We start from the raw sequence: 56910 nt of genomic DNA, 5'->3' as shown, positions 1-56910 counted from the left end.
CTGAGCCATGGGATTCACAGGTGTCGAGGCGTCCATGCAGGGGCTCCGCGCATCGCAAGGGGATGCCCGGCGATTCTGCGGGATACACCCGCGCGCCACACAGGTATTTTCAGAAACTTCTGAAAATTCAAATCCATCTGAATACAGTGGCGCACCATGCCACTACAAGACCACCTTCCTCCCCTCAACCGCGAGTTCGTCGCCCACTTCGGTGAAATGGGCAGCCGTTGGGGCATCAACCGCACCGTCGGCCAGATCTACGCCCTGCTGTTCATTTCGTCGCGGGCACTCAATGCCGACGAGATCGCCGAGACGCTGGAGTTTTCGCGCTCCAACGTGAGCATGGGCCTGAAGGAGCTGCAGGCCTGGCGCCTGGTGCGCCTGCGCCACCAGCCAGGCGACCGCCGCGAGTACTTCGAGGCACCGGCCGATGTGTGGGAAATCTTCCGCGTGCTGGCCGAGGAGCGCCGCCGCCGCGAGGTGGAACCCACGCTGTCGATGCTGCGCACCGCCCTGCTGGAGACCCCCAAGACCGACGCCGAGCGCCACGCCCAGGCCCGCATGCGCGAGATGCACGACCTGATCGACCGGCTCATGACCTGGTTCGATGACGTGCAGAAACTCGCGCCCGAGACGGCCATGCAGCTCATGGGCATGGGCGCCACGGTGACCAAGGTGCTCGAACTCAAGGACCGGCTCACGGGCAAAGGCGGCGCCCGGGGCGACACCAAGACCAACGCCGCCTGACCCAGAAGGAGCCCCGCATGGACGCCCTGCTTCTCTCGCGGCTGCAGTTCGCCGCCAACATCAGCTTTCACATCCTTTTCCCCACCATCACCATCGCGCTGTGCTGGTTTCTGGTGTTCTTCCGGGTGCGCTACCTCGTCACGCGCCAGCCGGCCTGGGAAGAGGCCTATTACTTCTGGACCAAGGTGTTCGCGCTCACCTTCGCGCTGGGGGTGGTCTCGGGCATCGTGATGAGCTTTCAGTTCGGCACCAACTGGCCGGGCTTCATGGAAAAGACCGGCAACATCTCGGGCCCCTTGCTGGGCTATGAGGTGCTCACCGCCTTCTTTCTGGAGGCCAGCTTCCTGGGCATCATGCTGTTCGGCCGGGGCCGCGTGAGCGAGCGCGTGCACCTGATCGCCACCTTGCTGGTGGCCGCGGGCACCACGATGTCGGCCTTCTGGATCCTGAGCCTGAATTCGTGGATGCAGACGCCCGCGGGCTTCGAGATCGTCAATGGCCAGTTCATCCCCACCGACTGGCTGGCCGTGGTGTTCAACCCCTCTTTCCCTTACCGCTTTGCGCACAAGCTGCTGGCCTCCACCCTCACCGCGGGCTTCCTGATCGCCGGCCTGAGCGCGTGGCAGTTGCTCAAGGGCAGCGCCACGCCGGGCACCCACAAGGCGCTGCGCACCGCCGTGGCCGCGGTGATGGTGGCCATGCCGCTGCAGTTCGTGGTGGGCGACCTGCATGGCCTGAACACGCTGGAGCACCAGCCAGCCAAGATCGCCGCCATGGAAGGCGTGTGGGAAACCGAGCGCGGCGCGCCAATGACGCTGTTTGGCTTTCCCGACGAGGGCGAGCGCACCACCCACCTGGCGGTGAAGGTGCCCAAGCTGGCCAGCCTGATCCTCACCCACGAGTGGGACGGCGAGATCAAGGGGCTGAACGAATTTGAAGGCCAGCACCCCCCCGTGGCGCCCGTGTTCTGGGCCTTTCGCGTGATGGTGGGTGTGGGCTCGCTGATGCTGCTGGTGGCCGCCGTGGCCGCCTGGCAGGTGTGGAAGGGCCGCCGCCGCGCTGAGGTGGTGCTGCCCAAGCCCCTGCTGTGGACGCTGGCCGGGATGACGTTCTCCGGCTGGCTGGCCACGCTCTCGGGCTGGTACGTCACCGAGATTGGCCGCCAACCCTTCATCGTCTATGGCGCGCTGCGCACCGCCGAGGTGGCCACCCACGTGGCGCCGGCCAACATCGCCCTCACGCTCACGGCCTATGTGGTGGTCTATGGCCTGCTGCTGGTCACCTACGTGGGCGTGCTCAAGTACATGGCCGAACACCCGGTGAAGCACGCGCCCACCGACCTCACCACCGCCGAACTCGGCAAAGCCGGAGTCTGACCATGGCACACATGACCTGGGCCGAATGGCTCCCCCTGATCTTCATGGCCGTGATGGGCCTGGCCCTGCTGGCCTACGTGGTGCTCGACGGCTACGACCTGGGCGTGGGCCTGCTGCTGCCGCTGGGCGACAACGGGCAGAAGGACACCATGGTGGCCAGCATCGGCCCTTTCTGGGACGCCAACGAAACCTGGCTGGTGCTGGGCGTGGGCGTGCTGCTGGTGGCCTTTCCCATGGCCCTGGCGCCGGTGTTTCAAACGCTCTACCTGCCGGTGGCGCTCATGCTGATCGGCCTGATCCTGCGCGGCGTGGCCTTTGACTTTCGCGTGAAGGCGCCGCTGCCCTACAAGGCCTTCTGGAACCGCGCCTTCTTCGTGGGCTCGCTCATGGCCAGCGCCTCGCAGGGCTGGATGCTGGGCAGCTACATCACCGGCTTTGACACCGGCGCGCTGGGCCTGGCCTTCAGCCTGGGCATTGCCCTCACGCTGCCGGCGGCCTATGTGCTGCTGGGCGCGGGCTGGCTGATCATGAAGACCGAGGGCGCGTTGCAGCAGCGCGCCGTGGTGTGGGCGCGGCGCGCGCTGTGGCCGGTGGCGGTGGCGCTGGTGGCCATCTCGGGCGCCACGCCGCTGGTGAACCCGGCCGTGATCGACAAGTGGTTCAGCGTGCCCCTGGTGTTCGCGCTGCTGCCGGTGCCGCTGGCCTGCGCGGCCTCGCTGTTCGCGGTGCGCTGGGTGCTGACCCACCCCGAGATCATTCGCGCCGGCCACGGCTGGGTGGTGTTCGTGGCCACGGTGCTGATCTTCGTGCTGGCCTTCTTCGGCCTGGCCTACAGCATCTACCCCGACATCGTGATCGGCCGCATGACCGTGTGGCAGGCCGCCATTGGCACCGCCTCGCTGAACGTGGTGTTCGTGGGCGTGGCCATTACCTTGCCCGTGATCATCGCGTACACGATCTTCATGTACCACGTGTTCTGGGGCAAGGCGCGCGAACTGACCTATAAGTAACCCCCCGCCGCGCTGCGCGCGACCCCCCAGGGGGCGATGCCCTGCGGGCCGGCAGAGCCGGACCCGCGGCATCCTCGATTGAGGGAACCCTTCGCGCCGGACAGGCCTGGGTTTGTCTCAGGTTTTCCCGGCGATCACCGTCTGCGCGACGGCGCGGTCGTCGCCTAGCACGATGAGGGAGAAGAGCAGTTCGTCGAGTGAGTTGGCTTGCGCGGTTTTGCGGGCCAGCAGGGGCGTGGCCTGGGGGTTGAGGCGCACGAAGTCGGCTTCTTGGCCGACGCGCAGGCCGCCTACCACCTGGCCCAGGCCGAGGGCCTGGGCGGCGCCGGCGGTGTGCAGCCACCACAGGCGCGAGGGCGTGAGGCTGAGACCGGCTTTGGTGTGGCCTTCGCGGCCCACGAAGTAGGCGGCGAGCATGGTGTGAAAGGGCGAGAAGCTGGTGCCGCCGCCCACGTCGCTGGCCAGGCCGTGGCGCATGCCGGCGTCTTGTGCGGCGCCGAAATCGAAGAAGCCGCTGCCCAGGAACAGGTTACTGGTGGGGCTAACGGCGGCGGCGGTGCCGGTGGCGGCCATGAGGGCGCGGTCGGTCTCGTCCAGGTGGATGCAGTGGGCGTAGACGGCGCGCTCGCGCAACAGGCCGAAGCTGTCGTACACGCCCAGGTAGCTGCGCGCCTGCGGGTACAACTCGGCCACCCAGCGCACCTCGTCGCGGTTTTCGGCCACGTGCGACTGGATCCAGACATCGGGGTAGCGCGCGGCCAGCTCGCCCGCGCCGCGCATTTGCGCGTCGGTGCTGGTGGGCGCGAAGCGCGGGGTGATGGCGTAGCCCAGGCGGTCCACGCCGTGCCAGCGGCGAATCAGGTCTTCGGTGTCGATCAGGCTCTGCTCGGTCTGGTCGCGCACGCCGTCGGGGCTGTGGCGGTCTTGCAGCACCTTGCCGGTGATGAAGCGCAGGCCACGGGCGCGCGCCTCGGCAAAGGCGGCGTTCACCGAGGCCGGGTGCGAGGTGGAAAAGGCCAGCGCCGTGGTCACGCCGTGGCGCTGCAGCTCGTCAAAAAAGAAGCGCGCCACCTCGGCGGCGTAGGCCAGCTCGGCAAAGCGCGACTCGTGCGGAAAGGTGTAGTGCTCCAGCCAGGGCAACAGGCCGTCAGCGGGCGAGCCGATCACGTCGAGCTGCGGGTAGTGCAGGTGCAGGTCAATGAAGCCGGGGGCGATGAGGTGCCCGCGCCAGTCTTGCACCGGCAGATCGGGGTACTGGCCGATGAGCGCGGCGTGGTCGCCCGCGGCGTGCACCACGGCCTGGCCCTGGGCGTTGGGGCCCACCACCAGCAGGCCATCGGCGTCGTACAGGGGGGTGCCGTCGTCGGCAAAGCGCAGCAGGGCCGCGCGGTAGGCATGGGTCGTCATGGAGGCCAAGCCTAACCGCTGGCGGGGCGGGCGGCATACGCGATGGCCAATGACGGCCATCCAGCGGCCATCGCGTGGGTCAGGGCTTCACCTGGCCCTGCACGCCTTGCACCAGCCAGTTCATGTTGGCGATGGCGTCTTCGCCCAGGCGCTGCCCGGCGGGAATGACCACGTGGCCCTCGTTGTCGCGCAGGGCCTGGCCGCGCGGCGCGGCGAACACGGTGATCTTGCCGGCCGCCATTTCCGATTGCCGGATCAGCACCTCGCGCTGCACCTTCTCGGGCACGCGGCGGCCAAAGCCTTCGACGCGGATCATGCCGTCGGCCACGCCGCCCCAGGTGCTGCGGCTGGCCCAGCTGCCGTCGAGCACGGCCTTCACGCGGGCGGTGTAGTAGTCGTCCCAGCGGTGGGTCACGGCCACCACCTGGGCGTCGGGCGCGATGCGGCGCATGTCGGAGTGGTAGGCCACGGCCAGCTTGCCGCGCTCTTGCGCGGCCACCATCACGGCGGTGGAGCCCACATGAAAGGCCAGCACCTCGGCGCCCTGGTTCATGAGCGCCATGGCGGCGTCGCGCTCGCGCGGCGGGTTGAACCACTCGCCCATCCACACCACCTTCACCGTGGCCTTGGGGTTGACCGAGCGCATGCCCAGCGCAAAGGCGTTGATGCCCTGGATCACCTCGGGAATGGGCAGCCCCGCCACGTAGCCGGCCTGCGTGGCCAGGCGGCCGGCGGCCACGCCGGCGAGGTAGCGGCCCTCGTAGTAGCGAGCGTTCACCGTGGCCACGTTGGGCGCGGTTTTGTAGCCGGTGACGGACTCGAACTTCACGTTCGGGAATTCGCGCGCCACCTTCAGCGTGGGCTCCATGTAGCCAAAGCTGGGCGTGAAGATGATCTGGTGGCCCTGCTGCGCCAGGTCGCGGATGACGCGCTCGGCGTCGGCCCCTTCGGGCACGTTTTCCACGTAGTGCGTCTGCACGCGCGGCCCCAGGGCCGCCTGCACCGCCTGGCGGGCGATCTCGTGCTGGCGCACCCAGCCCGCATCGGTGAGCGGGGCCACATAGACAAAGGCGGCCTTCACCGGCTCGGCCTTGGCCAGCTGGGCGTGAACGATGGGGGAGACGAAAAAGCTGGCGGCCGCCAGGACGCAGGCGCGCCGGGCCACGAGGTTTTTGTACATGGTGTTCCTCTACATGGCTTCCGGTGAATGAAAAACGCGAGCCGGGGAAGCACCGGCTCGCGTAGGACCGGGATTTTACCTAGTGCACGAAATCCACGCCGGCCACGTCAGCACCCTGCAGCGTCACGTCGCGCCAAGCCGGCTGGTAAACCACGCAACCGGGGCAATACGGGTCGCTGGGCGTCACGCGGTACAGCCCATCGGGCAGCACAAACCCATAGGTCCCCTGCGCATTGCTGAGCCGCGCCAGCGAGTTGCCCCCTTGCGAGACGGTGAGCAGGTCGCCCACGCTGGGCTGGCCGTTGGCGGCCCAGCTCACCCGCCCACTCAGGCGTTGCGCGGGCGCCTGAAAGTCCACCCCGCTCACGTTGGACGCCACCACGTCCACCACCCGCACCGAGGGAGAAAACGCAAACTGCCATGGCACGGCCTGCGGGCGCACTTGGTACTGACCGGGCGGCAGGCAGCTCAGCGTGTATTGCCCGCCGCCTGCACCGCTGCTGGGCAGGGCGCTGGCCTGCACCGGCCCCACCGCCTGCACCGAGGCGCCGCTTTCCACCTGGCCGATGCCCCAGTCGCCATTGGCGGTGGCCATCCGACCGGAGATGGTGTACGAGGCCCCAGTCTTGTCCACCGTGGTGCGCGCCGTGGCAGTGATGCCGGCCACGTCGGTGGCGGTGATGGCAATGCGGTTGCTGCCCAGTACCAAGGGCACGGTGGCCGTCCACACGTGGTCGTACAGCGGCACCAGCGTGCCCACCTTCACCGACTGGCTGGCCAGGCCAGAGGCGCCCGTCGTCTCGTTGCGCCACGACACGGTGACCGCCGTCATCTGCTGTGCGGTGCCGCTGCAGCAGTTCCAGTAGGTGGGGCTGATGAAGGCCTCGCCGCTGAGCGTGGCGCCGTCGCACACCGTGCTGGGCACCGGGTCAATCGTCACCCAGCCGCTGGGCGAAGGGCCCCAATAAAACTCCACACTGCCACCGCCACAGGCGCTGAGCCCCAGGGCCAGCACCCACAGCACCACACGCCGCCAGACCTTGACCATGGGCACACCCCGTTGACTGTTGTGCGCCACATGATCGCCCGCCATCGAACGGCGCGCAATGAGCTAACTCAAGGCCTCAAGCGGCGGCCACCGCCGCCAGCTCGGCCAACAACTCGACGCGGCGGGCCTCGCTCACAAAGCTGGCCTCGATGCTGTTGCGCGCCAGGGCGATCACGTCGTCGCGAGACAGGCCCAGCGCCTGCACCGTCTGCTCAAAGTTGGCGTTGAGGTAGCCGCCGAAGTAGGCCGGGTCGTCGCTGTTCACGGTGGCGCACAGGCCAGCGTCCAGCAGGCGCTTCATGGGGTGGTCGCGCAGGTCGTTCACCACGCACAGCTTCAGGTTGGAGAGCGGGCACACCGTCAGCGGCACGCGCCGGCGCGCCAGCTCGGCCACCAGGGCCGGGTCTTCCAGGCAGCGCACGCCGTGGTCGATGCGCTCCACCTTCAAGTCCTTGAGTGCCTCCCAGATGTAGGCTGGCGGCCCCTCTTCGCCCGCGTGGGCGACGATGCGCAGCCCCAGTTCGCGGCAGCGCGCGAACACGCGCGAGAACTTGCTCGGCGGGTGGCCCACCTCGCTCGAATCCAACCCCACGCCGATGAAGTGCTCGCGGTACGGCAGGGCATCTTCCAGCGTGGCGAAGGCCGCTTCTTCGCTGAGGTGGCGCAGGAAACACAAAATCAGTTCGCTGCTGATGCCCAGCTCGGCCTGCGCCCGCTCGCACGCGCGCCGCAAGCCGGCAATCACCGTGCCCACCGGCACGCCGCGCGCGGTGTGGGTTTGCGGGTCAAAGAACAGCTCGGCGTGGCGCACGCGGTCGGCATGGGCGCGCTGGAAGTAGGCCCAGGCCATGTCGAAAAAGTCGGCCTCGTGCAGCAGCACGCTGGCGCCGGCGTAGTAGATGTCCAGAAAGCTCTGCAGGTCGGTGAAGGCATAGGCCTCGCGCAGCGCCTGCACGCTGGGGTAAGGCAAGGCCACGCCGTTGCGCTGCGCCAGCGAGAAGATCAGCTCAGGCTCCAGCGAGCCCTCAATGTGGATGTGCAGCTCGGCCTTTGGGATGGCGCGGACCAGTTCGATGGCGTTCATGACAATCCTCCGGTTCAGCAGACGCCAAGAGCGACGCCCACGCGGGCCAGGTAGCGCCGGTACGCGCTGGACATGCGGTCGGCCGGGCCGTGCACCTCGGCAATCGGCCCGTCTTGCCCGATGGGCAGGCGCTTGGGGGTTTGCGATTCCACGATAGGCCGGTCTTGCGCGAACACCGCGTCTTGAAAGGCGCGCAGTTCCTCGTCGTCCGACAGGTCACCCAAGGTCGCCATGGCGAACCAGGCGGTGCAGGCCTCGGGCCCGTCGGGGCGAATGAACAGCGCAATGGCGTTGCTCACCGGGTCGCCCTCGGCAGCGTCTTTGTGCAGAACAGCGGCGAAGGGGTGCGGCACGGTGTATCGGTAGGCCACCCAGGTGCCGTCTTGCGCGCCCGCATAGGCGCGCGGCTGCCAGGCCTTGCAATCGCGGGCGTGCACGCCGTCCATGCCCTCTTCCACCCGCCCGGTGTCCACCTGCGCGTGGTGGCGCGCGCCCAGCCAACCCTCGTGCACGAAGCCGAAGTGGCTCAGGTCCAGAAAGTTCTCCACCAGGCGCGGTGCGCTGGTGGCCACCTCGTAAGGGCCGCAAATGAGCTGGCGCCAGAGCGGGTCGCTCCAGGGCGCGAACGCGGGCGGCTGGGCCAGCGAAGGCGGCACCTGCGTGAGGTCGGGCCGCTCCAGCCGCACCCACACCAGGCCGTGGCGCTCTTGCGCCTCAAACACCTGGGCGGCATGCCGCTCGGGCGACTCGAAGGTGGGCGCCGCGGGCACGTGCACACAGCGCCCCACCGCCACCGGCCCGCCATGGTGCCCATGCGCCGCCGCGCCATGGCCCGCGAACTGCCAGCCGTGGTACGGGCACTCCAGCCGCGCGCCATGCAAGTTGGTGAGCACCCGCCCCAGCGACAGCCTCGCGCCCCGGTGCGGGCACTGGTCCGCCCACGCGTGCACCCCCCCCGCCTCGCCCTCGTGCCCCGGCTCCCGCCACAACACCAGCGCCTGCCCCAGCAGTTCCACCGCCACCGGCGCCTCGCGCAAGTGAATGCCCGCGATCACCGGGTGCCAGAGTTGTCGTTCGACCATGTGCTGTGCCCTCCAAAGAAAAACGCCGCTGCAAAACGCAGCGGCGAACAGATCCGAAGCGCGTGCCTTCAGTCCAGCACCCACCGTGGAACCGGCTCCGCCGGGCCACAGGTGGGGTCCCCCCTCAGGGGGGAAGACGCGAAGCGGCGCAGGGGGAACCTTAGTTAGGCAGCTTGCCTTCTACACCCTTGACATAGAACTTGATGCCGCCCAGGAACGCATCGTCCGCCACCGCGTCCTTGGCCAGCACTTCCTTGCCGTCCTGGCCAGCGATCGGGCCCTTCCAGATCACGAAGGAGCCGTCTTTCAGGCCGGCCTTGATGGTGTCGATCTTGGCCTTGACGTCAGCGGGCACGTCTTCGGCGATGGACACCATGTCGATCGCGCCTTCCTTGTGGCCCCACCACACGCCACCGGTGGTCCAGGTGCCTTCCAGGGCGTCCTTGGTGGCCTTGATGTAGTACGGGGCCCAGTTGATGACGGCCGAACCCAGGTGGGCCTTGGGGCCGTAGGCGGTCATGTCGGAATCCCAGCCGAAGGCGCGCTTGCCCATTTTCTCGGCGGTCTGCAGCACGGCCGACGAGTCGGTGTTCTGGAACAGGATGTCGGCACCGCCGTTGATCAGCGAGGTGGCGGCTTCGGTTTCCTTCGGCGGGTCGAACCAGCCGTTGACCCAGACCACGCTGGTCTTGATCTTCGGGTTCACCGACTGGGCGCCCAGGGTGAAGCTGTTGATGTTGCGGATCACCTCGGGGATTGGGATCGAGGCCACCACGCCGAGCTTGTTGCTCTTGGTCATGCTGCCGGCGATCACGCCAGCCATGTACGCGCCTTCGTAGGTGCGGCTGTCGTAGGTGCGCATGTTCTCGGCCGTCTTGTAGCCGGTGGCGTGCTCGAACTTCACGTCCTTGAAGTCGGCGGCGACCTTGAGCATGGGCTCCATGTAGCCGAAGGTGGTGCCGAAGATCAGCTTGTTGCCCTGGCTGGCCATGTCGCGCAGCACGCGCTCGGCGTCGGCGCTCTCGGGCACGCTTTCCACGAAGCTGGTGACGATCTTGTCGCCGAACTCTTTTTCCAGCGCCTTGCGGGCGTTGTCGTGGGCAAAGGTCCAGCCGCCGTCGCCCACCGGGCCGACGTAGGCAAACGCGATCTTCAGCGGCTCGACCTTGGGAGCCTCGGCGGCGGGGGCCGGTGCGGGCACGGCCGGCTCCTCCTTCTTGCCGCAGCCCACCAGGGCGGCGCCAGCCAGCGCGGTCAGCGCGGCCACTTTCATGAGGGAACGTTTGCTCAGATCGGTCATGGAGATCCTCTGTGATGAGAAAGAAAATGGGACAAAACCCGATTGCTCAAAAGATTATGAACCGGGGTAGAACGGTTTGCCGATAGAGCCGGGCATGTTCACGCGAATCCAGGTCGGGTTGCGCGAGATCAGCACCAGCACCACCACCGTGGCCAGGTAGGGCAGCATGGTCAGCAACTGGCTGGGCAGGTTCACGCCAATGCCCTGCAAGTGGAACTGCAGCATGGTCACGCCACCGAACAGGTAGGCACCCAGCAAGACACGTGCCGGGCGCCAGGTGGCGAAGGTGGTGAGGGCCAGGGCGATCCAGCCCTTGCCGGCGATCATGCCCTCCACCCATAGCGGCGTGTACACGGTGGACACATAAGCGCCAGCCAGGCCGCACAGCGCACCACCGGCCATCACCGCCATCAGGCGGATGCGGCGCACCGGGTAGCCCAGTGCGTGCGCCGATTCGGGGCTCTCGCCCACGCTGCGCAGCACCAGGCCGGCGCGCGTGCGGTACAGGAACCAGATCAGGCCCAGCGTGAGCGCCACGCAGGCATAGACCATGGGGTGGTGGCGAAACAGCGCGTTGCCCAGAAAGGGAATGTCGGCCAGCACCGGAATGGCGTGCACCACCTGCTCGGGCAGCTTCTCTTGCACGAAACGGGTGCCCGCGAAGGCCGAGAAACCCGCGCCGAACAGGCTGAGGGCCAGGCCGGTGGCGTACTGGTTGGTGTTGAGCCAGATCACCAGCACACCGAAGATGGCCGACAGCGCGGCCCCCGCGGCCATGCCGGCCACGAAGCCCAGCAGCGTGCTGCCGGTGTGCACCACGGTGGCAAAACCGGCCAGCGCGGCGCAGAGCATCATGCCCTCGGCGCCCAGGTTGACGATGCCCGCCTTCTCGTTGATGAGCAGGCCCAGCGCGGCAATGGCCAGCACGGTGCCCGCATTGAGCGTGGCGGCGATGAGCAGTGCGGTGGGTTCCATGTTCACTTCTTCCAGACGAGGCGATAGGCGATCAGCGTGTCGCAGGCCAGCAGCGCGAAGAGCAGCAGGCCCTGGAACACGCCGGTGATGGACTTGGGCAGCCCCAGGCGCGACTGCGCCAGCTCACCGCCGATGTAGAACATGCTCATGAGAATGGCCGAGAACACGATGCCCACCGGGTGCAGCCGGCCCACGAAGGCCACGATGATGGCCGCGAAGCCATAGCCCGCTGGCACATAGGGCGTGAGCTGGCCGATGGGCCCCGCCACCTCCAGCGCGCCGGCCAGGCCGGCCGCGCCGCCTGAGATCAGCAGCGCCGTCCACAGCGCGCGGCGCGACGAAAAGCCCGCGTAGCGCGCCGCCGCGGGCGCCAGGCCCCCCACGATCTGCGCGTAGCCCGCGCGGGTGCGGAACAGAAACAGCCACACCGCCACCACGCCGCCCAGGGCCATGAGCAGGCCGATGTTCACGCGCGAGCCGTCCATCAGGCGCGGAATCTGCGTCACGCGCTCAAAGGTCTTGGTCTGCGGGAAGTTGTAGCCCATGGGGTCTTTCCAGGGGCCATAGACCAGGTAATTGAGCACCTGCACCGCCACGTAGACCAGCATCAGGCTCACCAGAATCTCGTTGGCGTTGAAGCGGTCTCGCAGCAAGGCGGTGATGCCCGCCCACAACAAGCCCCCCAGCACGCCCGCGGCCAGCACGGCCGGCACGATCCAGGGGCCGGTGCTCTTGTCGGCCGTGAGCGCCACGCCCGCGGCGAAGATGGCGCCCAGGATGTACTGGCCCTCGGCGCCGATGTTCCACACGTTGGAGCGGAAGCACACCGCCAGGCCCAGCGCGATGATGAGCAGCGGCGTGGCCTTCACCATCAGCTCGGACAGGGCGTAGGGGCTTTTGATCGGCTCCCAGAAAAACACCTGCAGCCCGCGCACCGGGTCTTTGCCCAGGGCCGCGAACAGGCACACGCCAATGACGACGGTGATCACCAGCGCCAGCAGCGGCGAGGCAAGGCCCCAGGCCTTGGAGGGCTGGGGTCGGACTTCAAGCCGCAGCATGGGCGGTCTCCTTCTTCTTGTGGTTCGCGCTGGCGTCGTCCCACAGGCCCGACATCCACTCGCCAATGCGCTCGATGCTGGCCTCGGCACGGTCGAGGGTGGGCGAGAGCCGGCCCTTGGCGATCACGTGCAGGCGGTCGCTGATCTCGAACAGCTCTTCCAGTTCTTCGCTCACCACCAGCACCGCGCAACCGGCGTCGCGCAGGGCCAGAATCTCGCCGCGAATCTGCGCCGCCGCGCCCACGTCCACGCCCCAGGTGGGCTGGCTCACGATGAGCAGGTGTGGCTTGGCCTCGATCTCGCGGCCCACGATGAACTTCTGCAGGTTGCCGCCCGAGAGCGACTTGGCCGCCGCGTCGGGCCCGTTGGCCTTCACCTGGTAGCGCGCAATGATGTCGGCCGCCTGGCGCTTGAGCGCGCCCACGCGCAGCCAGCCCAGCGGGCCCACCGCGTCGCGGCGCGAGAGCAGCAGGTTGTGCGCCAGCGACATGGTGGGCACGGCCCCGCGCCCCAGGCGTTCCTCGGGCACGAAGTGCAGGCCCAGCGCGCGGCGGCGGCCCGGGCCCAGGCGGGCCACGTCTTGCCCGGCCACGCGCACGCTGCCGGCCGGAGCGCGGCGGTCCTCGCCCGACAGCGCCATCAGCAGCTCGCCCTGGCCGTTGCCCGACACGCCCGCGATGCCCACCACCTCACCGGCGCGCACCGTCAGTGCGATGCGCTCCAGCGCGGTGCCAAACGGGTCTTCGCTGGCCAGGCTCAGGCCGGCCACCTCCAGCACCGGCGCGCCGGCGCGCGAGGGGCGCGGCGTCAGCGCAGGCGGCTCGGCGCCGATCATCAGGCGCGAGAGCGAGGCGTTGCTTTCCTGGCGCGGGTCGCACACGCCGGTGACCTGGCCACCGCGCAGCACGGTGCAGGCAGTGCACAGCGCGCGAATCTCGTGCAGCTTGTGGCTGATGTACAGAATGCTGCAGCCCTCGGCCGCGAGCTGGCGCAGCACCACGAAGAGCTTGTCCACCGCCTGCGGCGTGAGCACCGAGGTGGGCTCGTCCAGGATGAGCAGCTGCGGGCTGGTGAGCAGCGCGCGAATGATCTCCACCCGCTGCATCTCGCCCACCGACAGGGTGTGAACCGGCCGCGCCGGGTCCACGTCCAGCCCGTACTCGGCGGCCTTGGCGGTGATGCTGGCGGTGACCTCGGCCAGCGAGAGCGATTTGTCCAGCCCCAGCCACACGTTCTCGGCCACGGTGAGCGTGTCGAACAGGCTGAAGTGCTGGAACACCATGCTGATGCCCAACGCCCGCGCCTCTTGCGGGTTGCGAATGTGCACCGGGCGGCCGTTGAACAGCACCGAGCCCTCGTCGGGCTTCACGGCGCCGTAAATGATCTTCATGAGGGTGGACTTGCCGGCGCCGTTCTCGCCCAGCACGGCGTGAATTTCGCCGGGCTGCACGGTGAGTGACACGCCGTTGTTGGCCACCACGCCGGGGTAGCGCTTGGTGATGCCGGCCAGTTGCAGCCGGTGGGGTGAAGTGGGTGGGGTCATGCGGCCTCTTGGGGGGCAACGTGTTCGGGTTGTCGCAGCGATGCGGCCACGTGTTTGATTTGCTCGCGCAGCCAGCGCCCGGCCGCGCTGGCGTGGGTGCGCTCGTGCCAGAGTTGGTAATACATCATGCGCGGGAAGTTCACCGGGCAGGGCAGCACCTGCACCGGCAGCACCGCTGTGTAGCGCTCGGCGTACTGGCGTCCGGTGGTGAGCACCAGCAGGCTGCCGGCCACCATGGCCGGTATCAGCCCGAAATGCGGGCAGCGCGCGGTGATATTGCGCGCAAGCCCCTTGCGTGCAAGGTGTTCGTCGATAAAACCCCGCGCACCGGGGTAGGCGGGCATGGGCGCCACGTGCTCGGCCGCCAGCCAGGCGGCTTCGTCCCACCCCCGGCGCACCGCTGGGTGCTGGTTGGACACCAGGCACACCACCTCGTCGCCAAACAGGCGGCCCAGGTGCAGATCGCCCGGTGGCTCGACCCAGTTGCCGATCACCACGTCCACCGTGCCCTGCGCCAGGTGGGCGCGGTAGTCGGCGTCGCGCGAGAGGGCGTGGATGTCGATGGCGCAATGCGGCGCGGCGGCCTTGAGGTGAATGACGAGCTGCGGCAGGAAGAAGGGGTCGAGGTAGTCGCTGGCGGCCAGGCTGAAGGTGTGGCGCGCGGTGGCCGGGTCAAAGCGGCGGGCGTCGGAAAACATCACCTCGGCGCTGCGCAGAATGTCGGCGGCCGGCTCGATCATGCGCAGGCCGGCCACGGTGGGCACCATGCCCGCGCCCGAGCGCACCAGCAGCGGGTCGCCCGCCAGCTCGCGCAGGCGCTTGAGCGCCGCGCTCACCGCGGGCTGGTGCATGCCGAGCTTGAGCGCCGCGCGCGAAACATTGCGCTCGGTCAGCACGGTGTGCAGCACGCGAATGAGGTGCAGATCGATCTTGTCGAACATGGACATGTATTCCAACCTTTGTCACGGGGCGGAGCATGGCGCGGGCGGCATGCCCGGCATACGGCTGAGCATATGTCGTGCCTGGGGGGCGGCGCTATGCTGGCGCGCATGAAGCCCTCTGACCTCTCTCAACCGCTGACGTTCTGGCGGCGTGGCCAGCCCGTGACGCTGGGCAATGTACCACCCGACCGCACCCTGCTGGAGGTGCTGCGCGAAGACCTGGGTTGCACCGCCGTGAAGGAGGGCTGCGGCGAGGGTGACTGCGGCGCCTGCACCGTGGTGCTGGGCGAGGCGGTGGGCGGCGAACTGCGCCTGAAGGCGGTGAACAGCTGCATCAAGCTGGCGCATTCGGTGCACGGCCAGGCCGTGCTCACCGCCGCCGACATCACCGCCCCTGGCGGCGAGCTGCACCCGGTGCAAGAGGCCCTGGTGCAGTGCCACGGCAGCCAGTGCGGCTTCTGCACACCGGGCTTCGTGATGAGCCTGTTCGCCATGTACGAGGGCAGCGGCGGCACCGGCGTGGGGCGCGAGCAGGCCCAGGCCGACCTGTCGGGCAACCTGTGCCGCTGCACCGGCTACCGCCCCATCCTGGACGCCGCCCAGCGCATGGGCGACTTCCCCCTGCCCCCTGGCGCCGGGCTGGACCGCAGCGCCACCCTGCGCGGCCTGGCCAGCCTGCCCGCCCAGCGCGGCGGCGCCTACCTGCGCCCCACCACCCTGCCCGCGCTGCTGCGGGCGCGGGCCGAGCACCCGCAAGCCCAGGTGGTGGCCGGCACCACCGACGTGGGCCTGTGGGTGACCAAGCAGCACAAGCGCTTCCCGCAGGTGCTGGACGTGACGGGCGCCGCCGAGATCCGCCAGGTGGAGACCTACCCTCACCACATGGCCATTGGCGCGGCCGTGAGCCTGAGCGAGGCCTTTGCCGCCCTGGTGGCCGAGCGCCCCGAGATCAAGACCTTTGCCGAGCGCTTCGCCGGCCTGCCCGTGCGCAACGCCGGCACCCTGGGCGGCAACGTGGCCAACGGCTCGCCCATTGGCGACAGCATGCCGCTGCTCATCGCCCTGGGCGCCAGCGTGGTGCTGATGCGCTGGGATGCCAAGCGCCGGCAGGTGGCGCACCGCGAGCTGCGCCTGGAAGACCTCTACACCGGCTACCGGCAGAACGTGATGAAGCCCGACGAGCTGCTGGCCTGGGTAAAAGTGCCGCGCCCCACGGCGGGCGAGCGCCTGCGCGTGTACAAGATCAGCAAACGCTTTGACGACGACATCTCGGCCGTGTGCCTAGCCTTGCGCCTGCACCTGCAAGACGGCGTGGTGGCGCAGGCCAGCATCGGCGTGGGCGGCGTGGCCGCCACCCCGGTGCGCGCCCGCCAGACCGAGGCCGCCCTGCTGGGCCAGCCCTGGCACGGCGACACCGTCATGGCCGCCATGGCCACGCTGCGCGCCGAGTTCCAGCCCATCAGCGACATGCGCGCCAGCGCCGATTACCGCCGCGCCGTGCTCGGCAACCTCTTGCAGCGCTTCTGGCTGGAGAGCCAGGGCCAGCAAGGCATTCACCTGGAGGCCCTGTGATGAACGCCCCAGACCACACGATCACCACCCTGCCCCTGGCCGCCGGCACCTCGCGCGTGCACGAAAGCGCCCGCGCCCAGGTGGCGGGCCTGGCCACCTACGTGGACGACATGCCCGAGGTGCGCGGCACCGTGCACGCAGCGCCCGTGTGCTCACCCGTGGCCCACGGCCGCCTGCGCGGGGTTGACCCGTCACCCGCGCTGGCCCTGCCCGGCGTGCGCGGCTTCGTGGACGCGGCCAACGTGCCGGGCGACCCGATCCTGGCGGCCTTTGGCCACGACGAGCCGGTGTTCGCGCACGACACGGTGCAGCACGTGGGCCAGGTGATCGGCCTGGTGCTGGCCGACGACGTGATGACCGCGCGCCGCGCCGCGCGCCTGGTCAAGCTTGACATCGAACCCCTGCCGCCCGTGCTCACGGTGCACGAGGCCCACGCCCGCCAGCAGTACGTGCTGCCCCCGGTGCACGTGGCGCGCGGCGACGCCGCCGCCGCGCTGGCCCGCGCGCCCCACGTGCTGGAAGACAGCTTTGAAGTGGGCGGGCAGGAACACTTCTACCTGGAAGGCCAGGTGGCCTATGTGCTGCCGCTGGAACAGAACCAGTGGTGGGTGTGCAGCAGCACCCAGCACCCGGGCGAGGTGCAGCACTGGGTGGCGCACGCGCTGCGCGTGCCCAACCACGCCGTCACCGTGGAATGCCGGCGCATGGGCGGTGGCTTCGGCGGCAAGGAAACCCAGGCCGGGCACCTGGCGGTGTGGGCCGCCGTGGCCGCGAACAAGCTGGGCTGCCCGGTGAAGCTGCGGCTGGACCGCGACGACGACTTTCAAATCACCGGCAAGCGACACCCCTTCGCCTACAGCTACCGCGTGGGCTTTGACGGCAGCGGCCTGCTCTGCGGCCTGCAGCTCACCATGCTGGCCAACTGCGGCTTCAGCGCCGACCTCTCCGGCCCGGTGGCCGACCGCGCCATCTTCCACGCCGACAACGCCTACTTCCTGCAGGACGTGGCCATCAGCTCGTACCGCTGCAAGACGAACCTGCAAAGCCACACGGCGTTTCGCGGCTTCGGCGGGCCGCAGGGCGTGATCGTGATCGAGCGCATCCTGGGCGACATCGCCCGCCACCTGGGCCTGGACCCGCTGGACGTGCGGCTGCGCAACCTCTACGGCACCAACGAACGCCACGTCACCCACTACCAGATGCCGGTGGAGGACAACATCCTCGACCCCCTCATCACCACCTTGGCGCAGACCAGCCGCTACCGCGAGCGCCGCCAGCAGATCGCGGCCTTCAACGCCGAGAGCCCGGTCATCAAGAAGGGCCTGGCGCTCACGCCGGTGAAGTTCGGCATCAGCTTCACCGCCACGCTGTTCAACCAGGCCGGCGCGCTGGTGCACGTGTACACCGACGGCAGCGTGATGGTGAACCACGGCGGCACCGAAATGGGCCAGGGCCTGAACACCAAGGTGGCGCAGATCGTGGCCGACGAGCTGGGCGTGCCCTTCGAGCGCGTGGTGTGCACCGCCGCCGACACCAGCAAGGTGCCCAACGCCAGCGCCACCGCCGCCAGCAGCGGCACCGACCTGAACGGCCGCGCCGCGCAATTCGCCGCGCGCCACGTGCGCGACAACCTGGCCGCCTTTGTGGCCGGGCTCGACGGCTGCGGCGCGGGCGCGGTGCGCTTTGCCGGTGGCGAAATTCACACGCCCAAGGGCACCCGGCGCTGGGAAGACGTGGTGGGCGCGGCCTACGCCAACCGCATCCAGCTCTGGAGCGACGGCTTCTACCGCACGCCCAAGATTCACTACGACAAGACCACCCTCACCGGGCGGCCCTTCTATTACTTCGCCTATGGCGCGGCCTGCAGCGAGGTGGCCATCGACACCCTCACGGGTGAATACCGCGTGCTGGCGGTGGACATCCTGCACGACGTGGGGCACAGCATCAACCCGGCGCTGGACATCGGGCAGATTGAGGGCGGTTTCGTGCAGGGCATGGGCTGGCTCACCACCGAGCAACTGGTGTGGAACGCGAAAGGCCAACTCACCACCCACGCGCCCAGCACCTACAAGATTCCCACCACCGGCGATGTGCCACGCCACCTGCGGGTGGACCTGTGGCCCGAGGCCAACCGCGAAGACAACGTGCACGGCAGCAAGGCCGTGGGCGAGCCGCCCTTCATGCTGGCCATCAGCGTGTACGAGGCGCTGCGCGACGCCATCGACCAGGCCGGTGGTGACGCCGGTTCGGTGAACGCGCCGGTCACGGCCGAAGAGGTGCTGCGCGCCCTGGGTGGCTGAACGCCGCTGGCCAGGCCCTGACAGCCTTAGGCCAGCAGCACGTCAAGCCCGGCAAAGGGCCGCTCGCGCGCCAGGCGGCGCAGCCCCAGGTCATGCAACCAGCGGCGATAGGCCAGGCTGAGCGGGCTGCCAATGGCCTCGGCCTCGTCGGCCGCGCCAAGTGGCAGGTTGAAAGGGCGCAGCGACTCCACCAGCCAGCGCTCGTCTTCGGGCAGCACCAGCTCGTGCTGCTCCCGTGCCAGGCGGTCTGGCGCCTCAACGTGCGATGGGAGGCACAGCATCAGCCAGAGCGACGCACGGTCCAGGGCCACGGGCGTCCAGGCGCACCAGACGAACCACGGTTGCGCCTGCCCCACGCCTTTTTCGATGCAAGCCACCGTGGGGCTCAGGCAGTGGTAACGCGCCAGGGCCGAGTCTTGCCCCATTTCCTGGGCCTCCTGCTCGCGCAGCGAAACGGCGAGGGGCGTGGTGAACAAACCAAATTCGCTGGCCTGCACCTCGTAGGCCGTGGAAGTGGTGGCCAGCACATCGAAAGGCCCGCGCCCATGGGCTGAGGCGGCGACCGGCGACTCGTGCAGGAAGTGGTCCATGCACCGCAAGGCATTGGCGCGGTAAGACACAGGGCTGGTGAGCACGTGCTGATAGTCGGGCGCGTCCCAGCTGGGGGGGTGAGGCAACTCGGCGGGCGGGCTGCCCATGCAGATCCAGACCAGGCCATAGGCCTCGCGCACGGCATAGGCCTGGCCGTCGCGCTGGTGGCGTTGCGGCAGGCCCGGCGGCAGCTCAACGGGCACCGCCAGCAGCGCGCCGTTGTGATGGCTCTTGCGCCCGGCCCAGGCCTGCAGCTCGCCCCGGGCGCTGCGCCAGACCATCAGGTCCTGGCCAAGCAAGCGGACTTGCACGGTCACGCCGTGGCCGATGTCTCGGCCGCGCGCCACCACGTGCCACTGATCGAGCAAGGCCAGGTAATCCAGGCCGTGGCGGTCCCAATGCGGGGCCTGATGGGGGGCAATGGTCTGCATGCGATGGTTCTCCCTGGTGCAACAAGGCAGTGAAACCTCGCCTGGGCAGCCCATTGCCGAGGCCTATCACTGCGCTTTTATGAATACTTTGGAATTCATGAAACTTTACCTTTACGTCAAAGTAAACACAATTGTGTTTTTCAGAGATTTGCGGGAATTGCCAGGGGCCACAACGCGAAAACGCCCGGCCAGGCCGGGCGCGATCGACCAACGGTAAGTGGTGCGCGCCGCCTGCCGCTCAGACCTCGGCCGCCAGGCGGCTGGCCTGGTTGATGGCGCGCTTGGCGTCCAGCTCGGCGGCCTCGAAGGCGCCGCCCACCAGGGTGGACTTGACACCACGCGCCTGCAGCTCGTCGTGCAGGGCGCGCTGTGGCGTCTGGCCGGCGCAGACGATGACGGTGTCCACCTCGAACAAGCGCGGCTCGCCGTGCACGCGGGTGTGCAGGCCAGCGTCGTCGATGCGCAGGTACTCCACGCCATTGACCATCTGCACCTGGCGCGCGCTCAGCGTGGCGCGGTGCGTCCAGCCCGTGGTGCGACCCAGGTGGCGGCCCACCGGGTCGGTCTTGCGCTGCAGCAGGTACACGGTGCGGTCGGCCGCGGCCACCTGGCGCGGCACGCCAGTGACGCCACCGCGCGGGTGGTTCTGGAAATCGATGCCCCACTCGCGGGCGAAGGTGTCGATGTCTTGCGCCGCCGAGGGGCCGCTGTGGGTGACAAGCTCGGCCACGTCAAAGCCGATGCCGCCCGCGCCCATGATGGCCACGCGCCGGCCAATGGGCTTGCGGCCCAGGATGGCGTCGATGTAGGGCACCACCTTGGCGTGGCCGATGCCCTCGACCTGCGGCTGGCGCGGGGTGATGCCGGTGGCCACGATCACCTCGTCGAAGCCGCCGGCCTGCAGCGCGCCGGCGTCCACCCGGGTGTTCAGGCGCAGGTCGATGCCGTGCACCTCGATCATCTTGCGGTAGTAGCGCAAGGTTTCGTGGAACTCTTCCTTGCCCGGCACGCGCTTGGCCAGGTTGAACTGGCCGCCGATCTCGCTGGCCGCGTCAAACAGGGTGACGCGGTGCCCGCGCTGCGCCGCCACCGTGGCGTAGGCCAGGCCAGCCGGGCCGGCGCCCACCACGGCGATGCGCTTGGGCGCGGCGGTGGGCAGGTACTGCAACTCGGTCTCATTACAGGCACGCGGGTTCACCAGGCAGGTGACCTGCTGGCGGCCGTCGAAGGCGTGGTCCAGGCAGGCCTGGTTGCAGGCGATGCAGGTGTTGATCTCGTCCTCGCGGCCTTGCGCGGCCTTGAGCACCAGCTCGGGGTCGGCCAGCATGGGGCGGGCCATGGAAACGATGTCGGCATCGCCGCGCGAGAGCACGTCTTCGGCCACCTGCGGCATGTTGATGCGGTTGCTGGTGATCACCGGCACGCCCACCTCGCGGCGCAGCCGGCCAGTGACCGACGCGAAGGCCGCGCGCGGCACCATGGTGGCAATGGTGGGCACGGGCGACTCGTGCCAGCAGAAGTGGGTGCTGATGATGCTGGCGCCGGCCGCCTCCACGGCCTTGCCCAGCGACACCACCTCGTCCCAGGCCAGTCCGCCCTCGAGCATGTCCATGGCCGGAATGCGGAACACCACGATGAAGTTCGGGCCCACCGTGGCGCGCACGCGCTTGACCACCTCTTGCGCAAAGAGCAGGCGGTTCTCCCAGGGGCCGCCCCAGCGGTCGGTTCGGCGGTTGGTGCGCTCCACCAGAAAGGTGCTGATCAGGTAGCCGGCCGAGCCGATGATTTCCACCCCGTCGTAACCGGCCTGCTGGGCCATGGCCGCGCAGTTGGCGAAGTCGGCGATCTGCTTCTCGATGCCCTCTTCGGTGAGTTCGTTGGGCGTGAAACGGCCAATGCGCGACTTCACCGGCGAGGGCGCCACGCAGGCCGCCGTGTCGGCCAGGGCACCGGCGTGCAGGATCTGCAGGCAGATCTTCACCTGTGGGTCCACTGCGTGCACCGCCTCGGTCACCACGCGGTGGCGCGCGGCCTCCTCGGGCGTGGAGAGCTTGGCGCCCAGGCCGCCCTCTTCGTTGGGCGAAAAACCGCCGGTGATGATCATGCCCACCCCACCCCGTGCGCGCTCGGCGAAGAAAGCGGCCATGCGCTCGAAGCCACCCTCGGCCTCTTCCAGGCCGGTGTGCATCGAGCCCATCAGGGCGCGGTTCTTCAGGCGGGTGAAGCCCAGGTCCAGCGGGGCGAACAGGTGGGGGTAGCGGGTGTGACCAATCATGGTGGGGCCTTTGCAAAAAGTGGGGCCGCGCGGGCGGCCCTTGGCGGGATCGATAGCCAGTTGACGCAAGAATTGCAACGAGTTGCAGTCCACTCTAGCGCCTGCTGGCCCTATGTGCAACTGGTTGCAACCCCTAGGTCCAGCCGGCCTGACCGGGCGCGGCCAGCCTGTAGACTGGGCCACCTTTTCCGCGCCCATGTCCCTGCCCCACGCCATCCTCACCGCCCTTGTCGAACGGCCGTCCACCGGCGCGGTGCTGGCGCGCCGCTTCGACCGCGCCATCGGCTACCTGTGGCAGGCCACGCACCAGCAGATCTACCGCGAGCTGGCCCGCCTGGAAGAGGCCGGTTGGGTGGCCTCCGAGCCGGTGGAAAGCGGCCCGGGCATGCAGCGCATGTACCGCGTGCTGCCGGCCGGGCGCGAAGAGCTGCGGCAATGGGTGGCGTCGGAACTGCCCGCCACGGTCTTGCGCGACACCTTCATGGTGCGGCTGCGCGCCGAGGCCGCCATCGGCCACAGCGGGCTGGACGCGCAGATCCGCCAGCGCATGGCGCAAGACGACGACACGCTGCGCCTGTTCCGCGAAATCGAGGCGCGCGACTTCGCCACCCCCGGCCCCGGGCGCGAGCAGCGCCTGCAACACCTCATCCTGAAAACCGGCATCCAGTCGGTGGAGCAGCGCCTGCAGCTCTACCGCGAAGCGCTGGACATCCTGGCCCTGCCGGCCGACCCCTCGCCCTCCACCGACGGCGCCTGAGCGCGGCCCCAACCCTGGGCCTGACAAGGTTTCGCCAACCTTTGCCTTGCCAATATTTGCTCAGGCAAATAATATGCCGCCATGCATTCCCCACCCCCGGCGCCGCCCGTGGCGCACGCGTTCTACCGCCCTGGCAGCTACCAGCCCGAAGAAAGCACCGCCCACCTGATGCGCAGCATCCTGGTGGAAATGGCCGACCAGATCGACCGCGAGCTGGAGCCCTTCGCCCTGACCAATGCCCAGTGGCTGCCGCTCTTCAAGCTGGACCAGGGCCAGGCCAACACCGCCACCGCGCTGGCCCGCGAGTGCCGCATGGACTGCGGCGCCATGACCCGCATGCTCGACCGCCTGGCGGAAAAAGGCCTGGTGCAGCGCGTGCGATCAGCCCAAGACCGGCGCATCGTGCACGTGGAACTCACGCCCGAAGGCCGCGCCACGGCCCAGCGCATCCCCGAGGCCCTGTGCCGCGTGCAGAACGCCTACCTGCGGGGCTTCCAGCCGCACGAACGCGATGCCTTGCTGGCCCTGCTGCGCCGGGTGCTGCACAACGCGCAAGCCTTCAAGAACGAGGGCGTCGCCGCCCCTGCCCAACCATGACCCGACCTTTTCTGCTCGGCGCCCTGGCGCTGGCCGTGCTGGCCGGCTGCGCCAGCCCCCAGGGCATCGCGCCCCCCAGCGAACAGCCGCTTCAAGCCACCGCGCTGCTGCCGGCCGGCGCCACCGACACCGCCCCGCTGGCCACCCGCTGGTGGCAGGCACTGGGCGATGCCCAGTTGGACGCGCTGGTGGACCAGGCCCTGGCCGGCAACCCCAGCCTGCGCCTGGCCCAGGCTCGCGTGGCCAAGGCACGCGCGCAGGCCGACCTCACCGACGCCAGCGCCGGGCCGCAGGTGAACGCCGCGCTCGACGCCACGCACCAGCGTTACACCGAAAACGGCATGGTCCCCGCGCCCCTGGCCGGTGACATTCGCGACACCGCCACGCTGCAGCTCAATGGCGCGTGGGAGATCGACTTCTTCGGCAAGCACGAGGCCGCCTTGCAAGCCGCGCTGGGCCAAGCCCGCGCCGCCCAGGCCGACGCCGACGCCGCCCGCGTGCTGCTCTCTACCCAGGTGGTGCGCACCTACCTGCAACTGGCGCGGGCCGAGGCCCAGCAGGCCGTGGCCCAGCGCACGCTGGCGCAGCGCGAGCACCTGCTGCGGCTGGTGCAAGAGCGCGTGGCCGCCGGGCTCGACAGCGAACTGGAGCGCCGCCAGGCCGAAGGCGCGGTGCCCGAGGCGCGGCAGCAAATCGAGGCCTGGGCCGAGCAGGCCCAGCTCGCCCGTCTGGCCCTGGCCGCCCTGGCGGGCCAACCCGGGCAAGCCGTGGCACCGCGCGCCCCCGACCTGCAGGCCCTGCGCGCCCTGCCCACGCCCACCGTGCTGCCGGCCGACCTGCTGGGCCGCCGCGCCGACGTGGCCGCCGCGCGCTGGCGAGTGGAGGCCGCCACGCAAGACGCCGCGCAGGCCCGCGCGCAGTTCTATCCCAACGTGAACCTGGTGGGCTTCGTGGGCCTGTCCAGCATCGGCCTGAACCAATTGCTCGACGCCGGTTCGCTGCAGTGGGGCGTGGGCCCGGCCATTCGCCTGCCCCTGTTCGATTCGGGCCGCCTGCGCGCGCAACTGCGCGGCAAACACGCCGACGTGGACGCCGCCACCGCCAGCTACAACGCCACCCTCATCGACGCCGTGCGCCAGGTGAGCGAACAGCTCGCCAGCGGGCAGTCGGTGGCGCGCCAGCAGGCCCAGCAAACGCAGGCGCAGCAGGCGGCCGAAGCCGCCCTGCAAATGGCCCAACTGCGCTACGAGAAGGGCCTGGGCAACTACCTGCAGGTGCTCTCCGCAGAGACCCAGGTGCTGGCCCAGCGCCGCCTGGCGGTGGACCTGCAAGCCCGCGCGCTGGACGCGCAAGCCAGCCTGGCCCACGCCCTGGGTGGTGGCTGGGTGCCCACCACCGACGCCACGCCCGTGGCCAGCGCCCGCCCCTGACCGCGCCGCGTTCGCGCCCCCTATCGCTTCCCGACATGAACCCCTCAGACAACACCCCCCAAGCCGCGTCCACCGATCCCCGCCAGGCCAAGCGCAAGAAAGCATTGCTCACCATCGCCGCTGTGGTGCTGCTGGGCGGTGCCGCCACGGGTGCCTACGAATGGCTGGTGGCCAGCAAGATCGAAACCACCGACAACGCCTACGTGCAAGGCCACCTGGTGCAGATCACGCCGCAGATCGGCGGCACCGTGGTGGCCGTGCAGGCCGAAGAGACCGACTACGTGAAGGCTGGCCAGCCCCTGGTGCGGCTTGACCCGGCCGATGCCCGCGTGGCCCTGCAACAGGCCGAGGCCCAGTTGGCGCAAACGGTGCGCCAGGTGCGCACGCTCTACGCCAACAACGGCGCGCTCGCCGCTCAGGTGACGCTGCGCCAGGCCGACGTGGCCAAGGCCCAGGCCGAGGTGGCGCGCGCCACCGAAGACCTCAAGCGCCGCGAATCGCTCAGCGGCAGCGGCGCCGTCTCGCGCGAAGAGCTGCAGCACGCCCAGGCCCAGCTCGCCAACGCCCGCAGCGCCCTGGCCGGTGCCGAGGCCGCCGTGGTGGCCGCGCGCGAGCAGTGGCAAAGCAACCAGGCCATGACCGAGGGCACCTCGGTGGAACAGCACCCCAGCGTGCAGGCCGCCGCCGCCCGCGTGCGCGAGGCCTGGCTGGCCACCCAGCGCGTGGCGCTGGCCGCGCCAGTGGACGGCTACGTGGCCAAGCGCAACGTGCAACTGGGCCAGCGCGTGGCCGCCGGCAGCGCGCTCATGACCATCGTGCCGCTGCAGCAGGTGTGGGTGGACGCCAACTTCAAAGAGGTGCAGTTGCGTCAACTGCGCCTGGGCCAGCCGGCCAAGCTCACGGCCGACGTGTACGGCAAGACCGTCACCTACAGCGGGCGCGTCGCGGGCCTGGGCGCGGGCACCGGCGCGGCCTTCGCGCTGCTGCCGGCGCAGAACGCCACCGGCAACTGGATCAAGGTGGTGCAGCGCGTGCCGGTGCGCATCGCGCTGGACCCGGCGCAACTGGCCGAGCACCCGCTGCGCGTGGGCCTGTCGATGGCGGTGGAGGTGGACGTGCGCGACCAGGGCGGCAAGACCCTGGCCGATGCCCCCAGCACCGTGCAAGCCCAGGTGGCCACGCTCGATGACGCCGGCGCGCAAGAGGTGGTGCAACGCATCGTGCGCGCCAACCTGGCCCAGCCCGCGGGGCGCTGAGCATGGCCAGCCCCGCGGCGCGCGCGCCAGTCTCAGCCCACCCTCCGCTTGAGGGCTCGGCCCGGGTGTGGGGCACGGTGGCCCTCTCGGCGGCCACCTTCATGAACGTGCTCGACACGTCGATTGCCAACGTGTCGCTGCCCGCCATCGCGGGCGACCTGGGCGTGAGCCCCAACCAGGGCACCTGGGTCATCACCAGCTTTGCCGTGGCCAACGCCATTGCGGTGCCGCTCACCGGCTGGCTCACGCAGCGCTTCGGCCAGGTGCGCCTGTTCGTGACCAGCGTGCTGCTGTTCGTGCTGGCCTCGTGGCTGTGCGGGCTGGCGCCCAACATGCCCATGCTGATCGCGTTTCGCACGCTGCAGGGCTTCGTGGCCGGGCCCATGATTCCGCTCTCGCAAGCCCTGCTGCTGCAGGCCTACCCGCCCGCGCTGGCCGGGCTGGCCATGGCCATGTGGGCCATGACCACGCTGGTGGCGCCGGTGATGGGCCCGCTGCTGGGCGGCTGGATCACCGACAACATTTCCTGGCCCTGGATCTTCTACATCAACGTGCCCATCGGCCTGGTCGCCGCCGTGGCCTGCTGGGGCATCTTCCGCCAGCGCGACAGCGCCATTCGCAAACTGCCCATCGACAAGATCGGCCTGGCCCTGCTGGTGCTGTGGATCGGCGCGCTGCAGATGGTGCTGGACCTGGGCAAGGAACACGACTGGTTTGAGTCGCCCCTGATCCTGGGCCTGGCCGTGAGCGCCGTGGTGGGCTTCGCCTTCTTCCTGGCCTGGGAACTCACCGACGAGCACCCGGTGGTGGACCTGCGCCTGTTCGCGCGGCGCAACTTCTGGGCCGGCACCAGCGCCACCGCCGTGGCCTACGGCCTGTTCTTCGGCAACGTGGTGCTGGTGCCGCTGTGGCTGCAGCAGTTCATGGGCTACACCGCCACCGACGCCGGCATGGTCACCGCGCCGGTGGGCCTGCTGGCCATCGTGTTCTCGCCCATCGTGGGCCGCACCGTGGCCCAGGTGGACCCGCGCCGCTACGCGACCTTCGCCTTCCTGGTGTTCGGGCTGGTGATGTGGATGCGCTCGCACTTCTCCACCCAGGTGGACTTCAACACCATCCTCATTCCCACGGTGATCCAGGGCGTGGCCCTGGCCTTCTTCTTCATTCCGCTCACCACCCTCACGCTGGCCGGCCTCACGCCCGACCGCATTCCCGCCGCGGCTGGCCTGAGCAACTTCGTTCGCATCACCTTCGGCGCGCTGGGCACATCCCTGGCCACCACCGTGTGGGAAAGCCGCGCCGCCCTGCACCACGCCCACCTGAGCGAGGCGGTGCAGGCCGGGCGGCCGGTGGCGCAGGCCACGCTGGACGGCTTGCGCGCCAGCGGCCTGAGCGCCGAGCAAGCCCTGGCCAGCATCGAGCGCCTGGTGCAGCAACAGGCCTTCACCATGGCCGCCAACGACATCTTCTGGCTCTCCTCTGCGCTGTTCGTGCTGCTCATTCCGCTGGTGTGGCTCACGCGCCGGCCCGCGCCGGTGGGGCCCAAGCCCGCCGGCGCCGCGGCCGACGCGGCGGCCTCGGCGGCGCACTGACACAGCCCGATACACCCTGCCCGCACCCCGGTGCGCGCCCGCGCTACACTGCGCGACTGCTCCGGGGTGCACAGGCGAAAAGCCTGGCGCTGAGACGGCCACCTGGCCGAACCCGTGAACTTGATCCGGTTAGTACCGGCGAAAGAAGAGCGCACGCCACGGGCGTGCTGGCGGCCGCCACCCCACGCGGGTGGTGGGCCGCCGCACACCATGGGGCGGTTCTCCGGAGCGACTTGTGTCCAACCACCGGAGAACGCCATGAACGCCCCCGACAAGCTGCAGCAAATGCTCTCGATCACCCGAGAGCCCTTCCCCGCCTCTACCAAGGTCCACGCCAGCGGCAGCCAGCCCGGCGTGCGCGTGCCCATGCGCGAAATCGCGCTGAGCAACGGCGAGCGCGTCACGGTGTACGACACTTCCGGCCCCTACACCGACCCCTCGGCCAGCATCGACGTGCGCCGTGGCCTGCCCGACCTGCGCGGCCCCTGGCTGGACGCGCGCGCCGACACCGAAAGCTACGAAGGCCGCCAGCGCCAGGCCCTGGACGACGGCGCCCGCCACGACGAGCGCGACGCCCCCCGCATCGAGGCCCTGCGCGCCGAGGCCGCTGGCCTGCAGCGCACGCCCCGGCGCGCCCGCAGCGGCCACAACGTGAGCCAGATGCACTACGCGCGCCGCGGCATCGTCACGCCCGAGATGGAATTTGTGGCCCTGCGCGAGAACGGCCAACGCGAGTGGATGCGCGAGTACCTGGGCGATGCCGGGCGCGAAGCCCGCCTGCGCGGCAACGCCATGGGGGTGCGCCTGCCCGAGGTCATCACGCCCGAGTTCGTGCGCGACGAGGTGGCGCGCGGGCGCGCCGTGATCCCGGCCAACATCAACCACACCGAACTGGAGCCCATGGCCATCGGGCGGCTGTTCCGCGTCAAGGTGAACGCCAACATCGGCAACTCGGCCGTGACCTCGTCCATCGAGGAAGAAGTGGAAAAACTGGTGTGGAGCATCCGCTGGGGCGCCGACACCGTGATGGACCTCTCCACCGGCCGAAACATTCACACCACGCGCGACTGGATCGTGCGCAACTCGCCCGTGCCGATTGGCACCGTGCCCATCTACCAGGCGCTGGAAAAAGTGGGCGGCGTGGCCGAAGACCTGAGCTGGGAAATCTTCCGCGACACGCTGATCGAGCAGGCCGAGCAAGGGGTTGACTACTTCACCATCCACGCCGGCCTGCGCCTGCCCTTCATTCCGCTCACCACCCAGCGGCGCACCGGCATCGTCAGCCGTGGCGGCAGCATCCTGGCCAAGTGGTGCATCACCCACCACAAGGAAAACTTCCTCTACACGCACTTCGAAGAGATCTGCGAAATCATGAAGGCCTACGACGTGACCTTCTCGCTGGGCGACGGCCTGCGCCCCGGCAGCGCCGCCGACGCCAACGACGAAGCGCAGTTCGCCGAACTGAAGACGCTGGGCGAGCTCACGCAGATCGCCTGGAAGCACGACGTGCAAACCATCATCGAAGGCCCGGGCCACGTGCCCATGCACCTGATCCAGGCCAACATGGACGAGCAGCTCAAGCACTGCCACGAAGCGCCCTTCTACACCCTGGGCCCGCTCACCATCGACATCGCGCCGGGCTACGACCACATCGCCAGCGCCATCGGCGCGGCCATGATCGGCTGGCTGGGCACCGCCATGCTCTGCTACGTCACGCCCAAGGAACACCTGGGCCTGCCCGACCGCGACGACGTGAAGCAAGGCCTCATCGCCTACAAGATCGCCGCCCACGCCGCCGACGTGGCCAAGGGCCACCCCGGCGCCCGCGCCCACGACGACGCCATGAGCAAGGCGCGCTTCGAGTTCCGCTGGCGCGACCAGTTCGCCCTGGGCCTGGACCCGCAGACCGCCGAGGCCTACCACGACGAAACCCTGCCCAAGGACAGCAGCAAAGAGGCGCACTTCTGCTCGATGTGCGGGCCCAAGTTCTGCTCGATGAAGATCACGCAAGACGTGCGCGACTACGCCGAGCAAGGCATGGCGCAAAAGTCGGCCGAGTTCAAGGCAGCGGGCAGCGAGTTCTACGTGCCCGTGGACAGCCTCACCAAGAAAGGCTGAGCCATGGCCCGCATTGGCATTGCCGGCGCCGGCGTGCTGGGGCGGCTGCTGGCCTGGCGCCTGGCCCGCGAGGGCCACGCGGTGCAGGTGGTTGACCCCGCGCCCGGCCCCGACGCCCCGCCCACCGGCTCGCTGCTGCCCGGCCAGCCCCACGCCGCCGGCTTCACCGCCGCCGGCATGCTCAGCCCCCTGGCCGAGCTGGACTGCGGCGACGTGGAAGTGGCCCGCCTGGGCTGGCGTTCGCTGCCGCGTTGGCGCGCCCTGTGCGCCGAACTCACGCCGCCGGGTTACCCGCAACCACTGATGCGCCAGCGCGGCAGCCTGCTGCTGGCGCACGGCAGCGACGCCGGGGCCGCGCAACGCGTGCTGGCCCGACTGCAGGCCGCGCCCGACCAACCCAGGCCCGAGGCGCTGGACGCCGCTGCGCTGCACGCACTAGAGCCCGCCGTGGCCCCCAACCTGACCGCCTGGTACCTTCGCGACGAGGGTCAGGTGCTGCCCCGCGAGATGCTGCAGGCACTGGTGCACCAGTGCCCAGAGGCGCAGTGGCACTGGGGCCGGCGCGTGCAGCGCGTGCTGCCCGGCGAGCTGCTGCTCGACGATAGCCAGGCCCTGCGCTGCGACCTGGCCATCGACACCCGGGGCCTGGGCGCACGCGAGCAGGTGCCCGGTGGCCTGCGCGGTGTGCGCGGCGAGATCGTGTGGCTGCACGCCCCCGGTGTGTCGCTGCAACGCCCTCTGCGCCTGCTGCACCCGCGCCACCGCGTGTACCTGGTGCCGCGCCCGAACGACCTGATCGTGGTGGGGGCCAGCGAAATCGAAAGCGAAGACCGCTCGCCCGTGAGCCTGCGCAGCGCGGTGGAACTCATGGCCGCCGCCCACAGCGTGCTGCCCGCGCTGGCCGAGGCCCGCGTGGTGCACCAGGAAAGCAACCTGCGCCCGGCCACGCCCGACCACGCCCCCGTGCTGCAACACCAGCCCGGCCTGCTGCGCCTCAACGGCCTGTTCCGCCACGGCTGGCTCATCGCGCCCGCCCTGGTGGACGACGCCCTGGCCGCCTGCGGCCTGGCCCCTCTCGTGGAGACCGCCCATGCCTGACATGGCCCCAGACACCCTTCAATTCAACGACCACCTGCTGCCCTGCCCCAGCGGCCTCACCTTGCAGGCCCTGCTGGCCTCGCAAGGCCTCGCGCCCGAGCGCGTGGCCACGGCGGTGAACGCGCGCTTCGTGCCGCGCACGCTGCACGCCAGCACCGCGCTGCAACCCGGCGACCACGTCGTCACCTTTGAAGCCATCGTGGGAGGCTGACCATGCACGAGACCCACAAGCCCTTCACCGTGCACGGCGTCACCCTGCACAGCCGCTTCTTCCTGGGCAGCGCGGGCTACCCCTCGCCGCAGGTGCTGCGCGAGGCGCTGCAGGCCTCGGGCGCGCAAGTCGTCACCGTGGGGCTGCGCCGCAGCCACGCCAGCGGGGGCGACAACGGCTTCGTGGCCAGCGTGCTGCAGGCCGTGCGCGAACGCGGTGGGCAATTGCTGCCCAACACCGCCGGCTGCCGCAGCGCCACCGAGGCCGTGGCCCTGGCCCACATGGCGCGCGAACTGTACGGCACGCACTGGATCAAGCTGGAGGTGGTGGGCGACGAGCACACCCTGCAGCCCTGCCCCTGGGGCACGCTGGAGGCCGCCACCCAACTCGTGAAAGACGGCTTCGCCGTGTTCCCCTACTGCACCGACGACCTGGTGAGCGCCCAGCGCCTGGTGGACGCCGGCTGCCAGGTGCTCATGCCCTGGGGCGCGCCCATCGGCTCGGGCCAGGGCCTGCTCAACCCCTGGGCCCTGCGCACCCTGCGCGCGCGCCTGCCCGACATCACCCTGGTGGTGGACGCCGGGCTGGGCCTGCCCTCGCACGCGGCGCAGGCCATGGAACTGGGCTTTGACGCGGTGCTGCTGAACTCGGCCGTGTCGCAGGCCCGCGAACCCGTGCGCATGGCCCGCGCCTTCGCCCACGCGGTGCAGGCCGGGCGCCTGGGCTTCGAGGCCGGCGCCATGGCGCCGCAGCCCATGGCCGTGGCCAGCACGCCCGTGACCGGGCGGCCCCTGCTGATCGGATGAGCATGAGCCCTTTGATCTGGAGCATCGCCGGCACCGACAGCGGCGGCGGCGCCGGCCTGAGCGCCGACCAGCGCGCCGTCGAGGCCTTCGGCCTTCACCTGTGCCCGGTGCCTGCCGCCATCACGGCGCAGAACAGCGTGACCGTGGCCCAGGTGCAGGCCATCTCGCCTGACCTGCTGCGCGCCCAATTCGCCACCCTGCACGCCGACCTGCCCCCCCGCGCCGTGAAAACCGGCTTGCTCGGCAGCGCCGAGAACGCCCGCGAACTGGCGCGCGCCATCGACCGCCTGCGCCGCGAGCGGCCTGTGCCCCTGGTGGTGGACCCGGTGCTGCGCGCCAGCACCGGCGCGGCGCTGGCCAACGGCGCGCTGCTGGGGGCCTACCGCCACGAGGTGCTGCCCCGCACCACCGTGCTCACCCCCAACCGACGCGAGGCCGTGGCCTTGCTGTGTGCCGCGCCCGACACCCCGGTGCCCGAGCTGGCCCAAGGGCTGCGGGGCATGGGCGCGCAGGCGGTGGTGATCACCGGCGGCGACGACGGCGGGGCCTTGAGCGCCGACTGGCTGCACACGCCCCACGCCCAAGGCTGGCTCAGCCTGCCGCGCGTGCCCACGCGCCACCACCACGGCACCGGCTGCACCTTCGCCAGCGCACTCGCGGCCGCCATGGCACTGGGCTGGGTGGCGGCCGATGCCGCCGTGCTGGCCAAGATGCTCACCACCCACGCGCTGCGCCGAGCCACGGCGCTGGGCGCGGGCGCCGGCCCGGTGCGCGCCGGCTCCGGCTTTGGGCACGATCCGTCGCTCATGCCCCAGCTCTCGCTGGGCGACACCGCCCCCAGCACCTGGGCCGCCTCGCCAGCATCACCAGCACCGGGGCTCTACGCCATTGCCGACAGCGCCGCGCGCGTGCAGGCCTGCGCACGCGCCGGCGCCGACACGGTGCAACTGCGCTTCAAGCACAGCGACCCGGCGCGCATCGCCGACGAGGTGCGCGCCGCCCTCGCGGGCACCGACGGGGCGCGGCTGGTCATCAACGACCACTGGCGCCTCGCGCTGGACCTGGGCGCGCGAGAGCTGCACCTGGGCCAGGAAGACCTGCTGGCCCTGGGCGCGGCCGAGCAGCGCCAACTGGCGCAAGCGCGCGCACAAGGCGTGCGCCTGGGCCTGAGTTCGCACAGCCTGTGGGAGCTGTGCCGCGCCCGCGCCCTCGCGCCCGACCTGATCGCCTGCGGCCCGGTGTGGCCCACCACCACCAAAGACATGCCCTGGCGCCCGCAAGGCCTGGACAACCTGGCCTGGTGGGCGCGCATGGCCGGCGCGCCGGTGGTGGGCATTGGCGGTGTGCTGGCGCCCGAGCAGTTGCACGCCGTGGCCGCCAGCGGCGCGGCCGGTGGCTGCGTGGTGCGCGGCCTGGGCGATGACCCCGCCCTCACCCTGCCTGCCTGGCGCGCCGCCTGGCAGGCCGGCCGCGACGACACGCCACTGCCCTGCCCCGAGCTGCCGCACCCCACGCTCTGAACCTCGTGCTCTGAACCTCGCGCCAGAAACGACAAAGCCCCGCCAGGGCGGGGCTTTGCCAACAGGGTGGTGGCGAATCAGGCGGCGCTCTTGCTCACGGCCATGTGGTCCACCTTGCGGTCCAGGATGGCCTCGGGGTCTTGGGCCTCTTGCGCGGTGGGGTGGTTCAGGCCCTGGTTCAGGCGCTTCATGTCCAGGTCACCCGTCCAGCGCGCCACCACCAGCGTGGCCACGCCATTGCCCACCAGGTTGGTCAGGGCACGGGCCTCCGACATGAAGCGGTCAATGCCCAGGATCAGCGCCAGGCCCGCCACGGGCACGCCGCCCACGGCCGACAGCGTGGCCGCCAGCACGATGAAGCCGCTGCCGGTGATGCCCGCCGCGCCCTTGGAGGTGAGCAGCAGCACGGCCAGCAGGGTGAGCTGCTGCACCAGGGTCATGGGCGTGTCGGTGGCCTGGGCGATGAACACCGCGGCCATGGTCAGGTAGATGGAGGTGCCGTCCAGGTTGAAGGAATAACCCGTGGGAATCACCAGGCCCACCACCGACTTGCGCGCGCCCAGGTTCTCCAGCTTTTCCATCATGCGCGGCAGCACCGATTCGCTGGACGAGGTGCCCAGCACGATGAGCAGCTCTTCCTTGATGTAGCGCAGGAACTTCACGATGCTGAAGCCGTGAAGTCGGGCGATGGTGCCCAGCACCACGAACACGAACAGCAGGCAGGTGAGGTAGAAGGTGCCCATCAGCTTGCCCAGCGAGAACAGCGAGTCCACGCCGTACTTGCCGATGGTGAAGGCCATGGCGCCGAAGGCACCGATGGGGGCCACCTTCATGATGATGCCCACGATGTCGAACAGCACGTGCGATGACTTCTCGATGAAGTCGAACACCATGGTGCCGCGCCCGCCGAACTTGTGCAGCGCAAAGCCGAACAGCACCGAGAACAGCAGCACCTGCAGGATGTCACCCTTGGCGAAGGCGTCCACCACCGAGGTGGGGATCACGTTCATCAGAAAGTCGGTGGTGCTTTGCATCTTGCCCGGTGCGGTGTAGGCCGCGATACCCTTGGTGTCCAAGCTGGCCGGGTCCACGTGCATGCCCTCGCCGGGCTTCACCAGGTTCACGATCACCAGGCCAATCACCAGGGCCACGGTGGAGACGATCTCAAAGTACATCAGGGCCAGGCCACCTGTCTTGCCCACCTTCTTCATGTCTTCCATGCCGGCGATGCCCACCACCACGGTGCAGAAGATGATGGGCGCGATGATCATCTTGATGAGCTTGATGAAGGCATCGCCCAGCGGCTTCATCTCGGTGCCCAGCTCGGGCCGGAAATGGCCCAGCAGCACGCCGATGGCCACGGCGACGAGCACCTGAACGTAAAGAGAACGGTAGAGCGGCTTGCGCGCCACGGTCGAAGACATGAAGAAGTCTCCTCGGGGGTTGGGGTGTGGGGACAGCGGGCCAGCGGGCCCGCCACGGTGGGCGACCGGGCCGCAAGGCCGGGGTCTCCCGAGTGGGTGCGGACGATACGCAGCGCCCGCAGCCGCGCCAACTGTGGCGTTTGACAGTAGGGTTACTACTTAGCCAAAAGGGCCGCGCGAACGTCCTTCAGCCACTGGCCTTGCGGCCCACGCTCAACCATTTGACTGACACCGCGCAAGGCCTGCCGCAGGCCGTTCCGCTCGGCCTCACTGGGCTGGTGCACCGCCACCCCCGTCTGCCGCTGCAGGGCCAGCAGCGCATCGCGGTCCAGCTCGGCCGCCCAGCGGTTGCCCTGCGCCAGCGCGGCGCGCAGCGCGTCGGTGAGCAGGCGCTGGTCGGCCATGGGCAGGCTGGCCCAGAAGCGCGGGTTGGTGACCACCGCGTAGCCCAGGTAGCCGTGGCCCGTGAGCGTGAGCTGCGGCTGCACCGAGGCCAGGCCCTGGGTCAGGAAGTTCGACAGCGGGTTCTCGGTGGCGTTCACCACGCCCGAGGCCAGGGCACGGCGCGTCTCGGCAAACGGCAGCACCACCGGCTGCGCGCCCAGCGCGCGCCACTGCGCCTCGATCACGCGCGAGGCCTGCACCCGCACGCGCAAGCCCGCGAAATCGGCCACGCGGCGCAAAGGGCGCTGCGCGCTCATGTGCTTCAGGCCGTTGTCCAGAAAACCCAGGCCCAGCATCTGCTGGCGCTCCAGCCGGCGCAGCAAGGCCTGGCCCACCGGCCCTTCGGTCACGCGGCGCACCTGCGCGGCCTCGCTGAACAGATAGGGCAGGTCAAACACCTCGAACTCGGGCACGCCGGCCATGCCGAACTTCGACAGCGAGGGCGCCAGCATCTCCACCGCGCCAAGGCGCAGCGCCTCGATCTCGTCGTCGTCGCCCCAGAGTTGCGAGTCGGGGTGCACCTCCACCCGAAGGCGGTCGCCCGCGCGCTCGTGCACGAGCGCCTGGAAATGCAAGGCCATGCGCCCCTTGGGCGTGTCGGGCGCCACCACGTGCGAAAAGCGCAGCCGCACCGGCCCGCGCCCGCTGGCCAGCGCGGGCAGCGCCACGGCGGCGGCCAGCAGCGCGCGCCGCGTGACGGCACGGGGCACTGGCGGTGGCAGGGCAAAGGGCATGGCCGCTATGCTAGCGATACCCCCCCGCCACCATGCCCACACCCCCGCTCGACTTCGCCACCCTGGACCTCAACCCCCAGAGTGCCCTGGCGCCCACCCGGCGCACCATCGCCGGGCTGGTGGCGCTGCTGGTGCTGGTGGCCGCCTCGGCCCTGCTGATGGTGGTGTACCTGCGCGGCGAAGAAGCCCAAGAGGCCGACCGCCGCCGCGTGGCCGACAGCGAGTGGTTGGACCAGACGCTGCGCTTTCACTTCCGCCGCCTGGAACGCGACCTGGGCGCGCTGGCCCAGGGCAGCCCGCAAGCCCCCGCCAGTCTGCGCGTCAGCCCCTGGTGGTCCGAGCCGGGGCTGGTGGCCTTCCATGGCTGGCTGCCCGCCGCCGACCAGCCCGACACCGCCCGCTGGCCACGCGAGCTGCGCGCCGCCGCCGCGCTGGCCGACAACGCCGACGCCCTGGCCGTGATGCTCGACACCACCCGTGGCCTACAGCGCCCGGCCTACAGCGGCCCGCTGCCGGCCGCCGATGGCTCGGGCACCGAGTGGGTGTGGCTGGCCGTGCCGCACATTGAGCAAGGCCAGTTCCGCGGCGACTACCTGGCCGCTGTGCCGGTGCAGCGCGCCATCACCGCCTTTGTGCCCGACTGGTTCGCGCAAGAGCACGAGATCGGCCCCGCCACGGGCGCGGCAGGGCTGGAGGCCGACGGCCGCTTTCTCGTGCCGGTGAACCTGCCCGGCGCCACCTGGCGCCTGCAGGTGCGCTGGCTCGGCAACCCGGTGCCGCTGGCGCCGCGCCTGTTCTTCGGCGTGGCCCTGGTCTGCCTGGCCGGCATGCTGGTGGCGCTGTACGCCCTGTGGCGCGACACCCGCCGCCGCCAACGCGCCGAGGCCCGCCTGCAAACCCAGCTCGCCCTGCGCACCGCGCTGGAACACTCCACCAGCGTGGGCTTGCGCGTGCTGAGCCCGGCCGGTCAACTGCGCTACGCCAACCCGGCCTTCGCCCGGCTGGTGGGCTGGTCGGCCGACGAGTTGCTGGCCCAGGCCGATGCCCCGCCCTACTGGCCCGCCCACGCCGGGCCCGAGCTGGCGCCGCTGCGCCCGCTGCTGCAAGACCCAGACGCCCACCCCGGCGGGCTGGAGCAAACCCTGCTGCACCGCGACGGCCGCCGCCTGGAGGTGCTCACCCAGGCCGCGCCGCTGCGACTGGCGAACGGCCAAGAGGTCGGCCAAGTGGTGGGCTGGGTCGTCTCCACGCTGGACATCACCGAACGCCGCCGCGTGGAGCGCCTGGCCGCGCGCCAGCAGGAAATGCTGGAGGCCTCGGGCCGGCTGGTGGCCGTGGGCGAGGTGGCCTCCACCCTGGCGCACGAACTCAACCAACCCCTGGGCGCGCTGGCCAGCTTCGCCAACGGCCTGCTCAACCGCCTGCGCGCGCAGAACATCGCCCTCGACGACATCGTGCCCGTGGTCGAGCGCATGGACCGCCTGGCCGACAAGGCCGGGCGCGTCATCCAGCGCGTCAATGCTTTTGCCCGCCGCCAGGAAATGAGCCGCCAGCCCCTGGCGCTGGCCCCCTTCGTGGCCCGCGTGGCCCAGGGCGTGCCCCTGCCCGAGGGCGTGCGCCTGCTGCTGAACCTGCCCGACGGCGACGGCCCCACCGTGCCGGCCGACGCGCTGCTGCTGGAGAACGCGGTGCACAACCTGGTGCTCAACGCGGGCGAGTGGGCGCAGCCGGGCGCCTACGACACCCCCACGGTCGAGGTGTCGCTGGTGGCGGGTGAGGGCATGGCCGGCGTGCGCGTGGCCGACACCGGCCCCGGCGTGGCGCCCGACATCGAGGCCAACCTCTTCGACGCCTTTGCCAGCCGCAAACCCGGCGGCATGGGCATGGGCCTGGCCATCTGCCGCTCGATCGCCGAGGCCCACCACGGCCGCATCGAGGTGGAACGAAGCCCCCGCTGGCGGGGGGCACAATTCACGCTGTGGCTACCCCTGCAACCCTGAACCCCACCGTGCACCTGGTCGATGACGACGCGGATTTCCGCGACGGCCTGGCCTGGCTGCTCGACTCGCGCGGCCTGCCCACGCAGGCCTGGGCGGCGGGCGACGCGTTCGTGCAGGCGGTGCGCGAGCAGGGCCTGGCCGACACCTGCGCCGTGGTGCTGCTTGACATCCGCATGGAGCCGCTGTCTGGCCTGGCCACCTTCGAGCAGCTCAAGGCCCTGGGCTGGCACTGGCCGGTGCTGTTCCTCACCGGGCATGGCGACGTGGGCATGGCCGTGGCCGCCGTGAAAAACGGCGCCTGGGACTTTCTGGAGAAGCCCTTTCAGAACAACGAGCTGGTGGACAAGGTAGAGGCCGCGCGCCAGGCCGCCATCGACTGGCACACCCACTCACACGAGCGGCTGCGCTTTCAGCGCGCCCTGGCCAGCCTGAGCGCGCGTGAGCGCGAGGTGCTGCACGAAATGCTGCAAGGCCACTACAACAAGAACATCGCCGACCACCTGGGCATCACCCAGCGCACGGTGGAGTTCCACCGCGCCAACATCCTGGACAAACTGCAGGTGCAATCGGCGGTGGAACTGGCCCACCGCATGGGGCAACTCAACGCCCAGGGCCGCGGCCCGACCGACCCGACATGAGCGCCCCCACCGACCACGACCTGCCCCCGCTTAACGCCACCCCGCCCGGCCTGTACCGCCACTACAAAGGCGGCTGGTACGAGGTGATCGACACCGTGCGTTGCAGCGAAACCCTGCTGGGCATGACGCTCTACCGCGCGCTGTACGGCGGCTTTGGCCTGTGGGTGCGACCGGCCGCCATGTTCAACGAGACCGCCGAGTTCGAGGGGCGCACGCAGCGGCGCTTTCGGCCACAAGACGCGGCCAGCGTGCCACTGGCCGACCTGGCCACCGCACAAGCCCTGATCGCCCACCTGCGCGGGCGTGCCCAGCGCGCCGGCCTTGACCTGGACGCCGCCCTGCGCCGCCCACCGCCCGAGCCCACCACCTGCTGCGGCCGGGGCTGCAACGGCTGCGTGTGGGAGGGCTACTACGCCGCGCTGGCCTTCTGGCGCGACGACGCCCTGGCCCTGCTGGCCGAGCGCGGCGCGGCCTGAGCGACCGGCCACCCCCTCACCCACTTCACCAGCCCGGCCAAGCCCCGGGCGGCTGGGCCCTGCGCGCCCTTTGACACACGCCATCGTCAAACCTAAAATGGTTGAACCACTAACCATATGGAGACAGACATGCGCGCCCTCACCGCCCGCCGAACCCTGATCGCCGCCCTGGGCAGCACCCTGCTGCTGGGCGCCACCCTGGCCCAGGCCCAGGACAAATTCCCCAGCAAGGCGGTGCGCTTCGTCATCCCCACCGCGCCGGGCGGCAACCTCGACCTGCTGGCCCGCCTGGTGGCCGACAAGATGAGCCAGGCCTGGGGGCAGCCGGTCATCGTGGAACCGCGCCCGGGCGCCAACACCATCCTTGCCACCACGGCGGTGGCTCGCTCGCCGGCCGATGGCTACACCGCGCTGTTCACCATCAGCGGCTTCGCGCAAAACCTGGTGCTGCAGACCAACCCGCAATACAAGGCCGAAGACTTCACGCCCGTGTCGATGGTGGCGTCCTTCCCCATCGCCCTGGCGGCCACCACCAACCTGCCGGCCGACGACCTGGCCGGTGTCGTCAAGCTGGCCAAGGCCTCGCCCGGCAAGCTCACCTTCGGCTCGTACGGCATGGGCTCGGGTGGGCACGTGATCGGCGAAGGCCTGAACAAAGAGGCTGGCATGCAGATCAAGCACGTGGCCTACAAGGGCGAAGCGCCGGGCTTTGCCGACCTGGTCAACGGCAGCATCGAACTGGCCTACGGCTCGGTGGGCTTTTACGGTCGCCAGCTCAGCGGCGGCAAGGTCAAGCTGATTGCCGTGGCCAACCCCACGCGCCTGAAGACGTACCCCAACGTGCCCACCTTCGCCGAGGCCGGCTACCCCGGCGTGAACCTGCCCGGCTGGGGCGGCGTGCTGCTGCCCGCGGGCACGCCGCCGGCCATCGTGGAGAAGTTCTCCAAAGAGCTGCAGCGCATCACCGCCCTGCCCGACGTGCAAGCCAAGATCTTCGAGATGGGCTTCGAGCCGGTGGGCAACAGCAGCGCCGACTTTGGCCGCCAGATCGCCTCCGACGTACAGCAATGGGGCAAGATCGTTCGCGAAAACGACATCAAGCTGCAATGAGCGAGCGCGCCATCCACAACGCCGTGACGCAACGGTTGGGCATTCGCTACCCCATCGTGCAAGGGGGCATGCAATGGGTGGGCCGCGCCGGGCTGGCTGCCGCCGTGTCCAATGCTGGGGGCCTGGGCATGCTCAGCGCCCTCACCCAGCCCACGCCCGACGAGCTGGGCCTCGAGATCGACCGCGTCCGCGCCCTCACCGACCAGCCCTTCGGCGTGAACGTGACCATGCTGCGCACCGTCACACCGCCGCCCTACGAGCAGATCTTCGACACCATCATCGGGCGGCGCGTGCCGGTGGTGGAGACCGCCGGCAACGTGCCGGCCGAGGTGTTCGACCGCCTGGTGGGCGCGGGCATCACCGTCATCCACAAGTGCACCTCGGTGCGCCACGCCCTCACCGCCGAGAAGCGCGGGGTGCACATCGTCAGCATCGACGGCTTCGAGTGCGCCGGCCACCCGGGCGAAGACGACGTGCCGGGGCTGGTGCTCATTCCCGCCGCCGTGCAGGCCCTGAGCGTGCCGGTGATCGCCTCGGGCGGCATTGCCAACGGGCGCGGCCTGGCCGCCGCCCTTGCCCTGGGCGCGCAAGGCGTGAACATGGGCACGCGCTTCGTGGCCACGCAAGAAGCGCCGGTGCACGAGCACATCAAGCAGGCCCTGGTGCAGGCCCGTGAGACCGACACGCGCCTGATGTTCCGCACCCTGCGCAACACCGCGCGGGTGTTGTCCAACCGCGTCTCACACGAGGTGCTGGCGCTGGAGAACCGCCCCGGCGGCTGCACCTTCGACGAGCTTCGACCGCTGGTGGCTGGCGCGCGCGGGCGCGCCACGCTGGAGAGCGGTGCGCTGGACGACGGCGTGGTGTGGGCTGGCCAGGTGGTGGGGCTGATCGACGACATCCCCAGTTGCGAGGCCCTGCTGCAGCGAATGGTGGCGCAATGCCGCCAGCGGCTGGCCGAGACGGCCACCCTCTGAGGGCGCGAGCGGGTCAGGCCCGCTCGCCCAGGCGGCCGTCGCGGAAATCGGCCAGGGCCTGGTAAATCTCCTGCTGCGTGTTCATCACGAAGGGCCCGTACTGCACGATGGGCTCGTTCAACGGCCGGCCCGACACCAGGATCAACCTGGCGTCGGCGCTGGCCTCGATCACCACGCCATCGGCCTGGGCCGCGTTCGCCAGAATCGCCATGCGCTGCACCGGCACCGCCTGCCCGGCGATGCGCACCTCGCCCCGGTACACGTACAGAAACGCGTTGTGATCGGCCGGCAGCGTTTGTTCAAAGCGCGAGCCACTGGGCATGTGCACGTCCAGGTACAGCGGCTGGGTGATCTCGCGCGTCACCGCGCCCTGCACGCCATGGCTCACACCCGCGATCACGGTCACGTCCACGCCCTCGGGGGTGCGCAGCTTGGGCAGCTGCTCGCTCTGGAAATCGCGGTACCAGGGGGCGTTCATCTTCTCGCTGCTGTGCAGGTTCAGCCACAGCTGAAAGCCCTCCATCACGCCCTCTTCCTGCTGAGGAATCTCGGAATGGATCACGCCCCGGCCGGCCGTCATCCACTGCACGCCGCCGTTTTGCAGCAAGCCCTCGTGGCCCGCGCTGTCGCGGTGCAGCATGCGCCCGGCGATCATGTAGGTCACGGTTTCAAAGCCACGGTGCGGGTGGTCGGGGAAGCCGGCGATGTAGTCATCGGCCTTGTCGCTGCCGAAGGCATCGAGCATCAGGAAGGGGTCAAGCCGGCGCTGCAGGTTCTGCGTGAGCACACGGGTGAGCTTCACGCCCGCGCCGTCTGACGTGGGCTGACCAGCGATCAGGTGCTCCACCACGCGCGATGCGGTGACCGGCTGGGTTGAGGTGTTGGCGTTCATGTCGGGCTCCTTTCTTGAGCGGCAGGCAATGAGGGGGGAAGTTGGGGCCGGCGGGTTTTGGCAGGCCAACGTCCATTGCGCACAGTCTATTGGGGAACAATCCTCTTGTTAATGCTGTTGCCCGGATATCATTGATTCTCAAATGGAACAATCCAGCCCACACATCGATCCCAACGACCTGCTCATCTTCGCCAGCGTGGCCGAGTTGGGCAGCTTCAGCCGCGCGGCCGAGCGCCTGGGCTTGCCCAAGTCCACCGTGTCGCGCCGTCTGGCCGCCCTGGAACAACGCCTGGGTGAGCGCTTGCTGACGCGCACCACCCGGCGCCAGTCATTGACCGAATTCGGCCTGCAACTGCTGGAGCACGCGCGCCAGGTGGCCTCTGAAGTTGAGGCCGTGGCGGCGCTGAGCGAGCGGCGCCAGGCCACCCCCAGCGGGCGCTTGCGCGTGTCCATGCCCAGCGACTTCGCCAGCCTGCTCTTGGCCGACACGCTGGCCGCGTTTGTGGCGCTCTACCCGGCCATTCGGCTGGACCTGGATTTGTCCCCCCGCCGCGTGGACCTGCTGGGCGAGGGCTTTGACGTGGCCCTGCGCATGGGGCAACTGCCCGACGACGCCTCGCTGGCCGCCCGGCGCCTGGCGGTCTTTTCCTTCGGCTTGTACGCGGCCCCCAGCTACCTGGCCGAGCATGGCGACCCGCAACACCCGGACGACCTGGTGCGGTACGAAGCCGTCCACCTGCTGATGACCAACGGCGAGGCCGCCATCTGGACGCTGTCACAAGGCGACGAGCGCTGGCAGGGCTCCCCGCCGGGCCGCGTGAGCGCCAACGCCCCCGAGCTGCTCATCAAGCTCGCCTGCGCTGGCGCCGGCATTGCCGCGGTGCCCGACCACTTTGCCGCGGCCGAAGTGCGCCGAGGCGCCTTGCGGCGGGTGTTGCCCGGCTGGTGCCTGCCCAGCCACACCGCCTGGGCCGTGTTCCCCGAACGCAAGCTGATGCCGGTGAAGACCCGCGTGTTCATTGACATGCTGCAGACCGCCCTGGCCCAGGTGCAGACCTGACCGATCATCGCCCCCGACCGCCCTTTTTGTCTCACCAATGGAACGATCATTCCCAGAATGACCGTCTAATCAAGGAAAGACACCAAAAATAGAATAGTTTCATGGCCGGCGCACACCGCGCTGGCGTCTTGACCGAAAGAAGACCCACCATGAAACTGCTCCACGTCGATTCCAGCATCCTGGGCGCCCACTCCGTGTCGCGCCAGCTCACCGCCGACATCGTCGCCAAGTGGTGCGAGAACCACCCTGACACCACCGTCGAGCACCTGGACCTGGCGGTCAACGCCCCCAACCACTTCAGCGCCGACGCCATCGCCATCAAAGGCATCGCCCAGCCCGAGCCCACCGAAGCGCAACGCGCCGAGAACGCCCTCTCGGAAAAGCTGGTCAGCCAGTTCCTGGCCTCAGACGTGATCGTCATTGGCGCGCCCTTCTACAACTTCTCCATCCCCACCCAGCTCAAGGCCTGGATCGACCGCCTGGCCCAACCCGGTCGCACCTTCAAGTACACCGAAAAAGGCCCGGTCGGCCTGGCCGGTGGCAAGACGGTGATCGTGGCCTCCACCCGCGGCGGCATGTACGCCAACAGCGAAGGTGGCCAGGCCATGGAACACCAGGAAAGCTACCTGAAGGTGGTGATGGGCTTCTTCGGCATCACCGACGTGCGCATCGTGCGCGCCGAAGGCCTGGCCATGGGCGAGGACGCCAAGAACCAGGCCCTGAGCACCGCCAAGGCCGACATGGAACAGGTCACCGCCTGACCCAACGGGGTGGCGCCGCCCCTCCCGCGCCGATTCACCCCATCCGTGTCCCAAGTGCTTTGCCTTTTGCGCCGGCATTGCCAACTCCCCACGCACTAAGATCGGGCTCGTTTTGCACCAACATGGTGCAATTGAATACGATCTCGGGAGAGTTGCATGGACATTCTGGGCATGGGCCCGCTGGCCCACATCGCGTTGCTGCTGGCGGCGGCGGCGCTGGCGGGGGCCTTGAACGCCGTGGCCGGCGGGGGCAGCTTCCTCACCTTGCCCGCGCTGGTGTTCACCGGCGTGCCCCCCGTGGCCGCCAACGCCACCGGCACCGTGGCCCTGCTGCCCGGCTACATGGCCGGCGCCTGGGGCTTTCGGCGGGACATGGAAGCCCCGCCAGGCCTCTCCATCCTGGCGGTGGTGGCCATCTCGTTGATTGGCGGCTCGGCCGGTGCCGCGCTGCTGCTGTTCACGCCCGACGCCACCTTTAACAAGGTGGTGCCCTGGCTGCTCTTGGCCGCTACCGCCATGTTCGCCTTCGGCCCCCAGATCCGGCGCTGGACCGGCGCGACAGGCCACGGCACCGCCTCCCCCTGGAAAGCCGGCCTGGGCATGCTGCTGGTGGCGGGCTACGGCGGCTACTTCAACGGCGGCCTGGGCATCTTGCTGCTGGCGCTGTTCGGCCTGCTGGGGCAAACGCGGCTGAACGCCATGAACGGCCTGAAGAACCTGGTCTCGGCCCTGCTCACCACCATCGCCGCGGCCATCTACGCCGCTGGCGGCATCGTGCAGTGGAAACAGGCGCTGCTCATGATGGTGGCGGCCACCGCCGGCGGTTACGGCGGCGCCGTCCTGGCGCGGCACATTCCCGCAAACGTGATGCGCTGGGGCATCGTGCTCACCGGCCTGACCATGACGGCCTTGTTCTTCTGGCGGCAATAAGCCCCTCACCGCAAGGTCAACAGGGGGATGGAACTTCCCCTTTAGCACTCACTCATAGAGAGTGCTAATATTTTGGGAACACCACAGGAGGTACCCCCGCATGACCCACTCGCTCGCTCCCGTTGCCCAGTCCGGCGCCGTGGCCGTGGCCAACCCGTGGTCGCTGGTGCCCCCCCTGGGCAACCTGGACGCCTACATCTCGGCCGTCAACCGCCTGCCCCTGCTCACCCTGGAAGAAGAGCAGCAGGCCGCGCGCAAGCTGCGCGACGACAACGACCTGCAGGCCGCGAGCCAACTCGTGATGTCCCACCTGCGCCTGGTGGTCTCCATCTCGCGCCAGTACCTGGGTTACGGCCTGCCGCACGGCGACCTGATCCAGGAAGGCAACGTCGGCCTGATGAAGGCGGTGAAGCGCTTCGACCCCGACCAGGGCGTGCGCCTGGTCAGCTACGCCATGCACTGGATCAAGGCCGAGATCCACGAGTACATCCTGAAGAACTGGCGCATGGTGAAGCTGGCCACCACCAAGGCCCAGCGCAAGCTGTTCTTCAACCTGCGCTCGCGCAAGCAAGGTTTTCGTGCCGAGGCCATGGACGGCGACACCCACCGCGAGGTGCTGTCCGACGCCGAGGTGAAGCTGATGGCGCAAGAGCTCAACGTCAAGCCAGAAGAAGTGCGCGAAATGGAAACGCGCCTCTCCGGTGGTGACGTGGTGCTCGACCCCGCCCCGAACGACGACGGCGAAGAAGGCTTTGGCCCCATCGCCTACCTGGCCGACGCCAGCCATGAGCCCACCGCCATGATCGAGTCGGCCCAGCGCGACGCGCTGGCCACCGAAGGCATCGCCCGCGCCATGGGCGAACTGGACGAGCGCTCGCGCCGCATCGTCACCGAGCGCTGGCTGCGCGTGAACGACGACGGCTCGGGCGGCATGACGCTGCACGAACTGGCGGCCGAGTATGGCGTGAGCGCCGAGCGCGTGCGCCAGATCGAGGTGGCCGCCATGAAGAAAATGCGCAAGGCCCTGGCCGCCTACGCCTGAGGTTTCAAGCGCCCAAGAAAAAGCCGCTTCCCGGAGCGGCTTTTTTGCGCCTGGCGCCCGGCGAATGCCGGGCCTGGTGCATCAGTGCTCGCGGCGCAGCGCCGGGAACAGGATCACGTCTCGGATGCTGGGGCTGTCGGTCAGCAGCATCATCAGGCGGTCAATGCCGATGCCGCAGCCGCCCGCCGGGGGCATGCCGTACTCGAGCGCGCGCACGTAGTCGGCGTCGAAGTACATGGCCTCTTCGTCGCCACCGTCCTTGGCGGCCACCTGGGCGTGAAAGCGCGCGGCCTGGTCTTCGGCGTCGTTCAGCTCGGAGAAGGCGTTGCCGAACTCGCGGCCGGTGATGTAGAGCTCAAAGCGCTCGGTCACCTCGGGGCGGGCGTCATTGGCGCGCGCCAGCGGCGAGATCTCGGTGGGGTGGTCCATGATGAAGGTCGGGTTCCAGAGCTTGTCTTCCACCGTCTCTTCAAAGAAGAACACCTGCAGGCTGGCCAGGCTGCGGCTTGAAAGCTGGTTTTTCTCTTCGCTCATGCCCAGCTTCTTCAGGCGCTCACGCAGCCAATCGGCGCTGTCCACGTTGGCGCCAGCGTCGGTGTACTTCACGATGGCGTCGCGGATGGTGAGGCGCTCGAAGGGCGAGTTCACGTCCACCTCGCGCCCCTGGTAGGTGAGCACGCCGTCACCGCGCACCACCTTCACCAGGTGGCGGATGAGCTGCTCGCAGAAGTCCATGAGGTCCTGGTAGTTCCAGTAGGCCGCATAGAACTCCATCATGGTGAATTCGGGGTTGTGCCGAACGCTGATGCCTTCGTTGCGGAAGTTGCGGTTGATCTCGAACACGCGCTCGAAACCGCCCACCAGCAGGCGCTTGAGGTACAGCTCAGGCGCGATGCGCAGGAACATTTCCTGGTCCAGCGCGTTGTGGTGCGTGACGAAGGGCTTGGCGTTGGCACCACCGGGAATGGGGTGCAGCATGGGCGTTTCCACTTCCAGGAAACCGTGGTCCACCATGAAATTGCGCAAGGCCGAAATGGCCTGGCTGCGCGCCACGAAGCGGCGGCGCGAGCTCTCATCGGTGAGCAGGTCAACGTAGCGCTGGCGGTACTTGATCTCCTGGTCCTGCACGCCGTGGAACTTGTCGGGCAGCGGGCGCAGGCTCTTGGTGATCAGGCGGATCGAATCGACCTGCACCGACAGCTCGCCGGTGCGGGTGCGGAACAGCGTGCCCTCGGCGGCGATGATGTCGCCCAGGTCCCAGTGCTTGAAGGCCGCGTAGACCTCGTCGCCCAGGCGATCGCGGGTGACGTAGAGCTGGATGCGCCCACCCGAGGGGCCAAACGAGGCGTCTTGCAAGGTGGCGAAGCTGGCCTTGCCCATCACGCGCTTGAGCATCATGCGCCCGGCCACGCTGGCGCGAACCGGGTTGGCCTCCAGCTCTTCGGCCGTCTTCTCGCCATGGGCGGCAAACACCTCGGCGGCGCGGTGCTCGGGCTTGTGGTCGTTGGGGAAGGCCACGCCCTCGCCGCGCTTCTGCGCCTCGCGCAAGGCCTTGAGCTTCTCGCGGCGCTCGGCGATCAACTGGTTCTCATCTTGCGCGGCGGGCGCGGCCTGGTCGGGGGTTTGGGCTTGGCTCATGAATGACAAGAGGGTCGGGCACCGGATGGCGCCAAACCCTCGATTGTAGTTTTCCGAAAGGCAGCCGCCCGTTGGCCGGGCCGCTGCGTGTTATTCGCCCAGGTAGGCGGCGCGCACCTTGGGGTCGTCAAGCATGTCTTTGCCGGGCCCGGTCATGATGATCTCGCCCGAGTCCATCACGTAGGCACGGTCGGCGATCTGCAGCGCGCGGCGGGCGTTCTGCTCCACCAGCACGATGGTCACGCCCTGCGCCGACACGTCGCGCACCACCTCGAAAATCTTGTCCACCATGATGGGCGACAGGCCCATGGAGGGCTCGTCCAGCAGCAGCACCTTGGGCTGGCTCATCAAGGCGCGCGCCATGGCCAGCATCTGCTGCTCGCCACCGGACATCGTGCCCGCCAGCTGGTCTTTTCGCTCACGCAGGCGGGGAAAGATGCCGAACATGCGCTCGATGTCGGCCTCAATGCCCGCCTTGTCGCGGCGGATGTAAGCGCCCATCTGCAGGTTCTCGGTGATGGTCATGCGCGTGAACACGCCACGGCCTTCCGGCACCATGGCCAGGCCTTGCTTGACCAGGTCCCACGAGCCCTTGCCCTTGATGCTTTGGCCCAGGTACTCCACCTCGCCACCCTCGAAGGGCAGCGAACCGGTGACAGCCTTCATGGTGGTGGTCTTGCCCGCGCCATTGGAGCCGATGAGCGAAATCAGCTCGCCCTCGCGCACTTCCATGTCGATGCCCTTGACGGCCTTGATGCCGCCGTAGGCCACCTTCAGGCCTTTGACTTTGAGAAGCGTATTTGCCATGGGGTGTTCCATCTCAATGGCCGCCGGTGCCGAGGTAGGCCTCGATCACCTTCGGGTCTTTTTGCACTTGCGCGGGCGTGCCAGAGGCGAGCTGCTTGCCGTAGTCGAGCACGGTGACGCGGTCGCACAGGCCCATCACCAGTTTCACGTCGTGCTCGATGAGCAGGATGGTGCGGTTGTCCTTGCGGATGCGGTCGATCAGCTCGCGCAGCTGCACCTTCTCGGTGGCGTTCATGCCAGCCGCGGGCTCATCCAGTGCGATGAGTTGCGGGTCGGTGGCCAGGGCCCGGGCGATCTCCAGGCGGCGCTGGTCACCGTAACTCAGGGTGCGCGATTTGTAGTCGGCGAACTTGCCGATGCCCACGTAGTCGAGCAGTTCTCGGGCGCGCTCGGTGATATCGCGCTCCTCGCGCTTGAAACCCGGCGTGCGCAGCACCGCGCCCACCAGGCCGGAGCGCGTGCGCACATGGCGCCCCACCATCACGTTCTCCAGCGCCGTCATTTCGGCGAACAGGCGAATGTTCTGGAAGGTGCGCGCAATGCCCGCCTTGGCCACTTCGTGCACGGCGCTGGGCGTGTAGGGCTTGCCCGCCAGTTCGAAACTGCCGCTGTCGGGCGTGTACAGGCCGGTCAGCACGTTGAAGAAGGTGGTCTTGCCGGCGCCGTTGGGGCCGATCAGGCCATACACCTGACCGCGCTCGATGGTGATGCCCACATCGCTGAGGGCTTGAAGGCCGCCGAATCGCTTGGAGACGTTGGCCACTTTGAGGATGGTGTCGCTCATGCTGGGGCTCCGCTCACTTGCTCAGGGACTTGCCATGTTCGGGCGCAGGCCACAACCCTTTGGGGCGCACCAGCATCACCACCACCATGGCCAGCGCGATCAGCAGCTGGCGCAGGATCTCGGGCGCCAAGCGCCCATCGGTGAGCTGGGTCAGCGGCGTGGCCACGTGGCGCAGCAACTCGGGCAGGCCCGCCAGCAGCAGCGCACCGAGCACCACGCCCGGAATGTGACCGATGCCACCCAGCACCACCATGGCCACCACCATCACCGACTCCATCAGCGAGAACGACTCGGGCGACACAAAACGCTGGAACGAGGCGAACAGCACGCCCGACACGCCGCCGAACGACGCCCCCATGCCGAAGGCCAGCAACTTGAGGTTGCGGGTGTTCAGGCCCATGGCCTTGGCGGCGATCTCGTCTTCGCGAATGGCCATCCAGGCGCGGCCGATGCGCGAGTCTTGCAGGCGATACGAGATGACCACCGACAGCATCACGAAGAACAGGAACAGGTAGTAGTACAGCGTGACTGGCTGCAGGGTGAAGTCGCCAATCTGCAAGCGCTTGCCCAGGTCAAGGCCGAACACGGTGATGCTGTCGATCTGGCTGATGCCCTTGGGGCCGTTGGTGATGTTCACCGGGCGGTCCATGTTGAGCATGAAGATGCGAATGATCTCGCCAAAGCCCAGCGTGATGATGGCCAGGTAGTCGCCGCGCAGCTTCAGCGTGGGCGCCCCCAGAATCATGCCCACCACGCCCGCCACCGCGGCCGCCACCAGCATGACCAGCCAGATGTTGTAGTGCACCCCGTTGGGAAAGGCCGCCTTGATGGCCGGGAAGGTATCGGCCAAGTGGGGCGAACCCAGCAACGCGAACAGGTAGGCGCCCACCGCGAAGAACGCGATGTAGCCCAGGTCCAGCAGGCCGGCGTAGCCGACCACGATGTTCAGGCCCAGGGCCAGCAGCACGTACAGCAGGGCGATGTCGAGAATTCGCACCCACGAGTTGCTGCCCGTGGCTTGCAGCAGCAGGGGCAGCGCCAGCAGCGCCACCGCAGCGATCAGGAAGGTGATCAGCTTGCCCATTTTGGTGTTCATCATGGCTTGTTCCTTGTGCCTCAGGCGCGGTCGGCCACGCGTTCACCCAGCAGGCCCGAGGGGCGCAGCGTGAGCACGACAGCCAGCACAATGAAGGCAAAGATGTCGGTGTACTGGCTGCCCAGCACGCCCCCGGTGAGCTTGCCCAGGTAACCCGCGCCGAGCGACTCGATCAGGCCCAGCGCCACGCCCCCCACCACCGCACCGGCCAGGTTGCCAATGCCGCCCATCACCGCCGCCACGAAGGCCTTGAGGCCGGGCATGAAGCCCATGGCGTGTTGCACGGTGCCGTAGTTGGAGGCCCACATCACGCCGGCGATGGCCGCCAGCATGGCGCCGATGATGAAGGTGGCCGAGATCACCACGTCGGGCTTGATGCCCATGAGCGCCGCCACGCGCGGGTTCTCGGCGGTGGCCCGCATCGCCCGCCCAAGGTTGGTGCGGTTGACCAGCCACATCAGGAAAGCCAGCGTCAGCACCGTGACGCCCAGGATGGTGATCTGCGTGATCGAGATCACCGCGCCGCCAAACTGCACCGGCTCGGTGGGCAGCATGTTGGGGTAAGACTTCGGGTTGGGCTTCCAGATGATCATCGCAAAGGTCTGCAGCAAGAGCGACATGCCGATGGCGGTGATCAGGGGCGCAAGCCGGTTGGAGTTGCGCAGTGGCCGGTAGGCCAGTTTTTCGATCGTGAAATTGAGGGAGGCGCACACCACCATGGCAATGACGGTGGCGATGACCAGAATCAGCCAGCCCGGCATGCCCGGTGAGGCTTCGCGCATGACACCGATGATGGTCCAGCTCGTCAGTGCACCCACCATCAGCACGTCGCCGTGAGCGAAGTTGATGAGGCCGATGATGCCGTACACCATCGTGTACCCGAGCGCGACGAGCGCATACATGCTGCCCAAGACCAGACCGTTGATGATCTGCTGTAGCAAAACGTCCATGAAGGTTCTCCGTGTTTTTGACCGGTCGGGGCACGTGGGTAATGCGCCCCTTCTCTCAACCTAGCAAAAAACCCGCCAATGCCATCCTGGGTAGAGCATGGCGGGCGGGTCTGGGCGCGATTCTAGACATCGCCCTTCGGCGAAAACATGCGGAAAAGCCCTGAGAAACCGGCGCGGGGGACGCGGTGTCACCCGGTTGGAGAGTGGCAGAAAGGGCTTAGCGGGCCGCTTGGTTGCGGCGCTGCAGTTCGGCGAGTTTTTCGCCAATGCGGATCTCCAATCCGCGATCAACCGGGCGGTAAAACCCGGGCGGCGGCATGCCTTCGGGAAGGTAGTTCTCCCCGGCAGCGAATCCGCCTTCTTCGTCGTGCGCATATCGGTAGCCCTTTCCGTAGTCGAGCTCTTTCATGAGCTTGGTGGGCGCGTTGCGCAGGTGCATGGGAACGGGCCGAGTGCCGTCTTTTTTGACGAATGCCTTGGCCTCATTGAAAGCCTTGTACACGGCATTCGATTTGGCGGCAATCGCGAGATACACCACGCACTCGGCCAGGGCCAACTCGCCTTCGGGGCTGCCCAGGCGTTCGTACACGTCGGCAGCGTCCAGGGCCAACCTCAGGGCACGCGGATCGGCCAGGCCAACGTCTTCGGCGGCCATGCGAATGAAGCGGCGCGCCAGGTAGCGCGGGTCGGCGCCGCCATCGAGCATTCGCACGAACCAATACAGCGCGGCGTCGGGGTCGGAGCCGCGCACGCTTTTGTGCAAGGCGCTGATGGTGTCGTAGAACTGATCACCCCCCTTGTCGTAGCGGCGCATGCGCTCGCCCAGCACCCGCAGCAGCCAGGCGTCGGTCACTTGCTCCAGCCGCTCTTTGTTGGCGGCCACCGCCAGGGTTTCCAGCGTGTTCAGCAGACGGCGCGCATCGCCATCGGCGTACGCAATCATGCGAGCCAGCGCGGCGTCTTCCATGGCCGGCACGGCGCCAATGGCCTGCGCCTTGGCCACGATCTGGCGCAGGTCGTCCTCTTGCAGGGGCTGCAGCACGTACACCGCCGCCCGCGAGAGCAAAGCCGAGTTCACCTCGAACGAGGGGTTTTCGGTGGTGGCGCCGATGAAGGTGAACAGCCCGCTTTCCACGTGGGGCAGGAAAGCGTCTTGCTGGCTCTTGTTGAAGCGGTGCACCTCGTCCACGAACACGATGGTGCGCTGCGCGTGCAGGCCGTCGCGCGCCAACTCGGCCTTCTCCACCGCCTCGCGGATGTCCTTCACGCCGCCCAGCACCGCGCTGATGGTGATGAACTGGGCATCAAAGGCATCGGCCATCAGCCGCGCGATGGTGGTCTTGCCCACCCCGGGCGGGCCCCACAGGATGCAGCTGTGCGGCTGCCCCGATTCAAACGCCAGGCGCAAGGCCATGCCCTCGCCCAACAGGTGCTGCTGGCCGATCACTTCGCCCAGCGTGCGCGGGCGCAGCCGTTCGGCCAGGGGAATGTGCGAGGCGGCGGTGACCACGGTATCAGGGGCGAATCACGTCAGCCCCGGCGGGTGGCTCAAAGCGGAAATCACCCGCCTTCAGGCCCGGGTTGGCTTGCCACTGCGAAAAGCGCAACACCGAGCGCTGGCCCAGGCCGTCTTCGATGTCGAGCACGGCCAGCTCCTTCTCGCGCAGACCGATGCGCACCAAGCGCAGCTGGCCCTCCTTGGCGCGCGGTGTGGCCTCCACCCATTGCAGGCCATCTTGCTCGGGCGCGGACTTCAACTCGAACGCCCCCTTGAGGGCGTCGATCTGCCCGGCAGCGGCGATGATGGCCGCGGGCGTGCTGCCCAGCGCGTCCTTCTGGCGGCGAGCCGTGACCTGGTTCAGGTCCACGTCGTACAGCCACAGGGTCTGTCCATCGGCCACGATGGTCTGGGGAAAGGGCTTGGTGTACTCGAAGCGAAAGCGGTCAGGCCGCAGAAACTCGAAACGGCCGCTGCTGGTCTTGCTGCGGGGCTTGGCCTCACCTGCACGCGTGGGCGACGTGACCACCTGGGTGAAGCTGGCGCGGGCGCTGCCCACTTCGCGCAGAAAGGCATCGAGGGCTTGCAGGCCATCGGCCTGGGCCGAGAAGCCACTCAGGAACAGGGCGGCAGAGAGAAAAAGTCGTTTCATGGCGCTTGGAATGCGTCGGCCAGGGAAAGGTTGCACGGCCCGGTCACTCGCTGCGCGAGGGCACGATGATGTCGCGCTGGCCACTGCTGGTCAGGGCGCTCACCAGGCCGGCGTTTTCCATGTCTTCCAGCAGGCGAGCGGCGCGGTTGTAGCCGATCTTGAGCTTGCGCTGCACGTAGGAAATGCTGGCCTTGCGGTCTTTGAGCACGATCTCCACCGCTTGGTCGTAGAGCGGGTCTTTCTCGCCCGAGACCTCGCCGCCGCCACCGAAGGCATCGCCGCCTTCGCCATCGGCCGGGGCACCGTCGAGCACGCCCTCGATGTAGTTGGCCTCGCCGCCCTGCTCCTTCAGGTAAGCCACCACGCGGTGCACCTCTTCGTCGCTCACAAAGGCGCCGTGTACTCGAATAGGCAGGCCCGTGCCCGAGGGCATGTAGAGCATGTCACCCATGCCCAGCAGGGCCTCAGCGCCCATTTGGTCAAGGATGGTGCGGCTGTCGATCTTGCTCGACACCTGGAAGGAAATGCGGGTGGGAATGTTGGCCTTGATCAGGCCGGTGATCACGTCCACCGACGGCCGCTGTGTGGCCAGGATCAGGTGGATGCCCGCCGCGCGCGCCTTCTGTGCCAGGCGGGCAATCAGCTCTTCGATCTTCTTGCCCACCACCATCATCAGGTCGGCCAGCTCGTCGATCACCACCACGATGTGAGGCAGGCGCTCCAGCGGCTCGGGTTGCTCAGGCGTGAGGCTGAACGGGTTGCCGATGATCTCGCCCTTGGCCACGGCTTCGTCGATCTTGGCGTTGAAGCCGGCCAGGTTGCGCACGCCCATCTTGCTCATGAGCTTGTAGCGCTTCTCCATCTCGGCCACGCACCAGTTCAGCGCGTTGGCCGCGTGCTTCATGTCGGTGACCACCGGCGCCAGCAGGTGCGGAATGCCCTCGTAAACGCTCATCTCCAGCATCTTGGGGTCGATCAAGATCAGGCGCACGTCCTTGGCATCGGCCTTGTAGAGCAGCGACAGGATCATGGCATTGATACCCACCGATTTGCCCGAACCGGTGGTGCCGGCCACCAGGCAGTGCGGCATCTTGGCCAGGTCGGCCACCACCGGCAAGCCGCCGATGTCTTTGCCCAGGCCCATGGTCAGCATCGACTTGGCCTCGTGGTAGACCTGCGAGCCCAGAATTTCGGACAGGCGAATGGTCTGGCGCTTGGCGTTGGGCAGCTCCAGTGCCATCAGGTTCTTGCCCGGAATCGTCTCGATCACGCGAATGGACACCAGCGAGAGCGAGCGCGCCAGGTCACGGCTGAGGTTGACGATCTGTGAGCCCTTCACACCCGTGGCGGGCTCGATCTCGTAGCGCGTGATCACCGGGCCCGGCGCCGCTGCCACCACCCGCACCTCCACGCCAAAGTCCTTGAGCTTCTTCTCGATCAGGCGGCTGGTCATCTCCAGCGTCTGCGGGTCTACCAGCACCTGCTGCGCAGACGGGCTGTCCAGCAGGTCCACCTGCGGCAGCTTGCTGTCGGGCAATTCGGTGAACAGGGGCTTCTGGCGCTCTTTCGCCACGCGATCGCTCTTGGGCAATTCCACCGGCGCGGGCTCAATGAAGACGGGCTTCGGGTGGTGCTCCTCGATTTCTACCCGCTCCACCTTCACCACCTCTTCGCGCTCCTTGGCGGCTTGCTGGCCAATGCGCAGGTCTTCCACTTCTTCGCGCTTCTCGCGGCGGGCTTCGAACCAGCCATCCAGCGTCTGGCCGATCACCTCGGCCCAGTGCCCCCACGAGAAAGTGAACACCCGGGGCAGGCACACCACCATGATCGCCAACATGGCCAGGGCTGCGCCGGTGAAACCCAGCCAGCGCGAGACCCACGGCCCCAGCAGCTGGCCCAGCACGCCACCGGCCGGGCCGGGCAGTGTGTGCTCAAAGCGGTACAGGCGGCTCCATTCCAGGACACCGCTGGCGGCCAGCAGCACCAGCAAGGCCGACCAGAAGATGACGCGCCGCATCGCCGGCCGCTGCCACCAGCGGGCGGTTTCGGGCTCGCTCTGGGTGCCTTCCGCGCGAATCCAGCGCGCCAGGGTGGCCAGCCAGAGGCGAACGCCCACCAGGAAGGCCCACCAGACCGAATAACCCAGCAGGTAATAGCTGCCATCGGCCACGATGGCACCCAGGCGGCCACCCCAGTTGCCCACGGCGCTTGAGGCACCCGTGGTGCTCCAGGCCGGATCGGCCAGGGAATGGGTCAGGAGGGAAATGAGCCAGAACACCAGGGCAGCGGCCCCGAGCACCAGCGCGATCTCCTGCGCGAATCGGGAGACGCCGACCGGCGGCTGTGCAGTGCGGTCGGCGTTGAGGGTGTTGAGCGAATACGTCATGGACCTGCGGCAAACGAGGGGCTAGCTTACCCCATGGCCAAGGCCCGTCCGTCCGTCAACCCAGGGACGTCAGGCGCTCTTTGATGACGGTGCTGCCGTCCTCAGTCACCTCGATGAAGCCACGGTCTTCCAGGTCTTTCATGACGCGGCTGACCATCTCGCGCGAGGCGCCGATCATCTTGGCCACGTCCTGGCGCGACACGCGCTCTTTGATGCGCAGATTGCCGTCCTTGTCGGGCTGGGCGAATTCCAGCAGGGCACGGGCCACGCGGCCGTACACGTCCATCAGCGCCAGCGACTCAATCTTGCGGTCGGCGTGGCGCAGGCGCTGCACCAGCCCCTTCATGACCGCGTAGGCCATGGACGAGTTCTCGGGCAGGCAACGGGCAAACTCGTTGCGCCCGAGGATCAGCACATCGGTCTGCACCTCAGCGCGCACCGTGGCCGAATGGGGCTGGTTGTCGATCAGGCTCATTTCGCCCACGTAGTCGCCCGGGTTCATGGTGGCCAGAATCACCTCGCGTCCGCGCGAGTCGGTGGTGACCACCCTGGCCCGCCCGGTGAGCACAATCGACAGGCAGTTGGACTTCTTGCCCTGCTCCACAATGCACTCGCCGCGCTTGAAGCGCCGCTTGACCACCGCATCGGCCACCGATTCGGCCTGCGCCTGGGTGAGAGTGGAAAACAGCGGAACGCGTCGGATGAGATCGAGATTGGACAGGATGGACATGCGTGTATTTCCCGTGGTGAATCGCGCACCCGAGGCGCTTCCCTACAATGCCTGAGCTGTCTGCCCAAGCGTCTGCAAACCTTTGCCTATCGGCAAGGATCAGGCTATTTGGCTCGCCACTCTAAACCAAATACCCCCCACCCCTGAACCCGACACCCCCACTTTTGATGGGGCCCCGAACCATGAAACACGCGAAAGTCCTGATCCTGGGCTCCGGGCCTGCCGGTTACACCGCCGCCGTGTACGCCGCCCGAGCCAACCTGAACCCCCTGTTGATCACCGGCATCGCCCAGGGCGGCCAGCTCATGACCACCACCGAGGTGGACAACTGGCCCGCCGACGCCAATGGCGTGCAAGGCCCTGAGCTGATGCAGCGCTTCCTGGCCCATGCCGAGCGCTTCAACACCGAAATTGTGTTCGACCACATCCACACGGTGGAACTGAACAAGCGCCCCTTCGTCCTGAAGGGCGACAGCGGCGAATACAGCTGTGACTCGCTCATCATTGCCACCGGTGCCTCGGCCAAGTACCTGGGCCTGCCCTCCGAAGAGGCCTTCATGGGCAAGGGCGTGAGCG

50 protein-coding genes, 1 pseudogene and 1 riboswitch (1 of these 52 only partly in view) are annotated in these 56910 nt (G+C 68.8%); of the genes and pseudogenes, 26 read left to right on the top strand and 25 right to left on the bottom strand.

The genetic code is table 11. The features are described 5' to 3' along the window. On the bottom strand, positions 1-9 hold the start of the coding sequence (locus ACE3RQ_RS00255; RefSeq protein WP_374518739.1) for a magnesium transporter. Its footprint begins 969 nt before the window's first position; the window shows 9 of its 978 coding nt (coding positions 1-9); it begins with the start codon at positions 7-9; its stop codon lies off the left edge, out of view. 147 nt (positions 10-156) lie between these two features. Here ACE3RQ_RS00255 and ACE3RQ_RS00250 point away from each other — a divergent pair, with 147 nt between their 5' ends. The 3 genes from ACE3RQ_RS00250 to ACE3RQ_RS00240 are packed head-to-tail and all read left to right on the top strand — an operon-like array spanning position 157 to position 3133. Continuing rightward, positions 157-747, top strand: coding sequence for a GbsR/MarR family transcriptional regulator (locus ACE3RQ_RS00250; protein WP_374518737.1), 591 nt, complete (start codon positions 157-159; stop codon positions 745-747). Positions 748-764: 17 nt separating this feature from the next. Next, the gene (locus tag ACE3RQ_RS00245; protein ID WP_374518735.1) at positions 765-2123 is read left to right on the top strand and encodes a cytochrome ubiquinol oxidase subunit I; all 1359 of its coding nucleotides are present in this window, start codon (positions 765-767) and stop codon (positions 2121-2123) included. An 11-nt stretch (positions 2124-2134) separates the two neighbouring features. After that, positions 2135-3133, top strand: coding sequence for a cytochrome d ubiquinol oxidase subunit II (locus ACE3RQ_RS00240; protein WP_374519666.1), 999 nt, complete (start codon positions 2135-2137; stop codon positions 3131-3133). Positions 3134-3250: 117 nt separating this feature from the next. Here the strand turns inward: ACE3RQ_RS00240 and guaD are convergent, their stop codons facing one another. The 10 genes from guaD to ACE3RQ_RS00190 all read right to left on the bottom strand — a co-directional run bounded on the left by guaD (position 3251) and on the right by ACE3RQ_RS00190 (position 14757). Next, complete coding sequence (gene guaD, locus ACE3RQ_RS00235) at positions 3251-4540, bottom strand: guanine deaminase (RefSeq protein WP_374518733.1); 1290 nt, start codon at positions 4538-4540, stop codon at positions 3251-3253. Between the two features lie 79 nt (positions 4541-4619). Continuing rightward, positions 4620-5720, bottom strand: coding sequence for a BMP family ABC transporter substrate-binding protein (locus ACE3RQ_RS00230; protein ID WP_374518731.1), 1101 nt, complete (start codon positions 5718-5720; stop codon positions 4620-4622). 79 nt (positions 5721-5799) lie between these two features. Then, the gene (locus ACE3RQ_RS00225; protein ID WP_374518730.1) at positions 5800-6768 is read right to left on the bottom strand and encodes a hypothetical protein; all 969 of its coding nucleotides are present in this window, start codon (positions 6766-6768) and stop codon (positions 5800-5802) included. Positions 6769-6844: 76 nt separating this feature from the next. Next, the gene (locus ACE3RQ_RS00220) at positions 6845-7852 is read right to left on the bottom strand and encodes an adenosine deaminase (protein ID WP_374518728.1); all 1008 of its coding nucleotides are present in this window, start codon (positions 7850-7852) and stop codon (positions 6845-6847) included. 14 nt (positions 7853-7866) lie between these two features. Next, the gene (locus ACE3RQ_RS00215) at positions 7867-8934 is read right to left on the bottom strand and encodes a Rieske 2Fe-2S domain-containing protein (protein ID WP_374518726.1); all 1068 of its coding nucleotides are present in this window, start codon (positions 8932-8934) and stop codon (positions 7867-7869) included. A 160-nt stretch (positions 8935-9094) separates the two neighbouring features. After that, on the bottom strand, positions 9095-10234 hold the full coding sequence (locus ACE3RQ_RS00210; protein WP_374518724.1) for a BMP family ABC transporter substrate-binding protein: 1140 nt from the start codon (positions 10232-10234) through the stop codon (positions 9095-9097). Positions 10235-10288: 54 nt separating this feature from the next. Continuing rightward, complete coding sequence (locus tag ACE3RQ_RS00205; RefSeq protein ID WP_374518722.1) at positions 10289-11209, bottom strand: ABC transporter permease; 921 nt, start codon at positions 11207-11209, stop codon at positions 10289-10291. A 2-nt stretch (positions 11210-11211) separates the two neighbouring features. Continuing rightward, positions 11212-12267, bottom strand: coding sequence for an ABC transporter permease (locus ACE3RQ_RS00200; protein WP_374518720.1), 1056 nt, complete (start codon positions 12265-12267; stop codon positions 11212-11214). Continuing rightward, a complete protein-coding gene (locus ACE3RQ_RS00195; RefSeq protein WP_374518718.1) occupies positions 12254-13810 on the bottom strand; it encodes an ABC transporter ATP-binding protein in 1557 nt (518 codons plus the stop codon). Before ACE3RQ_RS00195 ends, ACE3RQ_RS00200 begins: the two co-directional genes overlap by 14 nt. Continuing rightward, on the bottom strand, positions 13807-14757 hold the full coding sequence (locus ACE3RQ_RS00190) for a LysR family transcriptional regulator (protein ID WP_374518716.1): 951 nt from the start codon (positions 14755-14757) through the stop codon (positions 13807-13809). Before ACE3RQ_RS00190 ends, ACE3RQ_RS00195 begins: the two co-directional genes overlap by 4 nt. A gap of 102 nt (positions 14758-14859) precedes the next feature. Between ACE3RQ_RS00190 and xdhA the strand changes: the two genes are divergently transcribed. Beyond that, on the top strand, positions 14860-16323 hold the full coding sequence (xdhA, locus tag ACE3RQ_RS00185; protein ID WP_374518714.1) for a xanthine dehydrogenase small subunit: 1464 nt from the start codon (positions 14860-14862) through the stop codon (positions 16321-16323). After that, positions 16323-18623 carry a xanthine dehydrogenase molybdopterin binding subunit gene (xdhB, locus tag ACE3RQ_RS00180; protein WP_374518712.1) on the top strand — a complete coding sequence of 767 codons (2301 nt, stop codon included), beginning with the start codon at positions 16323-16325 and terminating at the stop codon, positions 18621-18623. The genes xdhA and xdhB overlap by 1 nt, the downstream gene beginning before the upstream one ends. A gap of 26 nt (positions 18624-18649) precedes the next feature. Here the strand turns inward: xdhB and ACE3RQ_RS00175 are convergent, their stop codons facing one another. Together ACE3RQ_RS00175 and ACE3RQ_RS00170 are read right to left on the bottom strand one after the other, a co-directional pair. Continuing rightward, positions 18650-19645, bottom strand: a complete 996-nt coding sequence (locus tag ACE3RQ_RS00175; RefSeq protein ID WP_374518710.1) for a Rieske 2Fe-2S domain-containing protein — start codon at positions 19643-19645, stop codon at positions 18650-18652. Positions 19646-19883: 238 nt separating this feature from the next. Further along, entirely contained in the window at positions 19884-21920 is a 2037-nt protein-coding gene (locus ACE3RQ_RS00170; protein ID WP_374518708.1) for an FAD-dependent oxidoreductase, read from the bottom strand. 196 nt (positions 21921-22116) lie between these two features. Here ACE3RQ_RS00170 and ACE3RQ_RS00165 point away from each other — a divergent pair, with 196 nt between their 5' ends. The 10 genes from ACE3RQ_RS00165 (at position 22117) to ACE3RQ_RS00120 (ending at position 33305) form a co-directional block, all read left to right on the top strand. Next, a complete protein-coding gene (locus tag ACE3RQ_RS00165; RefSeq protein ID WP_374518706.1) occupies positions 22117-22677 on the top strand; it encodes a PadR family transcriptional regulator in 561 nt (186 codons plus the stop codon). Positions 22678-22758: 81 nt separating this feature from the next. Continuing rightward, positions 22759-23274, top strand: a complete 516-nt coding sequence (locus ACE3RQ_RS00160) for a MarR family winged helix-turn-helix transcriptional regulator (protein WP_374518704.1) — start codon at positions 22759-22761, stop codon at positions 23272-23274. Continuing rightward, entirely contained in the window at positions 23271-24704 is a 1434-nt protein-coding gene (locus ACE3RQ_RS00155) for an efflux transporter outer membrane subunit (protein ID WP_374518702.1), read from the top strand. Before ACE3RQ_RS00160 ends, ACE3RQ_RS00155 begins: the two co-directional genes overlap by 4 nt. Positions 24705-24739: 35 nt before the next feature. Continuing rightward, positions 24740-25960, top strand: coding sequence for an efflux RND transporter periplasmic adaptor subunit (locus ACE3RQ_RS00150; RefSeq protein WP_374518700.1), 1221 nt, complete (start codon positions 24740-24742; stop codon positions 25958-25960). A gap of 2 nt (positions 25961-25962) precedes the next feature. Next, positions 25963-27552 carry a DHA2 family efflux MFS transporter permease subunit gene (locus ACE3RQ_RS00145; RefSeq protein ID WP_374518698.1) on the top strand — a complete coding sequence of 530 codons (1590 nt, stop codon included), beginning with the start codon at positions 25963-25965 and terminating at the stop codon, positions 27550-27552. Positions 27553-27604: 52 nt separating this feature from the next. Beyond that, positions 27605-27716, top strand: a riboswitch (TPP riboswitch). Positions 27717-27810: 94 nt separating this feature from the next. After that, positions 27811-29670, top strand: coding sequence for a phosphomethylpyrimidine synthase ThiC (thiC, locus tag ACE3RQ_RS00140; protein ID WP_374518696.1), 1860 nt, complete (start codon positions 27811-27813; stop codon positions 29668-29670). A gap of 3 nt (positions 29671-29673) precedes the next feature. Beyond that, on the top strand, positions 29674-30768 hold the full coding sequence (locus ACE3RQ_RS00135) for an FAD-dependent oxidoreductase (protein WP_374518694.1): 1095 nt from the start codon (positions 29674-29676) through the stop codon (positions 30766-30768). Continuing rightward, positions 30761-30979, top strand: a complete 219-nt coding sequence (gene thiS, locus ACE3RQ_RS00130) for a sulfur carrier protein ThiS (protein WP_374518693.1) — start codon at positions 30761-30763, stop codon at positions 30977-30979. The genes ACE3RQ_RS00135 and thiS overlap by 8 nt, the downstream gene beginning before the upstream one ends. Before the next feature lie 2 nt (positions 30980-30981). Continuing rightward, the gene (locus ACE3RQ_RS00125) at positions 30982-31785 is read left to right on the top strand and encodes a thiazole synthase (protein WP_374518691.1); all 804 of its coding nucleotides are present in this window, start codon (positions 30982-30984) and stop codon (positions 31783-31785) included. A gap of 2 nt (positions 31786-31787) precedes the next feature. After that, positions 31788-33305 (top strand): PfkB family carbohydrate kinase, encoded by a 1518-nt coding sequence (locus tag ACE3RQ_RS00120; RefSeq protein WP_374518689.1) that lies wholly within the window; start codon positions 31788-31790, stop codon positions 33303-33305. Between the two features lie 77 nt (positions 33306-33382). Here the strand turns inward: ACE3RQ_RS00120 and ACE3RQ_RS00115 are convergent, their stop codons facing one another. Continuing rightward, a complete protein-coding gene (locus ACE3RQ_RS00115; RefSeq protein WP_374518687.1) occupies positions 33383-34729 on the bottom strand; it encodes a dicarboxylate/amino acid:cation symporter in 1347 nt (448 codons plus the stop codon). 155 nt (positions 34730-34884) lie between these two features. Next, entirely contained in the window at positions 34885-35907 is a 1023-nt protein-coding gene (locus ACE3RQ_RS00110) for a DctP family TRAP transporter solute-binding subunit (RefSeq protein WP_374518685.1), read from the bottom strand. Positions 35908-35939: 32 nt separating this feature from the next. On the opposite strand from ACE3RQ_RS00110, the gene ACE3RQ_RS00105 reads away from it, so the two are divergent. From ACE3RQ_RS00105 to ACE3RQ_RS00080, 6 genes and pseudogenes are all read left to right on the top strand, one after another. Then, a complete protein-coding gene (locus ACE3RQ_RS00105; protein ID WP_374518683.1) occupies positions 35940-37907 on the top strand; it encodes a nitrogen regulation protein NR(II) in 1968 nt (655 codons plus the stop codon). Continuing rightward, positions 37886-38545, top strand: a complete 660-nt coding sequence (locus tag ACE3RQ_RS00100) for a response regulator transcription factor (protein ID WP_374518681.1) — start codon at positions 37886-37888, stop codon at positions 38543-38545. Before ACE3RQ_RS00105 ends, ACE3RQ_RS00100 begins: the two co-directional genes overlap by 22 nt. Next, positions 38542-38775, top strand: a pseudogene (locus tag ACE3RQ_RS00095) (DUF1653 domain-containing protein); the annotation flags it as partial. The gene ACE3RQ_RS00100 and the pseudogene ACE3RQ_RS00095, both read left to right, overlap by 4 nt. 18 nt (positions 38776-38793) lie before the next feature. Beyond that, positions 38794-39021 (top strand): oxidoreductase-like domain-containing protein, encoded by a 228-nt coding sequence (locus ACE3RQ_RS00090; RefSeq protein ID WP_374519664.1) that lies wholly within the window; start codon positions 38794-38796, stop codon positions 39019-39021. 129 nt (positions 39022-39150) lie between these two features. Continuing rightward, on the top strand, positions 39151-40131 hold the full coding sequence (locus ACE3RQ_RS00085; RefSeq protein WP_374518679.1) for a Bug family tripartite tricarboxylate transporter substrate binding protein: 981 nt from the start codon (positions 39151-39153) through the stop codon (positions 40129-40131). Positions 40132-40142: 11 nt separating this feature from the next. Next, the gene (locus ACE3RQ_RS00080; RefSeq protein WP_374519663.1) at positions 40143-41108 is read left to right on the top strand and encodes an NAD(P)H-dependent flavin oxidoreductase; all 966 of its coding nucleotides are present in this window, start codon (positions 40143-40145) and stop codon (positions 41106-41108) included. A gap of 13 nt (positions 41109-41121) precedes the next feature. Here ACE3RQ_RS00080 and ACE3RQ_RS00075 read toward each other — a convergent pair whose 3' ends face one another. After that, positions 41122-42000 (bottom strand): pirin family protein, encoded by an 879-nt coding sequence (locus ACE3RQ_RS00075; protein ID WP_374518677.1) that lies wholly within the window; start codon positions 41998-42000, stop codon positions 41122-41124. 142 nt (positions 42001-42142) lie between these two features. Between ACE3RQ_RS00075 and ACE3RQ_RS00070 the strand changes: the two genes are divergently transcribed. From ACE3RQ_RS00070 to rpoH, 4 genes are all read left to right on the top strand, one after another. After that, on the top strand, positions 42143-43060 hold the full coding sequence (locus ACE3RQ_RS00070; RefSeq protein WP_374518675.1) for a LysR substrate-binding domain-containing protein: 918 nt from the start codon (positions 42143-42145) through the stop codon (positions 43058-43060). A gap of 149 nt (positions 43061-43209) precedes the next feature. Next, positions 43210-43821 (top strand): FMN-dependent NADH-azoreductase, encoded by a 612-nt coding sequence (locus tag ACE3RQ_RS00065; protein WP_374518673.1) that lies wholly within the window; start codon positions 43210-43212, stop codon positions 43819-43821. A gap of 171 nt (positions 43822-43992) precedes the next feature. Then, positions 43993-44751 (top strand): sulfite exporter TauE/SafE family protein, encoded by a 759-nt coding sequence (locus tag ACE3RQ_RS00060; protein WP_374519661.1) that lies wholly within the window; start codon positions 43993-43995, stop codon positions 44749-44751. A gap of 100 nt (positions 44752-44851) precedes the next feature. Further along, positions 44852-45793, top strand: a complete 942-nt coding sequence (gene rpoH / locus ACE3RQ_RS00055) for an RNA polymerase sigma factor RpoH (protein ID WP_374518671.1) — start codon at positions 44852-44854, stop codon at positions 45791-45793. 81 nt (positions 45794-45874) lie between these two features. Here the strand turns inward: rpoH and lysS are convergent, their stop codons facing one another. The 9 genes from lysS to ACE3RQ_RS00010 form a co-directional block, all read right to left on the bottom strand. Beyond that, entirely contained in the window at positions 45875-47431 is a 1557-nt protein-coding gene (gene lysS / locus ACE3RQ_RS00050) for a lysine--tRNA ligase (protein WP_374518669.1), read from the bottom strand. 90 nt (positions 47432-47521) lie between these two features. Continuing rightward, on the bottom strand, positions 47522-48238 hold the full coding sequence (locus ACE3RQ_RS00045; RefSeq protein ID WP_374518667.1) for an ABC transporter ATP-binding protein: 717 nt from the start codon (positions 48236-48238) through the stop codon (positions 47522-47524). Positions 48239-48251: 13 nt separating this feature from the next. Next, positions 48252-49022, bottom strand: a complete 771-nt coding sequence (locus ACE3RQ_RS00040; RefSeq protein ID WP_374518665.1) for an ABC transporter ATP-binding protein — start codon at positions 49020-49022, stop codon at positions 48252-48254. A 13-nt stretch (positions 49023-49035) separates the two neighbouring features. Further along, positions 49036-50121, bottom strand: coding sequence for a branched-chain amino acid ABC transporter permease (locus tag ACE3RQ_RS00035; RefSeq protein WP_374518663.1), 1086 nt, complete (start codon positions 50119-50121; stop codon positions 49036-49038). Between the two features lie 17 nt (positions 50122-50138). Then, positions 50139-51068, bottom strand: coding sequence for a branched-chain amino acid ABC transporter permease (locus tag ACE3RQ_RS00030; protein ID WP_374518661.1), 930 nt, complete (start codon positions 51066-51068; stop codon positions 50139-50141). 217 nt (positions 51069-51285) lie between these two features. Then, positions 51286-52578, bottom strand: coding sequence for a replication-associated recombination protein A (locus ACE3RQ_RS00025; RefSeq protein ID WP_374518660.1), 1293 nt, complete (start codon positions 52576-52578; stop codon positions 51286-51288). A gap of 4 nt (positions 52579-52582) precedes the next feature. Then, complete coding sequence (lolA, locus tag ACE3RQ_RS00020; protein WP_374518658.1) at positions 52583-53218, bottom strand: outer membrane lipoprotein chaperone LolA; 636 nt, start codon at positions 53216-53218, stop codon at positions 52583-52585. Between the two features lie 43 nt (positions 53219-53261). Continuing rightward, positions 53262-55604: a DNA translocase FtsK gene (locus tag ACE3RQ_RS00015; RefSeq protein WP_374518656.1), complete on the bottom strand. Its 2343-nt coding sequence runs from the start codon at positions 55602-55604 to the stop codon at positions 53262-53264. Between the two features lie 55 nt (positions 55605-55659). After that, on the bottom strand, positions 55660-56334 hold the full coding sequence (locus ACE3RQ_RS00010; protein WP_374518654.1) for a Crp/Fnr family transcriptional regulator: 675 nt from the start codon (positions 56332-56334) through the stop codon (positions 55660-55662). A gap of 182 nt (positions 56335-56516) precedes the next feature. On the opposite strand from ACE3RQ_RS00010, the gene ACE3RQ_RS00005 reads away from it, so the two are divergent. After that, positions 56517-56910: FAD-dependent oxidoreductase (locus ACE3RQ_RS00005; protein ID WP_374518652.1), on the top strand; the 394-nt coding region annotated here is incomplete at its 3' end.

The sequence above is a fragment of the Hydrogenophaga sp. genome, assembly GCF_041913525.1.
Classification (GTDB): Bacteria; Pseudomonadota; Gammaproteobacteria; order Burkholderiales; family Burkholderiaceae_C; genus Hydrogenophaga.
Note: the sequence above shows the minus strand (reverse complement) of the source record. Positions and strands in the feature narration are given on the sequence as shown.

Coding starts and splice junctions, on each gene's coding strand:
- ACE3RQ_RS00250 (WP_374518737.1), top strand. CDS start 157: ATGCCACTACAAGACCACCTTCCTCCCCTCAACCGCGAGTTCGTCGCC.
- ACE3RQ_RS00245 (WP_374518735.1), top strand. CDS start 765: ATGGACGCCCTGCTTCTCTCGCGGCTGCAGTTCGCCGCCAACATCAGC.
- ACE3RQ_RS00240 (WP_374519666.1), top strand. CDS start 2,135: ATGACCTGGGCCGAATGGCTCCCCCTGATCTTCATGGCCGTGATGGGC.
- guaD (WP_374518733.1), bottom strand. CDS start 4,540: ATGACGACCCATGCCTACCGCGCGGCCCTGCTGCGCTTTGCCGACGAC.
- ACE3RQ_RS00230 (WP_374518731.1), bottom strand. CDS start 5,720: ATGTACAAAAACCTCGTGGCCCGGCGCGCCTGCGTCCTGGCGGCCGCC.
- ACE3RQ_RS00225 (WP_374518730.1), bottom strand. CDS start 6,768: ATGGTCAAGGTCTGGCGGCGTGTGGTGCTGTGGGTGCTGGCCCTGGGG.
- ACE3RQ_RS00220 (WP_374518728.1), bottom strand. CDS start 7,852: ATGAACGCCATCGAACTGGTCCGCGCCATCCCAAAGGCCGAGCTGCAC.
- ACE3RQ_RS00215 (WP_374518726.1), bottom strand. CDS start 8,934: ATGGTCGAACGACAACTCTGGCACCCGGTGATCGCGGGCATTCACTTG.
- ACE3RQ_RS00210 (WP_374518724.1), bottom strand. CDS start 10,234: ATGACCGATCTGAGCAAACGTTCCCTCATGAAAGTGGCCGCGCTGACC.
- ACE3RQ_RS00205 (WP_374518722.1), bottom strand. CDS start 11,209: ATGGAACCCACCGCACTGCTCATCGCCGCCACGCTCAATGCGGGCACC.
- ACE3RQ_RS00200 (WP_374518720.1), bottom strand. CDS start 12,267: ATGCTGCGGCTTGAAGTCCGACCCCAGCCCTCCAAGGCCTGGGGCCTT.
- ACE3RQ_RS00195 (WP_374518718.1), bottom strand. CDS start 13,810: ATGACCCCACCCACTTCACCCCACCGGCTGCAACTGGCCGGCATCACC.
- ACE3RQ_RS00190 (WP_374518716.1), bottom strand. CDS start 14,757: ATGTCCATGTTCGACAAGATCGATCTGCACCTCATTCGCGTGCTGCAC.
- xdhA (WP_374518714.1), top strand. CDS start 14,860: ATGAAGCCCTCTGACCTCTCTCAACCGCTGACGTTCTGGCGGCGTGGC.
- xdhB (WP_374518712.1), top strand. CDS start 16,323: ATGAACGCCCCAGACCACACGATCACCACCCTGCCCCTGGCCGCCGGC.
- ACE3RQ_RS00175 (WP_374518710.1), bottom strand. CDS start 19,645: ATGCAGACCATTGCCCCCCATCAGGCCCCGCATTGGGACCGCCACGGC.
- ACE3RQ_RS00170 (WP_374518708.1), bottom strand. CDS start 21,920: ATGATTGGTCACACCCGCTACCCCCACCTGTTCGCCCCGCTGGACCTG.
- ACE3RQ_RS00165 (WP_374518706.1), top strand. CDS start 22,117: ATGTCCCTGCCCCACGCCATCCTCACCGCCCTTGTCGAACGGCCGTCC.
- ACE3RQ_RS00160 (WP_374518704.1), top strand. CDS start 22,759: ATGCATTCCCCACCCCCGGCGCCGCCCGTGGCGCACGCGTTCTACCGC.
- ACE3RQ_RS00155 (WP_374518702.1), top strand. CDS start 23,271: ATGACCCGACCTTTTCTGCTCGGCGCCCTGGCGCTGGCCGTGCTGGCC.
- ACE3RQ_RS00150 (WP_374518700.1), top strand. CDS start 24,740: ATGAACCCCTCAGACAACACCCCCCAAGCCGCGTCCACCGATCCCCGC.
- ACE3RQ_RS00145 (WP_374518698.1), top strand. CDS start 25,963: ATGGCCAGCCCCGCGGCGCGCGCGCCAGTCTCAGCCCACCCTCCGCTT.
- thiC (WP_374518696.1), top strand. CDS start 27,811: ATGAACGCCCCCGACAAGCTGCAGCAAATGCTCTCGATCACCCGAGAG.
- ACE3RQ_RS00135 (WP_374518694.1), top strand. CDS start 29,674: ATGGCCCGCATTGGCATTGCCGGCGCCGGCGTGCTGGGGCGGCTGCTG.
- thiS (WP_374518693.1), top strand. CDS start 30,761: ATGCCTGACATGGCCCCAGACACCCTTCAATTCAACGACCACCTGCTG.
- ACE3RQ_RS00125 (WP_374518691.1), top strand. CDS start 30,982: ATGCACGAGACCCACAAGCCCTTCACCGTGCACGGCGTCACCCTGCAC.
- ACE3RQ_RS00120 (WP_374518689.1), top strand. CDS start 31,788: ATGAGCCCTTTGATCTGGAGCATCGCCGGCACCGACAGCGGCGGCGGC.
- ACE3RQ_RS00115 (WP_374518687.1), bottom strand. CDS start 34,729: ATGTCTTCGACCGTGGCGCGCAAGCCGCTCTACCGTTCTCTTTACGTT.
- ACE3RQ_RS00110 (WP_374518685.1), bottom strand. CDS start 35,907: ATGCCCTTTGCCCTGCCACCGCCAGTGCCCCGTGCCGTCACGCGGCGC.
- ACE3RQ_RS00105 (WP_374518683.1), top strand. CDS start 35,940: ATGCCCACACCCCCGCTCGACTTCGCCACCCTGGACCTCAACCCCCAG.
- ACE3RQ_RS00085 (WP_374518679.1), top strand. CDS start 39,151: ATGCGCGCCCTCACCGCCCGCCGAACCCTGATCGCCGCCCTGGGCAGC.
- ACE3RQ_RS00075 (WP_374518677.1), bottom strand. CDS start 42,000: ATGAACGCCAACACCTCAACCCAGCCGGTCACCGCATCGCGCGTGGTG.
- ACE3RQ_RS00070 (WP_374518675.1), top strand. CDS start 42,143: ATGGAACAATCCAGCCCACACATCGATCCCAACGACCTGCTCATCTTC.
- ACE3RQ_RS00065 (WP_374518673.1), top strand. CDS start 43,210: ATGAAACTGCTCCACGTCGATTCCAGCATCCTGGGCGCCCACTCCGTG.
- ACE3RQ_RS00060 (WP_374519661.1), top strand. CDS start 43,993: ATGGGCCCGCTGGCCCACATCGCGTTGCTGCTGGCGGCGGCGGCGCTG.
- rpoH (WP_374518671.1), top strand. CDS start 44,852: ATGACCCACTCGCTCGCTCCCGTTGCCCAGTCCGGCGCCGTGGCCGTG.
- lysS (WP_374518669.1), bottom strand. CDS start 47,431: ATGAGCCAAGCCCAAACCCCCGACCAGGCCGCGCCCGCCGCGCAAGAT.
- ACE3RQ_RS00045 (WP_374518667.1), bottom strand. CDS start 48,238: ATGGCAAATACGCTTCTCAAAGTCAAAGGCCTGAAGGTGGCCTACGGC.
- ACE3RQ_RS00040 (WP_374518665.1), bottom strand. CDS start 49,022: ATGAGCGACACCATCCTCAAAGTGGCCAACGTCTCCAAGCGATTCGGC.
- ACE3RQ_RS00035 (WP_374518663.1), bottom strand. CDS start 50,121: ATGATGAACACCAAAATGGGCAAGCTGATCACCTTCCTGATCGCTGCG.
- ACE3RQ_RS00030 (WP_374518661.1), bottom strand. CDS start 51,068: ATGGACGTTTTGCTACAGCAGATCATCAACGGTCTGGTCTTGGGCAGC.
- lolA (WP_374518658.1), bottom strand. CDS start 53,218: ATGAAACGACTTTTTCTCTCTGCCGCCCTGTTCCTGAGTGGCTTCTCG.
- ACE3RQ_RS00015 (WP_374518656.1), bottom strand. CDS start 55,604: ATGACGTATTCGCTCAACACCCTCAACGCCGACCGCACTGCACAGCCG.
- ACE3RQ_RS00010 (WP_374518654.1), bottom strand. CDS start 56,334: ATGTCCATCCTGTCCAATCTCGATCTCATCCGACGCGTTCCGCTGTTT.